At 64.2% G+C, this 56,355-nt stretch carries 54 protein-coding genes (1 of these 54 only partly in view); 28 read left to right on the top strand and 26 right to left on the bottom strand.

The genetic code is table 11. The features are described from left to right. The 14 genes from FJ967_RS17735 to FJ967_RS17675 all read left to right on the top strand — a co-directional run. On the top strand, positions 1 to 792 hold the 3' portion of the coding sequence (locus FJ967_RS17735; protein WP_140733122.1) for a LacI family DNA-binding transcriptional regulator. It extends 267 nt beyond the left edge of the window; 792 of the gene's 1,059 nt are visible here — the last part of the coding sequence; its start codon lies off the left edge, out of view; its stop codon occupies positions 790 to 792. Continuing rightward, positions 789 to 917 carry a hypothetical protein gene (locus FJ967_RS33975; RefSeq protein WP_281405682.1) on the top strand — a complete coding sequence of 43 codons (129 nt, stop codon included), beginning with the start codon at positions 789 to 791 and terminating at the stop codon, positions 915 to 917. The genes FJ967_RS17735 and FJ967_RS33975 overlap by 4 nt, the downstream gene beginning before the upstream one ends. Continuing rightward, entirely contained in the window at positions 914 to 2,515 is a 1,602-nt protein-coding gene (locus FJ967_RS17730; protein WP_140733121.1) for an acyl CoA:acetate/3-ketoacid CoA transferase, read from the top strand. Before FJ967_RS33975 ends, FJ967_RS17730 begins: the two co-directional genes overlap by 4 nt. Next, positions 2,508 to 3,284, top strand: coding sequence for an enoyl-CoA hydratase/isomerase family protein (locus FJ967_RS17725; RefSeq protein WP_140733120.1), 777 nt, complete (start codon positions 2,508 to 2,510; stop codon positions 3,282 to 3,284). Before FJ967_RS17730 ends, FJ967_RS17725 begins: the two co-directional genes overlap by 8 nt. Before the next feature lie 15 nt (positions 3,285 to 3,299). Beyond that, positions 3,300 to 4,811, top strand: a complete 1,512-nt coding sequence (locus FJ967_RS17720) for an aldehyde dehydrogenase family protein (RefSeq protein ID WP_140733119.1) — start codon at positions 3,300 to 3,302, stop codon at positions 4,809 to 4,811. Between the two features lie 58 nt (positions 4,812 to 4,869). Next, on the top strand, positions 4,870 to 6,123 hold the full coding sequence (locus FJ967_RS17715; RefSeq protein WP_140733118.1) for an ABC transporter substrate-binding protein: 1,254 nt from the start codon (positions 4,870 to 4,872) through the stop codon (positions 6,121 to 6,123). Positions 6,124 to 6,271: 148 nt separating this feature from the next. Further along, positions 6,272 to 7,228 carry a sugar ABC transporter permease gene (locus FJ967_RS17710; RefSeq protein ID WP_140733117.1) on the top strand — a complete coding sequence of 319 codons (957 nt, stop codon included), beginning with the start codon at positions 6,272 to 6,274 and terminating at the stop codon, positions 7,226 to 7,228. Next, complete coding sequence (locus FJ967_RS17705; RefSeq protein ID WP_140733116.1) at positions 7,225 to 8,169, top strand: carbohydrate ABC transporter permease; 945 nt, start codon at positions 7,225 to 7,227, stop codon at positions 8,167 to 8,169. The genes FJ967_RS17710 and FJ967_RS17705 overlap by 4 nt, the downstream gene beginning before the upstream one ends. 4 nt (positions 8,170 to 8,173) lie before the next feature. Further along, positions 8,174 to 9,289, top strand: coding sequence for an ABC transporter ATP-binding protein (locus FJ967_RS17700; protein WP_140733115.1), 1,116 nt, complete (start codon positions 8,174 to 8,176; stop codon positions 9,287 to 9,289). Between the two features lie 65 nt (positions 9,290 to 9,354). After that, entirely contained in the window at positions 9,355 to 10,866 is a 1,512-nt protein-coding gene (locus FJ967_RS17695) for a GMC family oxidoreductase (protein ID WP_140733114.1), read from the top strand. A gap of 17 nt (positions 10,867 to 10,883) precedes the next feature. Next, entirely contained in the window at positions 10,884 to 11,645 is a 762-nt protein-coding gene (locus FJ967_RS17690) for a 3-ketoacyl-ACP reductase (RefSeq protein ID WP_140733113.1), read from the top strand. A 12-nt stretch (positions 11,646 to 11,657) separates the two neighbouring features. After that, the gene (locus FJ967_RS17685; protein ID WP_140733112.1) at positions 11,658 to 13,286 is read left to right on the top strand and encodes a choline dehydrogenase; all 1,629 of its coding nucleotides are present in this window, start codon (positions 11,658 to 11,660) and stop codon (positions 13,284 to 13,286) included. 13 nt (positions 13,287 to 13,299) lie between these two features. Then, positions 13,300 to 13,617 (top strand): Dabb family protein, encoded by a 318-nt coding sequence (locus FJ967_RS17680; RefSeq protein ID WP_140733111.1) that lies wholly within the window; start codon positions 13,300 to 13,302, stop codon positions 13,615 to 13,617. 90 nt (positions 13,618 to 13,707) lie between these two features. After that, complete coding sequence (locus FJ967_RS17675) at positions 13,708 to 14,925, top strand: MFS transporter (RefSeq protein WP_181175945.1); 1,218 nt, start codon at positions 13,708 to 13,710, stop codon at positions 14,923 to 14,925. Positions 14,926 to 14,929: 4 nt separating this feature from the next. Here the strand turns inward: FJ967_RS17675 and FJ967_RS17670 are convergent, their stop codons facing one another. The 12 genes from FJ967_RS17670 to FJ967_RS17615 form a co-directional block, all read right to left on the bottom strand. Beyond that, on the bottom strand, positions 14,930 to 15,775 hold the full coding sequence (locus tag FJ967_RS17670) for an EamA family transporter (protein ID WP_140733109.1): 846 nt from the start codon (positions 15,773 to 15,775) through the stop codon (positions 14,930 to 14,932). 7 nt (positions 15,776 to 15,782) lie between these two features. Next, positions 15,783 to 16,691: an endonuclease/exonuclease/phosphatase family protein gene (locus FJ967_RS17665; protein ID WP_140733108.1), complete on the bottom strand. Its 909-nt coding sequence runs from the start codon at positions 16,689 to 16,691 to the stop codon at positions 15,783 to 15,785. A 114-nt stretch (positions 16,692 to 16,805) separates the two neighbouring features. Beyond that, complete coding sequence (locus FJ967_RS17660; RefSeq protein ID WP_140733107.1) at positions 16,806 to 18,359, bottom strand: sodium:proton antiporter; 1,554 nt, start codon at positions 18,357 to 18,359, stop codon at positions 16,806 to 16,808. 159 nt (positions 18,360 to 18,518) lie between these two features. Beyond that, on the bottom strand, positions 18,519 to 19,583 hold the full coding sequence (locus FJ967_RS17655) for an ABC transporter ATP-binding protein (protein WP_140733106.1): 1,065 nt from the start codon (positions 19,581 to 19,583) through the stop codon (positions 18,519 to 18,521). Between the two features lie 15 nt (positions 19,584 to 19,598). Further along, entirely contained in the window at positions 19,599 to 20,390 is a 792-nt protein-coding gene (locus tag FJ967_RS17650; protein ID WP_140704326.1) for an ABC transporter permease, read from the bottom strand. Then, the gene (locus FJ967_RS17645) at positions 20,387 to 21,181 is read right to left on the bottom strand and encodes an ABC transporter permease subunit (protein ID WP_246675302.1); all 795 of its coding nucleotides are present in this window, start codon (positions 21,179 to 21,181) and stop codon (positions 20,387 to 20,389) included. Before FJ967_RS17645 ends, FJ967_RS17650 begins: the two co-directional genes overlap by 4 nt. Positions 21,182 to 21,368: 187 nt before the next feature. Continuing rightward, on the bottom strand, positions 21,369 to 22,475 hold the full coding sequence (locus tag FJ967_RS17640) for an ABC transporter substrate-binding protein (RefSeq protein ID WP_140733104.1): 1,107 nt from the start codon (positions 22,473 to 22,475) through the stop codon (positions 21,369 to 21,371). A 245-nt stretch (positions 22,476 to 22,720) separates the two neighbouring features. Continuing rightward, complete coding sequence (locus FJ967_RS17635) at positions 22,721 to 23,893, bottom strand: iron-containing alcohol dehydrogenase (protein ID WP_140733103.1); 1,173 nt, start codon at positions 23,891 to 23,893, stop codon at positions 22,721 to 22,723. Between the two features lie 18 nt (positions 23,894 to 23,911). Next, on the bottom strand, positions 23,912 to 25,300 hold the full coding sequence (locus FJ967_RS17630) for an aldehyde dehydrogenase family protein (protein ID WP_140733102.1): 1,389 nt from the start codon (positions 25,298 to 25,300) through the stop codon (positions 23,912 to 23,914). 188 nt (positions 25,301 to 25,488) lie between these two features. Beyond that, on the bottom strand, positions 25,489 to 26,859 hold the full coding sequence (locus tag FJ967_RS17625; RefSeq protein ID WP_140733101.1) for a glutamine synthetase family protein: 1,371 nt from the start codon (positions 26,857 to 26,859) through the stop codon (positions 25,489 to 25,491). Positions 26,860 to 26,944: 85 nt separating this feature from the next. Continuing rightward, on the bottom strand, positions 26,945 to 28,504 hold the full coding sequence (locus tag FJ967_RS17620) for an amino acid permease (protein ID WP_140733100.1): 1,560 nt from the start codon (positions 28,502 to 28,504) through the stop codon (positions 26,945 to 26,947). A 40-nt stretch (positions 28,505 to 28,544) separates the two neighbouring features. Beyond that, positions 28,545 to 29,342, bottom strand: a complete 798-nt coding sequence (locus FJ967_RS17615) for an N-formylglutamate amidohydrolase (protein ID WP_140733099.1) — start codon at positions 29,340 to 29,342, stop codon at positions 28,545 to 28,547. Between the two features lie 147 nt (positions 29,343 to 29,489). Here FJ967_RS17615 and FJ967_RS17610 point away from each other — a divergent pair, with 147 nt between their 5' ends. The 3 genes from FJ967_RS17610 to FJ967_RS17600 all read left to right on the top strand — a co-directional run bounded on the left by FJ967_RS17610 (position 29,490) and on the right by FJ967_RS17600 (position 34,805). Continuing rightward, on the top strand, positions 29,490 to 30,317 hold the full coding sequence (locus FJ967_RS17610; protein ID WP_140733098.1) for a MurR/RpiR family transcriptional regulator: 828 nt from the start codon (positions 29,490 to 29,492) through the stop codon (positions 30,315 to 30,317). Between the two features lie 199 nt (positions 30,318 to 30,516). Then, positions 30,517 to 31,677, top strand: a complete 1,161-nt coding sequence (locus FJ967_RS17605) for an efflux RND transporter periplasmic adaptor subunit (RefSeq protein ID WP_140733097.1) — start codon at positions 30,517 to 30,519, stop codon at positions 31,675 to 31,677. Then, the gene (locus FJ967_RS17600) at positions 31,674 to 34,805 is read left to right on the top strand and encodes an efflux RND transporter permease subunit (RefSeq protein WP_140733096.1); all 3,132 of its coding nucleotides are present in this window, start codon (positions 31,674 to 31,676) and stop codon (positions 34,803 to 34,805) included. Before FJ967_RS17605 ends, FJ967_RS17600 begins: the two co-directional genes overlap by 4 nt. Before the next feature lie 8 nt (positions 34,806 to 34,813). Here the strand turns inward: FJ967_RS17600 and FJ967_RS17595 are convergent, their stop codons facing one another. From FJ967_RS17595 to FJ967_RS17570, 6 genes are all read right to left on the bottom strand, one after another. Next, positions 34,814 to 35,224, bottom strand: coding sequence for a GtrA family protein (locus tag FJ967_RS17595; protein WP_140733095.1), 411 nt, complete (start codon positions 35,222 to 35,224; stop codon positions 34,814 to 34,816). Then, positions 35,221 to 36,039, bottom strand: coding sequence for a ChbG/HpnK family deacetylase (locus FJ967_RS17590; protein ID WP_140733094.1), 819 nt, complete (start codon positions 36,037 to 36,039; stop codon positions 35,221 to 35,223). The genes FJ967_RS17595 and FJ967_RS17590 overlap by 4 nt, the downstream gene beginning before the upstream one ends. Then, complete coding sequence (locus FJ967_RS17585) at positions 36,036 to 37,019, bottom strand: glycosyltransferase family 2 protein (protein WP_140733093.1); 984 nt, start codon at positions 37,017 to 37,019, stop codon at positions 36,036 to 36,038. Before FJ967_RS17585 ends, FJ967_RS17590 begins: the two co-directional genes overlap by 4 nt. Beyond that, positions 37,012 to 38,178, bottom strand: a complete 1,167-nt coding sequence (locus tag FJ967_RS17580; RefSeq protein WP_140733092.1) for a glycosyltransferase 87 family protein — start codon at positions 38,176 to 38,178, stop codon at positions 37,012 to 37,014. The genes FJ967_RS17585 and FJ967_RS17580 overlap by 8 nt, the downstream gene beginning before the upstream one ends. Before the next feature lie 176 nt (positions 38,179 to 38,354). Then, on the bottom strand, positions 38,355 to 39,392 hold the full coding sequence (locus tag FJ967_RS17575; protein WP_140733091.1) for a zinc-binding dehydrogenase: 1,038 nt from the start codon (positions 39,390 to 39,392) through the stop codon (positions 38,355 to 38,357). Between the two features lie 43 nt (positions 39,393 to 39,435). Further along, on the bottom strand, positions 39,436 to 40,677 hold the full coding sequence (locus tag FJ967_RS17570; RefSeq protein WP_140733090.1) for an acyl-CoA dehydrogenase family protein: 1,242 nt from the start codon (positions 40,675 to 40,677) through the stop codon (positions 39,436 to 39,438). Between the two features lie 121 nt (positions 40,678 to 40,798). Here FJ967_RS17570 and FJ967_RS17565 point away from each other — a divergent pair, with 121 nt between their 5' ends. The 6 genes from FJ967_RS17565 to FJ967_RS17540 all read left to right on the top strand — a co-directional run bounded on the left by FJ967_RS17565 (position 40,799) and on the right by FJ967_RS17540 (position 45,135). Next, entirely contained in the window at positions 40,799 to 41,614 is an 816-nt protein-coding gene (locus tag FJ967_RS17565; protein ID WP_140733089.1) for an SDR family oxidoreductase, read from the top strand. A gap of 40 nt (positions 41,615 to 41,654) precedes the next feature. Beyond that, positions 41,655 to 42,140 (top strand): MaoC family dehydratase, encoded by a 486-nt coding sequence (locus tag FJ967_RS17560; RefSeq protein WP_023770549.1) that lies wholly within the window; start codon positions 41,655 to 41,657, stop codon positions 42,138 to 42,140. Further along, positions 42,137 to 43,171: a phosphotransferase family protein gene (locus FJ967_RS17555; protein ID WP_140733088.1), complete on the top strand. Its 1,035-nt coding sequence runs from the start codon at positions 42,137 to 42,139 to the stop codon at positions 43,169 to 43,171. The genes FJ967_RS17560 and FJ967_RS17555 overlap by 4 nt, the downstream gene beginning before the upstream one ends. A 14-nt stretch (positions 43,172 to 43,185) precedes the next feature. Then, positions 43,186 to 43,962 carry an SDR family oxidoreductase gene (locus FJ967_RS17550; RefSeq protein ID WP_140733087.1) on the top strand — a complete coding sequence of 259 codons (777 nt, stop codon included), beginning with the start codon at positions 43,186 to 43,188 and terminating at the stop codon, positions 43,960 to 43,962. Between the two features lie 92 nt (positions 43,963 to 44,054). Further along, a complete protein-coding gene (locus FJ967_RS17545; protein ID WP_140733086.1) occupies positions 44,055 to 44,699 on the top strand; it encodes a TetR/AcrR family transcriptional regulator in 645 nt (214 codons plus the stop codon). A 187-nt stretch (positions 44,700 to 44,886) separates the two neighbouring features. Further along, positions 44,887 to 45,135 carry a DUF680 domain-containing protein gene (locus tag FJ967_RS17540; RefSeq protein WP_140733085.1) on the top strand — a complete coding sequence of 83 codons (249 nt, stop codon included), beginning with the start codon at positions 44,887 to 44,889 and terminating at the stop codon, positions 45,133 to 45,135. A 66-nt stretch (positions 45,136 to 45,201) separates the two neighbouring features. Here the strand turns inward: FJ967_RS17540 and FJ967_RS17535 are convergent, their stop codons facing one another. Genes FJ967_RS17535 through FJ967_RS17500 form a run of 8 tightly spaced genes read right to left on the bottom strand, consistent with a single transcriptional unit; the run spans position 45,202 to position 52,975 of the window. Continuing rightward, entirely contained in the window at positions 45,202 to 46,251 is a 1,050-nt protein-coding gene (locus tag FJ967_RS17535) for a Gfo/Idh/MocA family oxidoreductase (RefSeq protein ID WP_140733084.1), read from the bottom strand. 16 nt (positions 46,252 to 46,267) lie between these two features. Next, the gene (locus FJ967_RS17530; RefSeq protein WP_140733083.1) at positions 46,268 to 47,053 is read right to left on the bottom strand and encodes a ThuA domain-containing protein; all 786 of its coding nucleotides are present in this window, start codon (positions 47,051 to 47,053) and stop codon (positions 46,268 to 46,270) included. Between the two features lie 57 nt (positions 47,054 to 47,110). Beyond that, a complete protein-coding gene (locus FJ967_RS17525; protein WP_140733082.1) occupies positions 47,111 to 47,368 on the bottom strand; it encodes a hypothetical protein in 258 nt (85 codons plus the stop codon). Positions 47,369 to 47,427: 59 nt separating this feature from the next. Then, entirely contained in the window at positions 47,428 to 48,009 is a 582-nt protein-coding gene (locus FJ967_RS17520; protein ID WP_140733081.1) for a sarcosine oxidase subunit gamma, read from the bottom strand. Then, positions 48,002 to 50,995, bottom strand: coding sequence for a sarcosine oxidase subunit alpha (locus FJ967_RS17515; RefSeq protein ID WP_140733080.1), 2,994 nt, complete (start codon positions 50,993 to 50,995; stop codon positions 48,002 to 48,004). The genes FJ967_RS17520 and FJ967_RS17515 overlap by 8 nt, the downstream gene beginning before the upstream one ends. Next, positions 50,992 to 51,288, bottom strand: a complete 297-nt coding sequence (locus FJ967_RS17510; protein WP_140733079.1) for a sarcosine oxidase subunit delta — start codon at positions 51,286 to 51,288, stop codon at positions 50,992 to 50,994. The genes FJ967_RS17515 and FJ967_RS17510 overlap by 4 nt, the downstream gene beginning before the upstream one ends. An 11-nt stretch (positions 51,289 to 51,299) precedes the next feature. Continuing rightward, on the bottom strand, positions 51,300 to 51,722 hold the full coding sequence (locus FJ967_RS17505; RefSeq protein ID WP_140733078.1) for a hypothetical protein: 423 nt from the start codon (positions 51,720 to 51,722) through the stop codon (positions 51,300 to 51,302). Continuing rightward, a complete protein-coding gene (locus tag FJ967_RS17500) occupies positions 51,722 to 52,975 on the bottom strand; it encodes a sarcosine oxidase subunit beta (protein WP_140733077.1) in 1,254 nt (417 codons plus the stop codon). The genes FJ967_RS17505 and FJ967_RS17500 overlap by 1 nt, the downstream gene beginning before the upstream one ends. A 258-nt stretch (positions 52,976 to 53,233) precedes the next feature. Between FJ967_RS17500 and FJ967_RS17495 the strand changes: the two genes are divergently transcribed. From FJ967_RS17495 to FJ967_RS17475, 5 genes are all read left to right on the top strand, one after another. After that, on the top strand, positions 53,234 to 53,992 hold the full coding sequence (locus tag FJ967_RS17495; RefSeq protein WP_140733076.1) for an SDR family oxidoreductase: 759 nt from the start codon (positions 53,234 to 53,236) through the stop codon (positions 53,990 to 53,992). A 109-nt stretch (positions 53,993 to 54,101) separates the two neighbouring features. After that, positions 54,102 to 54,488 (top strand): SET domain-containing protein-lysine N-methyltransferase, encoded by a 387-nt coding sequence (locus tag FJ967_RS17490; RefSeq protein WP_140733075.1) that lies wholly within the window; start codon positions 54,102 to 54,104, stop codon positions 54,486 to 54,488. A 180-nt stretch (positions 54,489 to 54,668) separates the two neighbouring features. After that, positions 54,669 to 54,935, top strand: coding sequence for a 30S ribosomal protein S21 (gene rpsU / locus FJ967_RS17485; protein WP_010911429.1), 267 nt, complete (start codon positions 54,669 to 54,671; stop codon positions 54,933 to 54,935). A gap of 143 nt (positions 54,936 to 55,078) precedes the next feature. Beyond that, positions 55,079 to 55,933 carry a tetratricopeptide repeat protein gene (locus tag FJ967_RS17480; protein WP_140733074.1) on the top strand — a complete coding sequence of 285 codons (855 nt, stop codon included), beginning with the start codon at positions 55,079 to 55,081 and terminating at the stop codon, positions 55,931 to 55,933. A 211-nt stretch (positions 55,934 to 56,144) separates the two neighbouring features. Further along, the coding region (locus tag FJ967_RS17475) for a DUF992 domain-containing protein (protein WP_140733073.1) at positions 56,145 to 56,355 on the top strand (211 nt) is incomplete at its 3' end.

Below are 56,355 nucleotides of genomic sequence, written 5' to 3'. Positions count from 1 at the left end.
TTTCAGTCCGCCGGCATCGTGCCGTTCATCGCCAATACGGCGGAAAATCCGGTGCGTCAGGAAGAGGTTTTGAAATCGCTGATGGAGCAGGGCGTCGCCGGCCTCATCGTGTCGCCGGCGCGCGGCACCACGCCGGGCGCCTTCCGGCGTCTGGAAATGGCGGGCGTGCCTGTCGTCTTCGCCATGCGCCGCTTGCCGGAAAGCCGCATCCCGGTGATCACGCCAGACAACCATCGCGGCGCCTATCTTGCCACCGCTCATCTCATCGGCAAGGGCCATCGCCGGCTGGCCTTCTTTGGCGGTTCGTCCGATCTCGTGGTCTACCACGAGCGCCTGGGGGGCTTCCGCGAGGCCTGCGAAACGCTCGGCATCGCCGACCGCGACGCGCTCGTCCTCGAGGGCGAGACCAACCGCAAGGGCGGCATCGCCTGCCTGGAAACGTCGTTCGCAATGGCCGAGCCGCCGACGGCGGCACTCTGCTTCAACGATGCCGTTGCCTTCGGCGCCATGCTGGCGCTGCGCAAGCGTGGACTTGAGCCAGGCCCAGATTTCGCCGTCGTCGGCTTCGACGACGTGGTCGAGGCCGAACACTATGTGCCGGCGCTGACCAGCGTGGCGGTCAACACCGCCGGCCTCGGCGAACGCGCCGCCCACGTCATGCTGAAGATGATCCAGTCGCGCACCACGCGCGCCGAGGACCATATCGGCGCGGTCAATCTGGTGGTCAGGGAAAGCTGCGGTCCCGATCGCCGCACCAGAGCCCGGCCAGCGGGAACCGGAGGCGCGGCATGACCGCCAGATTGGAACTGAATGGCGCCGTCACGACATCGCCGCCCGCTTCGGCCGAGGCGGCATCGCAATCGGCCAGTTCCGGCAAGCCCGCCAAGATCGACCCGAAACCCGGGAGCATGAATTGAGCAAAGTCGTTTCGTCGGCGCAGGCAGCGGGCCTGATCAAGGACGGCATGGTCGTCTCGGTCTCCTCCTCCAGCGGCCTCGGCTGTCCGGACGCGGTGCTTGCCGCCATCGGCGAGCGCTTCGAGGCGGAAGGCCATCCGCGAGACATCACCACGCTGCACCCCATCGCCGCCGGCGACATGTACGGCATCAAGGGCATCGACCATCTGGCCAAGCCCGGTCTGCTGAAGCGCACGCTGTGCGGCTCCTACCCATCAGGCCCCTCCTCCGCCGAGCCGCCGCAGATCTGGAAGATGATCGGCGACAATGCGGTCGCCGCCTACAACGTACCGTCCGGCATCCTGTTCGACATGCACCGCGAGGCCGCCGCCAAGCGGCCGGGCGTGCTGACCAAGGTCGGGCTCGACACCTTCGCCGACCCGCGCCATCAGGGCTGCGCCATGAATGACGCCGCGAGCGAGCCGATCGTCTCGGTGCAGCAGTTCGACGGCGAGGAATGGCTCTATTTCCGTTCGATCGTCCCGCAGGTCTCGATCATCCGCGCCACCACGGCGGACGAGCGCGGCAACCTGACCTATGAGCACGAAGGCGCCTATCTCGGCGGCCTCGAACAGGCGCTCGCCGCCCGCAACAATGGCGGCATCGTCATCGCGCAGGTCAAGCGCGTGGTCGAGAACGGCACGCTGAAGCCGCATGACGTGCGCGTGCCCGGCGTGCTGGTCGACCATATCGTCGTCGCGCCGGACCAGTTGCAGACGACGCTGACATCATACGATCCGGCGATCTCGGGCGAGATCTTCCGACCGCTGTCGTCTTTCCGCACGCCGGAGATGAACATCCAGAAGGTGATCGCCCGCCGCGTCGCCATGGAACTGCGTGACGGCATGGCCGTCAATATCGGCTTCGGCATCTCGGCCAATGTGCCGCGCATTCTTCTGGAGGAAGGCCAGCACGGCAAGGTCACCTGGGTGATCGAACAGGGGGCCGTCGGCGGCGTACCGCTGCTCGACTTCAAGTTCGGCTGCGCCTCCAATGCCGAGGCGATCATGCCCTCGCCGCACCAGTTCATCTACTTCCAGGCCGGCGGCTTCGATGCCTCGCTGCTTTCCTTCCTGCAGATCGACCGCCACGGCTCGGTCAACGTGTCCAGGCTTTCGGCGCGGCCGCATGTCACCGCCGGCGCCGGCGGCTTCGTCGACATCACGTCGCGGGCGAAGAAGATCGTCTTCTCCGGCTTCTTCAATGCCGGCGCGAAGCTGTCGCTGGCCAATGGCGGCATCCGCATCGATGCCGAAGGCAAGGTCAAGAAGGTGGTGAACGAAGTCGAGCACATTTCGTTTTCGGGAAAACGCGCCGTCGCGCAGGGACAGGACATCACCTATGTCACCGAGCGCTGCGTCATGAAACTGACGCCGGATGGGCTGATGGTGACGGAACTGGCGCCCGGCATCGACCTCGAGCGCGATGTGCTGGCTCAGTCCGAAATACCGCTCAATGTCGCCAACGATCTCCAGGTGACGCCGGCCGCCCTCTTCCAGGACCGGCCGATCGGCCTGTCGCTCAATGGCGGCGCGACGCTCGGAGGCGCGCATGGCTGAGCGCTTCGTCACCTTCGAGCAGGACGGCACCGTCGGGATCGTGACCTTGCGCCGGCCGGAAAAATTCAACGCGCTGGACATCCCGATGCTGCGTGCGCTTGAAACGGCGCTCGAAGAGGCGGAACTGGCCGAAGGCGTTCGCGTCGTCCTCATCCGTGGCGAGGGCAAGGGTTTTTGCGCCGGCGGCGACGTCGATGCCTGGGGTGCGATGAGCGCTGCCGATTTCCAGGTGCAATGGGTGCGCTTTGGACACCGCGTCTTCGACCGGCTGGCGCGGCTGCGGCAACCAACAATTGCGGTGCTATCGGGTCATGCGCTCGGTGGTGGGCTGGAACTCGCAGCCGCCTGCGATTTCCGCGTCGCTGAAACCCAGGTCAAGCTCGGCTTCCCCGAAACGTCCATCGGCGTCGTTCCCGGTTGGTCCGGCACGCAGCGCGCGGTGCGCCGCTTCGGCGCGCAGACGGTGCGGCGCATGGCGCTGGGCGGCGATATCCTTCTCGCCCCCGAAGCGCTGGCCCTGGGCGTGGTCGACCGCGTGGTCGACACCGGCAAGGGCCTGACCGAAGCCAGGGCCTGGGCCGACAAGATCGCCGAGCGCGGGCCGCTGGCGATAGAGGCCGCCAAGCTGATGATCGCCGTCGCCGAGGGCGAGGAAAGTGCGGCCGCGACGGAAGCACTGGCCAGCGGCTTCATTGCCCTGACGAGCGATCTCAAATCCGGCGTCGACGCCTTCAAAGGCAAGCAGAAGCCCGTCTTTTCACGATCCTAGAACAGTGGAAATCCGATGAACGCACCCCTCAAGATTTCCATGCCGGCCGAGGCTTCCGCGGCGCCCAAGGCATACAAGCTGCTGATCGGCGGCAAGCATGTCGATGCCGGCGACGGCCGAAGCATCGAGCGCGCCAGCCCCGGCCACGGCTTCGTCGTCTCGCGCTACGCACAGGCCGGCGCGGCGGAAGTGGAAGCCGCGGTGCAAGCCGCGCACAAGGCTTTCGAGACCGGTCCATGGCCGCGCATGAAAGCGTCCGAGCGCGCCGCGATCCTGTTCAAGGCGGCCGACCTGATCGAGGCGCGGCTGGAAGAGATCGCCCGGCTCGATGCGCTGGAATCGGGCAAGCCGATCGCCCAGGCGCGCGGCGAGATCGGCGGCGCCGTCGACATCTGGCGCTATGCCGCCTCGCTCGCCCGCACGCTGCATGGCGAAAGCTACGCCAATCTCGGCGATGCCATGCTGGGCGTGGTGGTGCGCGAACCGATCGGCGTCGTCTCGATCATCACGCCGTGGAATTTCCCGTTCCTGATCGTCAGCCAGAAACTGCCCTTCGCACTCGCCGCCGGCTGCACGGCGGTGGTCAAGCCCAGCGAGATGACCTCGGCCTCGACCTTCGTTCTCGGCGACATCCTGCTCGACGCCGGTTTGCCCGCCGGCGTCGTCAACATTCTCGCCGGTTTAGGCGCCGATGTCGGCGCGCCGATGGTCAGCCATCCGCTGGTCGAGATGGTGTCCTTCACCGGCTCGACGCGCGTCGGCAAGATGACCATGGCGGCTGCGTCGGGCACGCTCAAGAAAGTCTCGATGGAACTCGGCGGCAAGAACGGCCAGATCGTCTTCCCCGATGCCGACTTGAAGGCTGCCGCAGACGCCGCCGTCTTTGGCGGCTTTTTCAACGCCGGCGAATGCTGCAATGCCGGCAGCCGGCTGATCGTGCACGAAGCGATCGCCGATGATTTTCTCGGTGCAGTGAAGGCGTTGGCGGCCAAGGTGAGGGTGGGCGATCCGCTCGACGACCTGACCAAGGTCGGCGCCATGATTTCCGCCGACCATCTGGCCAAGGTGACCGACTACGTCACGGCGGCCGCTGACGACGGCGTCAGCATCTACAGCGGCGGCGGGCAACTTCCCTCCGATGCCGGCCACTATCTCGACCCGACGATCTTACGCAACGTCACCGAAAACATGGCCGTAGCCCGTGAGGAAGTGTTCGGACCGGTGCTCTCGGTGCTGACTTTTGAAACGATTGAAAAGGCGTTGCACATCGCCAACAACACGCCCTATGGTCTGTCCGCGGGTGTGTGGAGCGCCAGCATCGACACCTGCATGTCGGTGGCTCGGGGTGTGCGTTCGGGGACGGTCTGGGTGAACACGTTCATGGAAGGTTATCCGGAACTGCCGTTCGGCGGCTACAAGCAGTCCGGCCTGGGCCGCGAACTCGGCAAACGCGCCGTCGAGGACTATACCGAGGAAAAGACAATCCAGTTTCATCGCGGCCAGCGCACCGGGTGGTGGGTCGGCTGAGTTGGGAGACCCCGGCGGTATCCGCCGGTCATGTGAGTTGCAACAAGGGAGGAAGTACATGTTGCGCAAACTGCTTATCGGAACGGCTCTTGCATCGGGCCTTGCTTTCGCGGCCCATGCCGAGGACGTCAAGGAAGTGCAGATGCTGCATTGGTGGACGTCGGGCGGCGAAGCGGCTGCCCTCAACGTGCTCAAGCAGGATCTCGCCAAGGAAGGCTACGCCTGGAAGGACGTGCCCGTTGCCGGCGGCGGCGGCGACGCCGCCATGACCGCGCTGAAGGCGATGGTCGCGGCCGGCAACTACCCGACCGCTTCGCAGATGCTCGGCTACACCGTGCTCGACTATGCCGCCGCCGGCGTCATGGGCGACCTGACCGAGACGGCGAAGAAGGAAGGCTGGGACAAGTCGGTTCCGGCAGCCCTGCAGAAGTTCTCCGTCTATGACGGCAAGTGGGTCGCTGCCCCGGTCAACGTCCATTCTGTCAACTGGCTGTGGATCAACAAGGCTGTGATGGACAAGATCGGCGGCACCGAGCCGAAGACCTTCGACGACTTCATCGCCTTGCTTGACAAGGCCAAGGCGGCTGGCGTGACGCCGCTCGCGCTTGGCGGCCAGAACTGGCAGGAAGCCACGATGTTCGATTCCGTCGTGCTGTCGACCGGCGGGCCGGAATTCTACAAGAAGGCGATGAACGACCTCGACGACGCTTCGCTCAAGTCCGACACGATGAAGAAGTCGTTCGACAACCTCGCCAAGCTCGTCACCTATGTCGACCCGAACTTCTCGGGCCGCGACTGGAACCTCGCCACCGCCATGGTCATCAAGGGCGATGCGCTGGTGCAGGTCATGGGCGACTGGGCCAAGGGCGAGTTCCACGCCGCCAACAAGACCCCGGGCACCGACTTCTTGTGCTACCGCTTCCCGGGCACCGACGGTTCGGTGATCTACAACTCCGACATGTTCGGCATGTTCAACGTCCCGGATGACCGCAAGGCCGCCCAGGTCGCTCTGGCCACCGCAACCCTGTCGAAGAGCTTCCAGTCGGCTTTCAACGTCGTTAAGGGTTCGGTTCCGGCCCGCACCGACGTGCCGGACACCGACTTCGACGCTTGCGGCAAGAAGGGCATCGCCGACCTGAAGAAGGCCAATGAGGGCGGCACGCTGTTCGGCTCGCTGGCCCAGGGCTATGGCGCGCCTCCGGCGGTCGCCAATGCCTATAAGGATGTCGTCTCCAAATTCGTCCATGGTCAGATCAAGACCTCGGACGAGGCCGTGACCGAACTGGTCAAGGCCATCGACGACGCCAAGTAAGCGACAAAGCAATTCCAGGAAAAGTGTGAGACGGTTTTCCGTCCGGAATTGCGACTAAGCAGAGAACCACCAAACACCTTCCCCGCTCCGGCGGGGAAGGTTCCCGGTCCGTGAGGCCGGTCGGCCGAACGCCGACGGGAGGAGCCCCATGAGCACAGTTGCGACAAGCCAGATCAAGCTGACGCCGGAAGAGGCGCGACCCCGCGCCTCGGTGCGCTCGCGGCTGCAGGACGCCTTGCCCAAGATCGTGCTGGCGCCGAGCTTTGCCATCACCATCGTCTTCGTCTACGGCTTCATCCTGTGGACGATCTATCTGTCCTTCACCAATTCCAAGACCTTCCCGTCCTATGCCATTACCGGCGGGCGCGCCTATCAGCGGCTGTGGAACTGGACCTTCGACACCGACCCGCCATCGAGCTGGTACACCTCGATCACCAATATGGGCATTTTCGGCTTTCTCTACATCGCCATCTGCCTGGCGCTCGGCCTGTTCCTGGCCATCCTGCTCGACCAGAAAATCCGCGGCGAAGGGGTGCTCAGACCAATCTACCTCTACCCGATGGCGCTCTCCTTCATCGTCACCGGCGTTGCCTGGAAATGGTTCCTCGACCCCGGTCTCGGCCTCGAGCAGACCTTGCATCAATGGGGCTGGACGAGCTTCCATTTCGACTGGATCAAGAACAAGGATTTCGTCATCTACACGGTGGTGATCGCCGGCGTCTGGCAGGCCTCCGGCTTCATCATGGCGATGTTCCTGGCCGGCCTGCGCGGCATCGACGGCGAGATCATGAAGGCGGCGCAGATCGATGGCGCCACCACCTTCCAGCTCTACCGCCGCATCGTCATTCCGCTCTTGCGGCCGATCTTCCTGTCGGCCTTCATCGTGCTCGCGCACCTTGCCATCAAGTCCTACGACCTTGTCGTGGCGCTGACGTCAGGCGGCCCCGGCGGTTCGGCCTGGCTGCCGTCCAATTTCATGTACGAATATACCTTCAAGCGCAACGAGATGGCGGTCGGTTCGGCCAGTGCGGTGATCATGCTGATGACCATCGTCGCCATCATCGTGCCCTATCTCTATTCGGAACTCAGGGAGAAGCCGCGATGAGCGCTGTGACCACTCCCGCCCGCGACAGGTCGGCCGGCATCAACGTCAAGCTCGTCAACCGCATCGTCATCTACGGGCTTCTGGCGCTGTTCGCGCTGTTCTACCTGATGCCGCTCTTCGTCATGTTGGTCACATCCTTCAAGACCATGGACGAGATCCAGAACGGCAACATGCTGTCGCTGCCCAAGGCGCCGACCTTCGACCCCTGGCTCAAGGCATGGGGCGAGACCTGCGTCGGCCTCACCTGCGCCGGCATCAAGGGCTATTTCTGGAACTCCATCAAGATGGTGGTTCCGGCCGTCATCATCTCGACCCTGCTCGGCGCGCTCAACGGCTATGTGCTGACGAAGTGGCGTTTCCGCGGGGCAACGCTGGTGTTCGGGCTGATGCTGTTTGCCTGCTTCATTCCATTCCAGTCGGTGCTGTTGCCGATGGCAACGATCCTGGGCAGCCTCGGCCGCTTCGGCGTGACATTGCAAAACACGTTCGGCACCAGCTTCGGCCTCGGCAATCCGACGGTCAATCTGGTGTTCGTCCACGTCGTCTACGGCATCGGCTTCACCACGCTGTTCTTCCGCAATTACTATGAGGCGTTCCCGACCGAACTGGTGAAGGCCGCGCAGGTCGACGGCGCTTCCTTCTTCCAGATCTTCCGGCGCATCATGCTGCCCAATTCGATGCCGATCTTCGTCGTCACCGTCATCTACCAGTTCACCAACATCTGGAACGACTTCCTCTTCGCCTCGGCCTATGCCGGCACCGGCGACGCCATGCCGATGACGGTGGCGCTGAACAACGTCGTCAACACGTCGACCGGCGTCGTCGAATACAACGTCAACATGGCGGCGGCGATGATCGCGGCACTGCCCACCCTTCTCGTCTATGTGCTCGCCGGCCGCTATTTCGTGCGCGGTCTCATGGCCGGCGCGGTCAAAGGATAATCCAATGGCTTTTCTGGAAATTGATGGTCTAAGGAAGCGGTTCGGCCAGGTCGAGATCCTGAAAGGGATCAATCTCGAACTGGAAAAAGGCGGCTTCCTGGTGCTGGTCGGCCCGTCCGGCTGCGGCAAGTCCACATTGCTCAACACCATTGCCGGGCTGGAGACGATCACCTCGGGCGACATCCGCGTCGACGGCCGCACCATAACCGATCTGCACCCTTCCAAGCGCGACATCGCCATGGTGTTCCAGAGCTACGCGCTCTATCCGAACATGACGGTTGCCGGGAACATCTCCTTCGGCATGGAAATGCGCGGCGTGCCGGCCGAGGAGCGCCAGAAGGCAATCGACAAGGTGGCCAAGGTGCTGCAGATCGGCCATCTCTTGAACCGCAAGCCGAGCCAGCTTTCGGGCGGCCAGCGCCAGCGCGTCGCCATGGGCCGGGCGCTGGTGCGCGACCCCAAGCTGTTCCTGTTCGACGAGCCGCTGTCCAATCTTGATGCCAAGCTGCGCGTCGACATGCGCATCGAGATCAAGCGCCTGCACGCCACCACGGGCACGACCATCGTCTACGTCACCCACGACCAGATCGAGGCGATGACGCTGGCGACCAAGATCGCCGTCATGCGCGATGGCGAGGTGCAGCAGTTCGGCACGCCGGCCGAAATCTACAACAACCCGGCCAATGTCTTCGTCGCCGATTTCATGGGCTCACCGGCGATGAACCTGATTCCGGCGACCATCGGCGGCAATGGCGGGGAACTCGCCGTCGTGCTCGATCGCGAGGCGCGCCAGCCGATCATCCTGCCGATGGCCAACGCGCCGGCCGGCCTGTCGGCGTTCAAGGGCAAGCCGGTCATCTTCGGCGTTCGCCCCGAGGCGCTCACCGATCCCGAAGGCGCGGAACGCAACGCCTCGCAAATCGCCACCGCCGATTGCCATATCGAGGTGGTGGAACCGGCCGGCTCCGACACCTTTGCCGTCACCAATCTCGGCGGCAAGGGCGTGGTGGCGCGGCTGCGCGCCGATGCCAACATCCAGCCGGGCACCAACACCCCACTGGCCTTCAACCTGACCAAGGCGGTGTTCTTCGATCCCGCGACCGAGAGCCGTATACGCTGATGCGTGTCGCCCAAAAGCGGGTCTGGTTTTCGGGCACCGACATGCATCGAAAAGACCTTTAGGCCATGGCAAGTCCGGATATCGTCATCATCGGCTCCGGCATCGGCGGCGCCACGATCGCCTCTGGCCTCGCCGGCAGTGGAGCCTCGATCCTGATGCTTGAGCGCGGCGAGCCTTTGCCGGCGACGCCGCATGCGCGCGACACGCGCGCCATTTTCCTCGACGAGCATTACCGGCCAAAGGAGATGTGGCGCGAGGCCGGTGGCGCTTCGTTCAACCCCGGCAACTACTACTATGTCGGCGGCAATTCGAAGTTCTTCGGCGCGGTGCTGATCCGCTACCGCAAACAAGACTTCGCTGTGATGGAGCACTTCGGCGGCGTCTCCCCCGCCTGGCCGTTTTCCTATGAGGAATTCGAACCCTGGTATTCCAGGGCCGAGCAGTTGTTCCGGGTGCGCGGCACGCTGGGCGAGGACCCGACCGAGCCGTTCCACTCGATCCCCTACGCCTACAAGCCCGTGCCTGACGAAGCGCCGATCGCGCGCGCCCGTGCCGAGCTGAAAAGCCTTGGCCTGCACCCGGCCTCGCTGCCGCTCGGCGTCGACATCGAGACCTGGCTGAAGGAGGGCAGGACCGGCTGGGACGCGTTCCCGAACACCGGCCAGGGCAAGATGGACGCCCAGACGGCGCCGCTGGCGGCGGCGCTGAAGGATGAAAACATCCGGCTCGAGACCAGTGCCTATGTCGAATATCTTGAGACGTCTCCGGACGGTAAAGCCATCGCGGCGGTTCATTACCGGCAGAACGGCGAATTGAAGAAAGTCGTGCCGAAGCTGGTGATCCTGTCGGCCGGCGCAGTCAATTCGGCCGTCATCCTGTTGCGCTCTCCCACGCCTGCCGGCGGCCGGGGCGGCAAGGGCCTGGCCAACCGCTCCGACCAGGTCGGCCGCAATTTCATGAACCACAATTCGAGCGCCATGCTGGCGATCGATCCGCGCCGCAGGAACGATGCCGTCTACCAGAAGACCCTGATGCTGAACGACTATTATCTGTCGGACAGCAAGGGCGGCAAACCGCTCGGCAATGTCCAGTTGCTCGGCAAGATCGACGGCAACATGCTCAGGGCCAATGTGAAACGGGTGCCGAAATTCGCGCTGAATTACATGGCCGGCCACGCCGTCGACTGGTACCTGATGTGCGAGGACCTGCCCGATCCGGAAAGCCGAATCATGGTCGACGGCAAGGACATCGTCATGCAGTGGCGGCGTTCCAACATGCAGTCGCTCGACGGGCTGACGAAAGTTATGCGCGAACACTTCCGCGCCTGCGGTTATCCCATCGTGCTGTCGCGCCCCTTCGACAAGCGAACGCCCTCGCACCAGTGCGGCACGGTGAAAATGGGCGACGATCCGGCGACCTCGCCGCTCGACCCGTTCTGCCGCGCGTTCGATCATCCGAACCTGTTCGTGGTGGACGCAAGCTTCCTGCCTAATTCGGCCGCCGTGAATCCGGCCTTGTCAGTTGCCGCACAAGCGCTGCGGGTTGCCGATCAGATCCGCAAGGTGGAGCTCGCTTGATGACAGGCAAGCCCCAAATGACCCGCCCAGCAGCCATCGTCACAGGCGGTATGCGCGGCATCGGCCTGGCTTGCGCCGAAGCGCTGGCCGATGCCAGCTTCGACATCCTTGTCGCCGACCTCGCTGAACAGGCGCCGGACGAGCTTGCCGCCGACTTGACCGCGCGCGGCGCGAAGTTCGCCTATGTCAGCTGCGACATCGCCGACCTCCCCAGCCATGTAGCGCTTATCAATGCAGCGATGGCCGCCTTCGGCCGCATCGATTGCCTGGTCAACAACGCCGGCGTCGGCGCCGTCGTGCGTGGCGATCTGCTCGATCTCAAACCCGACAATTTCGACCGAGCGCTCGGCATCAACCTGCGTGGCACCGTCTTCCTCAGCCAGGCCGTCGCCAGGGCGATGCTCCACGAGACCGGGGATCACGCCAAATCGATCATCACCATCACCTCGGTCAGTGCCGAGATGGCCTCTCCGGAACGCTCGGAATATTGCATGTCGAAAGCCGCGCTCTCCATGTGGGTGAAGAACCTGGCGCTCAGGCTCGCTCCCGAACGGATCGGCGTCTTCGAACTGCGGCCCGGCATCATCCGCACCGACATGACGGCGGGCGTGAGCGCCAGATACGATGCGCTCATCGAAGGAGGATTGGTGCCGGCCAGACGCTGGGGAGAAGCCTCGGACATCGGCGCCATGGTGGCAGCGCTCGCCGCCGGCAAATTCGGCTTTTCGACCGGCTCGATCATCAATGTCGACGGCGCGCTCTCGGTGCCCCGGCTGTGAGTGGATGAGACAATGACCGACTACATCATCGTGGGCGCCGGCCCGGCCGGCTGCGTGCTGGCCAACCGGCTGAGTGAGGATCCCGCAAGTTCCGTGCTGCTGCTCGAAGCCGGCGGCAAGGATTGGCACCCTTACATCCATATGCCGGCCGGCTTTGCCAAGATGACCAAGGGCATTGCTTCCTGGGGCTGGTCGACCGTGCCGCAGAGGCACATGAGCGACCGCGTTTTCTGGTACACGCAGGCCAAGGTGGTCGGCGGCGGCTCTTCCATCAACGCCCAGATCTACACGCGCGGCAATGCGCGCGATTACGACGCCTGGGAAAAGGAGGAAGGGCTGGCCGGCTGGGGCTATCGCGACGTGCTGCCCTATTTCAAGCGTGCCGAGAACAACCAGCGCTACGCCAACGATTTCCACGGCGACCAGGGTCCGCTCGGCGTGTCGAACCCGATTGCGCCGCTGCCGATCTGCGAGGCCTATTTCCGCGCCGGCCAGGAGATGGGCATACCCTTCAACCCGGACTTCAACGGCGCTGCCCAGGAAGGCGTCGGCTATTACCAGCTGACCCAGAAGGATGCCCGGCGCTCCTCCGCCTCGGTCGCCTATTTGAAGCCGATCCGCGACCGCAAAAACCTCACCGTCAAGACCGATGTGCTGGTGACCCGCATTGTCGTCGAGAAAGGCCGCGCCATCGGCGTCGAAACCGTCGACAGGCCGGGCGGCGAGAAAAATATCCTTCGCGCCGAACGCGAGGTGATCGTCTCGTCGGGCGCCATTGGCTCGCCCAAGCTTCTGATGCAATCCGGCATCGGCCCGGCTGACCATCTGAAGTCGGTCGGCGTGACGCCGGTGCACGACCTGCCCGGCGTCGGCTCCAACATGCAGGACCATCTCGACCTGTTCGTCATCGCCGAATGCACCGGCGATCACACCTATGACAATTACGCCAAGCTGCACCGCACCGCCTGGGCCGGCCTGCAATATCTGCTCCTGAAGAAAGGGCCGGTGGCTTCCAGCCTGTTCGAGACCGGCGGCTTCTGGTACGCCGATCCGACCGCCGCCTCGCCCGACATCCAGTTCCATCTGGGTCTCGGCTCCGGGATCGAGGCCGGCGTCGAGAAGCTTAGCAATCCCGGTGTCACCTTGAACTCGGCCTTTCTGCGTCCACGCTCGCGCGGCACCGTGCGGCTGAAAAGCGCCGACCCGGCCGATCATCCGCTGATCGATCCGAACTATTGGTCCGATCCTTATGACCGCGCCATGTCGCTCAAGGGGCTGCGGCTGGCGCGCGAGATCATGCGGCAGAAGGCGCTCCAGCCCTATGTGATGCGCGAAGTGCTCCCAGGTCCTGCGCTGGCCAGCGACGACGAACTGATCGACTATGCCTGCCGCACCTCCAAGACCGACCACCACCCGGTCGGCACCTGCCGCATGGGCAATGACGAGATGGCGGTGGTGACCCCCGATCTCAGGCTGCGCGGCATAGAGGGACTGCGGGTGTGCGATGCTTCGGTCATGCCCCGCGTCCCCTCCTCCAACACCAATGCACCGACCATCATGGTCGGCGAAAAGGGTGCCGACCTGATCCTCGGCCGCGAGCCGCTGCCGCCGGCTGTGTTTTCTGGAAATCGCGCTGCTTGAAGGGAGTATGAAGGTGATCCGTCACTGTGTTTTCGTCAAATTCCGCAACGATGTCTCCGATGGCGAACGCAAGGCGATCCATGCCGACCTTGAGGCCCTGCGCCAGGTGATCGACGGCATGGACACCGTCCATTTCAGCGCCAATGTCAGCCCCGAGCCCTTCGCGCGCGGCTTCAGTGACGGCTTCACCATCGATTTCCGTGACGCTGCCGCGCGCGATGCCTACCTGGTCCACGAGGCGCACCAGCGTGCCGGCGCGCGGCTGGTGGCAGCTCTTGAAGGCGGCATCGACGGGCTGATGGTCTTCGACCTCGATATTACGAAAAAGTGACCGCCAGCCTTTCGAAGGCCGGGCAATCGCTGTTCTCTTTTGCCAGCGGAGCGACATATCGTTCCTTTGGGGGCACCAAAGGAGGACGCCTTGAATCTCACCGCCGAGCAGAAGAAAACCGTCCTGGCCTCATTCCTGGGCTGGACGCTCGATGCTTTCGATTTCTTCCTTCTGACATTTCTGCTCACCGATATTGCGGCTGAGTTCCAGACCGATGTGCCGGCAGTGTCGAAGGCATTGTTCCTGACCTTGGCGACCCGCTTCATCGGTGCGTTCTTCTTTGGCATGCTTGCCGACAAATTTGGCCGCAAGCCGATCCTGATGCTCAACATCGTCAGCTATTCGGTGATCGGAGCGCTTGCCGCCTTCTCGCCCAATCTCGGCATCTTCCTAGCCCTGCGTGCCTTGTTCGGCATCGCCATGGGCGGCGAATGGGGCCTTGGTTCCTCGCTCGCCATGGAGTCCATCCCGCCGAGCGCCCGCGGCATGGTCTCGGGCATACTGCAATGCGGCTATCCCGCCGGCTACCTCCTGGCCGCGGTCGTCTACGGGCTGATCTACGGACAGAAGGTCGGCGACTTCGTCCTCGGCTGGCGCTTCATGTTCCTGCTGAGCTTCATACCGGCGCTGATCGTGCTGTTCATCCGCGCGCACGTGCCGGAATCGCCGGCCTTTGTCGAAGCACAGAAACAGGCCCGGCCGGGGCTGCTGGAAACCTTGCAGAAGCACTGGGGCGTAGCCCTCTATGCCGTGGTGCTGATGATGTTCTTCAACTTCTTCAGCCATGGCACGCAGGACCTCTACCCGACCTTCTTGAAGAAGCAGCATGGCTTTGATCCGCATACGGTGAGCTGGATCACCATCGTTGCCAATCTCGGCGCCATCGTCGGCGGCCTGGCGTTTGGCGCACTGTCGGAGAGGATCGGCCGCGTCAACGCCATTACACTCGCCTGCATCATCGCCCTGCCGGCTATCCCGCTATGGGCCTACAGCTCCACGCCCTTCATGCTGGCCATCGGCGCCTTCGTCATGCAGGTCGCGGTGCAGGGCGCCTGGGGCGTCATCCCCGTGCACCTCAACGAGCTTTCGCCAGGTGCTGTGCGCGCGACCTTGCCCGGCTTCATCTACCAGGCCGGCAATCTCGCTGCCTCCTATGGCGGTCCGTATCAGGCGGGGATCGCCGAGGCACCCGGCGGCAGCTATGGCTACGCACTGGCGCTTTTTGCCGGTGTGGTCGCCGTCTGCATCATCGTGGTCATCCGCTTCAGTCCGGAGCGCCGCGGTCAGGTGATGACGGTGCTGGGTTGAAGGGTCAGCCCATCCTCAGCGCGATGACACCGGCGACGATGCTGAGCGCGGCGGCCCCGCGCCAGCCCGTCATCTTCTCGCCAAGCGCATAGACCGAGATCATCATGGCGAACAGGATCGAGGTCTCGCGCAGCGATGCCACCGAGGCGATCGGCGCCTTGGTCATCGCCCACATGACGATCCAGTAGGCCGCGCCGGAAAGCACGCCGGTGAACAGCCCTGTCTTCCAGTCGCGCGCCAGCACCGGCAACGCCTGGGGGCCACGGAAGATGAGGCACAGCACCAGGGCTCCAAAAGCATCGCAGACGAACAACCAGGCGGCATAGCTTTGCGCCGTCGCGGCCAGCCGCGCGCCGCTGCCGTCGGACAAGGTGTAGCTGGCGATGAACACCGAGGTGCCGAAAGCGAAGCCGACGGCGCGCAGGTTCAATTTCTCCAGATGCGCGCCGCCGCGAAACGACATCACCAGCGTGCCGGCGGAAAGCAGCATGATGCCGACGATCGCCAGCGGCGCCGGCACCTCGGATACCACGAACATACCACCAATCGCCGCCAGCAGCGGGGCCGTGCCGCGCGCCAGCGGATAGGTCTGGGCGAAATCGCCGGCCTGATAGGCGCCGATGAGGAAGGTGCGATAGCCCATATGGAAAATGACGGAGGCGACAATGTAGGGCCAGACTTCCGCCTTCGGGACTTCGACGAAAGGCAGCACCACGAGGCCCGCGACCCCCATCCCCAGTGTCATCAGGGTGATCGACAGGAAGCGGTCGAGATGCACCTTGACCAGCGCATTCCAGATCGCATGCATGGCGGCGGCGGCAAGCACGGCGAAGAAGACGAAAAGCGTCATGTGGGAATCATCGACCTCCCGAGCCGAAGGGCGTCTCGAGGTCGATGTCGACCCGGACCGGAAAGTGATCGGACGCCACCTCGCCGATATCGGCGCCGATCGATCTCACACGGTCAGCCAAGATGCCGCCGACGAAGCAGTGATCGAGCCGGCGCTTTGCCAGCCGGCCGTCGATGATCTTCTCATGCGTGTGGAAACTGCCAGCCGGATCAACAGCCACGGCCGCGGCATCGACGAAGCCGTCGAGATAGGCAGCGCCGCGATGGTAGGGCGTGCTGCCGACGATGCGGCGGTGTTCGGCGCTACCCGGCTCCATGTTGAAATCGCCCATCCAGATCGCCGCCAGCGGATTTTCCGGCTCTGCCTCGCCGCTGGTCCAGTTGCGCGAAGGCTCGTCGTCCACGCCGCTCCACGGCCCGCCATCGGATGGCGCCCGACGATGCTCGATCATCAGATAGTCGATCTGTTCCAGCCGCTCTTCCGCCGCGATGTGCGCGAGATGCAGCGACAGCACCCTCACCGGCCCGGCCGGTGTGCGGATCATGCATTCGAGTGCGGCATTGCGCGTGTTGAGCGGCCGCAGCGTGCGGCGCATCGGAAGCGCGTGCAGCCGCGACCAGACGATCGGCAGCTTCGACAGCACCATGGTGCCGAATTGCCGGCGGCGGTTGACGAGGCGGCCGTCGCGGCTTTCGCTGGCATCCATGTCGAAGGCCGGTCCATAGACCCAGTGATAGTCCGGCAGGAGTTGCGAAAGCAATTCCGGCTGGTCGTCGAAATTGCTGCGTTGCCAATGCCGCTCGACTTCCTGCAAGGCGATGATGTCGGCGCCGGCAACAAGGCGCGCCGCGCGCGAAAGATCGTAACGCCCGTCGCTGCCGAACCCGTATTGAATGTTGTAGCTGACCAGCTTCATTGCTTATCCGGCTCACTTCTCGGCGTTGGCAGTAACGGTTCGGTCGATTGCTTGCAATGTGCAGGAAGACAGACGCGGCTTGGGCCAGCGGGTGCGGCCGAAACGCGGTACCCGCTAGTCCGTGGTCAGCGGCTGGAAGCGGCCTGCCGGCGATGCCGCCAGTTCCGCCCAGTCGATCTCCTCTTCCAGCCGGTGATAGGCTTCATCGCCGATCGTGCCGTTGCTGCGCAGTTCCTCGAGCGTGTCGCGCTGCCGGTTGATGGCGTAGAGCCGCAGCCGGTCATATTCGGTCGCGGCTTGCGCGTCCTCCGGGTTTTCCGCGATCAGTCGCTGCGCTTCGTATTGCTCGCGCACGACGGCGGCCGCCGCCGACGTCTTGCGGCTCAACACGTCGAGAGCAGCCTGCATGATGGCGACGCGCGCTTGAGCCACTTCGCGGTCTATGGTCGTGTCCCGTTCGAAGTTGAGCACTCGCAGCAAAGGCTTCAGCGTCATCCCCTGCAGCACCAGCGTGCCCAGGACCACGGCGAAGGCGGCAAGCACGATCGGGTCGCGGCCGGGAAAGTCGGCCGGCAGCGCAATGGCCACCACCAGCGTCACCAGCCCGCGCATGCCGCACCAGCCGACGAGGACGGCACCGCGAAACGTCGGGGCATCTGGCGCTTGACCTTCGTCGTTGCGGCGGGCAAACCATCGCATGATCGCAACGTAACTCGCCACCCAGACGAGGCGGGCCACGATGACCACCGCCAGCACGGTTGCGGCGAACAGAAAGGCTTCGCCCTGGCCGTCGCCGGAAAGCCTGCCGACGATCGACCGGGCCTGGAGGCCCATCAGCACGAAAGCCAGCACGTTGAGAACGAACACGGCCGACTCCCAGACCGAATAGGTGCTGACGCGGCGTCTGGCCGACATGCGGCGCGGCGCCCTACGCGCAATGGTGATGGCATAGACGACGATGGTGATGATGGCCGAAAGACCGAGTTTGTCGGCGATGATCCAGACGGCGAAGGTTCCGGCAAACTGCACCACGGTGCTGCTTGCCGCGTCTTCGATGCGCGTCAGCGTCAGCAGCGAGAAACGGCCGAACAAATAGCCGGCCACGACGCTGCCAATCGTCGACAGCAATATGACCGGCACGGCGTCTTTGAGCATGACCGAACCGATCGCGGCCGAGACCGCGATACGGTAGATCAGCAGCGCGGTGGCATCGTTGAGCAGGCTCTCGCCCTGCAGGATGGCGGTGAGGCGATGCGGCACCTTGAATTGCCCGAGCACCGCACTGGCCGCCACCGCATCCGGCGGCGCGACGATGGCGCCAAGCGCGATCGCCGCCGCGATCGGCAGGCCGGCCATCTTCCAGCCGACGTAGGCGACGACCACGGTGGTGAAGACCACGGCGCCGAGCGCCAGCAGCAGCAGCGACAGCCGGTAGCGCTTGAGGTCGCGCAGCGACGTGTCATAGGCGGCATCGAGCAGCACCGGCGCGATGAACAGGGCAAGCGCCAGTTCCGGATCGATCTCGATCGTCGGCGCACCAGGCACGAAGGCGATCGCGACGCCGGCCAGGGCCAGAAGGGATGGATAGGGAATTTCCAGCCGCCGCGACAGCGCCGTCAGTGCGACGGCGGCCAAAAGCAGGATGAGCGTCAGTTCGAAAAGGGCCATGCTCTATCGTAGCGGCCGAACGCGGCGATTGGCAGTGCCAAAGTTATGGCGTTCAAGGCTGCAAGGCGCCCCTGCGTATGGGCGTATCGACCCGGATAGTATGAGAAATCCGGACGGCTGGCGCATCCGCTTGGCAGCGCCAGCCAACCGCCGACACGACTAGTGCAGCACCAGCATGTCGCCCGAAGAGAACGAGATCTCGGCCTTCTCTCCGACCGCAGGCGGCGGGGTGGCGGAGTTGTTGAACGTGTCGAGCGACACGGTGTTGCCGCCAATGCCGACACGGACCCGGATCACCGAGCCAAGGAAATGCACTTCCGAAATCTCACCGGTCAGCCGGGAATCATGGCCGGGCTGGCTGCCGAGCGAAATCGCCTCGGGGCGCAGCGCCAGCGACAGCGTATCGCCTGACTTCGAGCCGTTGAGCTTGCCCTTGAGCGAGACTTCCTGCGTGTTGACCTGCACCTTGCCGGACGCCGCGTCGGTGACCTTGCCTTCGAGCACGTTGAGCGTGCCGACGAAATTGGCGACGAACTTGGTCGCCGGACGGTTGTAGATCTCAAACGGCGTAGCGACCTGCTCGGCCTTGCCGCCATACATCACGGCGATGCGGTCGGAGATCGACAGCGCCTCTTCCTGGTCGTGGGTGACGAAGATAGTGGTGATGCCGAGCTTCTTCTGGATCGAGCGGATCTCCTCGCGCAGCGACACGCGCACCTTGGCGTCAAGGGCCGACAGCGGCTCGTCGAGCAGAAGCAGCTTCGGCTTCGGCGCGATCGCTCGTGCCAGCGCGATACGCTGCTGCTGGCCGCCGGAGAGCTGATAGGGGTAGCGATCCGCCATCTGCGGCAGCTTGATCATGTCGAGCATCTCGGCGACGCGCTTGTCGGCGTCGGCCTTTGGCATGCCGGCGACCTTCAGCCCGAAGGCGATGTTCTGCGCCACGGTGAGGTTCGGGAACAGCGCGTAGGCCTGGAACACCATGCCGACATTGCGCTGGTTGGGCTTCAGCCTGGTGATATCCTTGCCGGCGACGACGATCTTGCCGGCCGAGGGCTCCTCGAAGCCGGCGACCATGCGCAGCACCGTCGTCTTGCCGCAACCGGACGGTCCGAGGAACGACACGAACTCGCCCGGCTCGACGTCGAGGCTGAAGTCCTGCACCACGGTGTTGGAACCGTAGGACTTTCGCACATGCTGGATGGACAGGAATGGCTCGGCCATGGCTTTTCTCTCAGGTCAATTCGGACGGTTCGCCGATTTCGGCGCGAAGCGGGACAGGATCTGGATGAGCGACATGCAGCCCCAGGTAATGGCGAAGGCGATGATGGCAAGGGCTGCCGGCTCATAGGCGCGGTTGGCGCCGATATTCTGCAAATACGGGCCGAAGGCCGGCCGGTTGAGCAGGCTGGCCATGGTAAACTCGCCGATGACGATGGCAAAGGTCAGGAAGGCGCCCGACAGCACGGCGATCAGCACGTTGGGCAGGATCACCCGGCCGATGATCGTGCCCCAGCCGGCGCCCAGGATCTGCGCTGCCTCCGTCAGCGTACGCACATCGATGGTACGCAGCCCAGTGTCGACGGCGCGATACATATAGGGCAGAGCCAAAGTGGCATAACCGATGACCAGCAATGCGTTGGCACCCATGTTGCTGCCCAGGAACGGCAGCGGCGAATTCGAACCGTACATCCTGATATAGCCGAAGACGATGACGATCGCCGGAATGACCAGCGGCAAGAGCGTGATGAATTCGACGATCGGCCTGAGCTGCGGCAGACGCAGCCGGATCCAGTAGGCGGCCGGAACCACGATCAGCACACCCAGGATGATGGTGAAGATGGCCGCGACCACGGAATACAGGAAGGTCGACTGGAAGCGCGCGTCGCCCAGCACGATCTGGTACGCGTCGAAGGAATGGACGCCCCGGCGCATGCGCAGCGAGAACTCGACCGTTGCCATCAGCGGAATGAAGAAATAGGCCGCGCCGACAATGAAGACGACCCAGGCCCAGAATTTGCCCGACTTCATTTGAGCCACCTTTCGGACCGCGTCCGGAACCAGATGTAGAAGACGTTGGCCAAACCGGTAATGATGATCATGCCAAAGGCGATGGCATAGCCGAGTTGCGGGTTGTGCAGCACGTCGCCATTGATCTGCGAATAGAGCTTGATGGGAACGATGTTGAGCGCCGGTCCGGCAAAGGCATAGGCGGTGGCGATGGCGCCGAAAGCATTGGCGAACAGAAGGATGACGGTGCCGAGGAAGCTTGGCCAGATCACCGGGATGACAACCATGCGCCAATATTGCGACTGCGTGGCGCCGAGCGTGGCTGCGGCCTCGCCCCATTCCTTCTTCAACCCGTCGATCGCCGGCACGATGATGACCACCATCAGCGGTATCTGGAAGAACAGATAGACGGCGATCAGGCCCGACGTGGTGAGAAAATTGAAGCCCATCGCATAGATGTTGATGTTGAGAACATCGCGCAGCAGCGTGGTGACGATGCCGACGCGGCCGAGCGTTGCCAGGAAGGCGAAGGCCAGCGGCAAGCCGGCGAAATTCGAGGCGACGCCGGAAAAGGTCAAGGTAGCCGAACGCGTCCAGCCGGGAAGCCCGCCGCGCACGATCGCGATCGCGATCGCGAGCCCGGCAAAGGCGCCGATGATGGCCGACCAGAAACTGATCTTGATCGAAACCCAGTAGGAACTGCTGATCGACGGATCGCTGACCAATTGCAGGATATTGTCCAGGGTGAACGAGCCGTCACCGCGCTGGAATGCGCCCACGACGAGATAGATCGTCGGCAGGATCAGGAACATCAGGGCGAAGATGAAGAACGGCGCCACACCGATCCATTGCGTCGGCAAACGGAAAGCGGTTGCCTGTTTCGGTGGCGCCGGCTTGGTGGCAAGTGCCTGATTTGAAAGCGTAAGATCGGTCATGCGCCGGCTACCGTCTTCGAGGGAAGGCCGGGCGGCCTCGCGGCCGCCCGGTGGATTTCAAACCTTACTTGACGTTGGCGCCGACAACGGCGTCCCAGTTCTTGCTGATGGCTTCCTTGGCCTTGCCCTGCTCGTCGAGTGTCGGGAACGCGGCCGAGGCATAGGCTTCCGCCGGCGGCAGCTTGGCCAGCACGTCCGCCGGGATCTTGCCGTTCTTGGCGAGATCGTTGAAGCGGATCGGGTGGCAATAGCCCTTCAGCCAGCCGATCTGGCCTTCGTCGGAATAGAGATATTCCATCCACAGCTTGGCTGCGTTCGGATGCGGCGCGTAGGCGCTGATCGCCTGCACGTAGACGCCGGCGACAACGCCGGTCTTCGGCACGACGACGTCGACGGGCGGGTTGCCCTTCAGCGTGTCGCGGCCGGCGAGCGCGTTGTAATCCCAGTTGATCAGGATCGGCGTCTGGCCCTGGGCCAGCGTCGCGGGCTTGCCGACGACCGGAACGAAATTGCCGGCGGCGTTGAGCTTCTTGAAGAACTCGAGGCCGGCGGTGCCGGCGGCTTCACCAGCGGCGGCACCCGACGACAGGCCAGCGGCATAGACCGCCTGGATGGCCTGGTTCGACGCGCGCGGATCACCGGCGACGGCGACGGCGTTGGCAAATTCCGGCTTCAGGAGATCGGCCCAGTCCTTCGGCGATTCCTTGATCAGGTCCTTGTTCACCATGAACGAGAGAACGCCGTAATAGTCACCATACCAGGCGCCGTCGGCATCCTTGGCGCTGTCCGGGATCGAATCCCAGGTCGACACCTTGTAAGGCATCAACAGGCCGTCGGCCTTGGCGGTCGGGCCGAAGGACAGGCCGACGTCGATGACGTCGGGAGCCTGCGGGCCTTTATTGTCCTTGTTGGCCTTGATCGCCTCGACTTCGTCGCCCGAACCGGCGTCGGGGTTGAGCTCGTTGATGGTGATTTCGGGATACTTCGCCTTGAAGCCGGCGATGACGTCGCCATAACCGCACCAGTCATGCGGCAAGGCGATGGTGGTGAGCTGGCCTTCAGCCTTCGCGGCCTTGACGAGATCGTCCAGCGAACCCGCGGACGAAATCACCGACGACACCATCAGGGTCGCGGCCGAAAGGGAAAGCACCTTCCCCGTGAATTTGAACATGTGTTCTCTCCGTTGAACTGGCGCCGTTGGACGCCTGCGATGCGGTATCGTTTTCGTGTGACAGCCAGATGAAAGCTTTGTGAAACCAGCCGCCAGCAGCGCGAAAAGTTAACTCTTTTTAACGGGCTGTAGCAATTAGCCGCCACTTAATTTTCCGGCTAATCATTAATTTGCCCGTGTTCGCCCGCTTCCCCTTTCCTTTCCCCTCGTTTCCCGATCAAATTTTCGCGCCCGCGAAACCGGCCTCAGACCGTCCCGGCGATGGCGTTTTCGAGCAAGGTCAGCGCCGCCTTCTTGGTCAGCTTGACCGGATTGCCGCCAGCGGTCGGGTCGACCACCGCCATGTCGGCGATCAGGCTCTTGCGCTTCTTGTCCATGTCGAGCCCCTTGATCAGGCCCGGCAGCGCGTGCGGCACCTTCAATTCCTTGCGCAGCTTGATAATAGCCTTGGCGAAGCCGTCGAAGCCGCCCTTGATGCCGCAATAGGCCGAGAGCCGGCCAATGCGCTCCTCGATGGAGTCCCGGTTGAAGGCCAGCACATAGGGCATGAACACCGCATTGGTCATGCCGTGATGGGTGTCGTAGAGCGCGCCGACCGGATGCGACAGCGAGTGAATGGCGCCGAGTCCCTTCTGGAAGGCGGTGGCCCCCATGGCCGCGGCGCTCATCATGTGGGCGCGGGCGACGAGGTCCTTGCCGTTGGCAAAGGCCCTGGGCAGGTTCTCGAAGACGAGCCTGATGCCTTCCACCGCAATGCCGTCGGCCATAGGATGATAACCGGGTGCGCAATAGGCTTCCAGGCAATGGGCGAGCGCGTCCATTCCGGTGCCGGCGGTGATGAAGCCCGGCATACCGACCGACAGTTCCGGATCGGCGATGACGATGGCCGGCAGAAGCTTGGGATGGAAGATGACCTTCTTGGTGTGGGTCTCCTCATTGGTGATGACGCCGGCGCGGCCGACTTCCGACCCGGTGCCGGCCGTGGTCGGCACGGCGATGATCGGCGCGATCGCTTCCGAATTGGCGCGCGTCCACCAGTCGCCGACATCCTCGAAATCCCACACCGGCCGCGTCTGTCCCGCCTGGAAGGCGATCAGCTTGCCGAGGTCGAGCGCCGAGCCGCCGCCGAAGGCGATGACGCCGTCATGCTTGCCCTTCTTGAACACGGCGATGCCGGCGGTGAGGTTCGACTCGACCGGGTTCGGCCGCACCTCGGAGAACACGCCATAAGGAACCTTGGCGTCGTCGAGGATTTTGAGCGTCGAGGCCACGACCGGCAGTTTCGCCAAACCCGGATCCGTCACGAACAATGGCCGCTTGATGCCGGTGGCCGCCAGAACATCAGGCAGTTCCTTGATGCGGCCGGCGCCGAAACGGACGGTGGTGGGATAGTTCCATTTGGAGATCAGCTTGGACATGTCTTGTCTTTCGAAAAATCAGATGGCTTCGCGCAGGTGGAAAGATTTCGGCCGGGTCAGATTGTCATAGCCCAGCGCCGACAGGGCAACGCCCTTGCCAGTGTCCTTGACGCCGGTCCAGACCAGCGCCGGATCGAGATAGTCGCAACGGTTCATGAACACCGTGCCGGTCTCGACGCGATCGCCGATCGCGATCGCCCGCTCGGTGTCGCGCGTCCAGATCGAGGCCGTCAGGCCATAGGGACTGTCGTTCATCAGCGCGATCGCCTCTTCGTCGTTGCGCACCTTCATGATGCCGACGATCGGGCCGAAGCTTTCCTCGCGCATGACGCTCATCTGGTGGTCGACTTCGGTCAGCACCTCGGGCGCCAGATAGGGCGAGCCTGCCTTGTCCTGGGCCACCTTCATGTTGATGTGCGCCCTGGCGCCCTTGCGCAGCGCCTCCGCCTTCTGCTCGCGGATCAGATCGGCGAAGCGCGCCTGCGCCATCGGCCCCATCGTCGTCGCCTGCTCGAGCGGATTGCCGACGACATAGTTCTTCGTCTCGGCGATGAAGCCCTCGACGAATTCGTCATAGACCTTCTCATGCACATAGACACGTTCGATGCCGCAGCAGCACTGGCCGGAATTGAAGAAGGCGCCGTCGACGAGGTTGGCCACGGCATGATCCATCTTGGCGTCTGGCAGCACATAGGCTGGGTCCTTGCCGCCGAGCTCGAGGCCGAGCGTCATGAAAGTGCCCGCCGCCGCCTTCTCGATGGCGCGGCCGCCAGCGACCGAGCCGGTGAAATTGACATGATCGATCTTGCCCGATCCCAGCAGCTTCTCCGTCTGGGCGTGGTTGAGCACGATGTTCTGGAACACACCCTTGGGCAGGCCGGCCTTCTCGAAAGCCTGGGCGAAGCGCTCGCCGACCAGCAGCGTCTGCGCGGCATGTTTGAGGATGACGGTGTTGCCGGCCATCAGCGCCGGCACGATGGTGTTGACGGCGGTGAGATAAGGATAATTCCACGGCGCGATCACCATGACCACGCCGAGCGGATCCTTCTTCACATAACGGCGGAAGCCGTCCTTCGGGTTGGATGCCGGCACGGATTTCAGCGCCTGTTCGGCGATCTCGACCATGTAGTTGGTGCGTTCCTTGACGCCGCCGAACTCGCCGCCATAACGCACCGGCCGCCCCATCTGCCAGGCGATCTCCGGCACGATCTCATCGGTCATGGCGACCAGTGCCTCGAGCATGGCAAGCATATATCTGCCGCGCTCGACGATCGGCGTCTGCGCCCACTTCTCCTGCGCCGCCCTGGCGCGCTCGACCGCGGCACTGACCGCCTGATCCGTGGCGATCGGCCGCTCCGCGTAGATCGAGCCGTTGATGGGGGATTTGAGTTTGACCGTTTCGGTCATCGTTTAAGTCCTCGCACTTCTCTAACAATCGAAATCATCTGGCCTGGAGCCATTCCTCATCCCGCTGCGGCACTTTCTTCCCGTGCAGCGACGGGAAGAAGGCAAGTGCTCCAACGCCGGCGGCTTCCCCTCCACCGTTTTCACGGAAAGAGGAAAGGGATGAGGGCGGCGCCAACATTCGCGGCTATTTAATACCGCTCGAACCCTCTGTGCAGTTCCCAATCCGTAATCCGGCGGTCGTATTCGAACTGCTCCCATTTGGCCGTGTGCACGTAGTGCTCCAGCACGTCCTCGCCGAGCGCCTGCTTCAGCATCTTCGATTTGGCCAGCGTCTCAGTCGCATCCCGCAGCGTCTTGGGGATCTCAGGCAGGCGCGAGGCCTGGTAAGCGTCGCCGACGAACGGCTTCTGCAGTTCGAGCTTCTCGTCGATGCCGGCAAGACCGGCCGCGATCAGTGCCGCGAAGGCGAGATAGGGGTTGAGGTCGGCGCCGCCGATGCGGCACTCCATGCGGATGCCCTTGGTACCCTCACCGCAGAGTCGGAAGCCGGCGGTGCGGTTGTCCTCGCTCCACATGATCTTGGTCGGCGCGAAGGTGCCGGCCTGGAAGCGCTTGTAGGAGTTGATGTAGGGCGCCAGGAACCAGGTGAACTCCTTGGCGTATTTCAACTGCCCAGCCGCCCACTGCTGGCCGAGCGTCGATAGCGTCCATTCGGCTTGTCTGTCGAAGAAGAGCGGCGTCTTGCCGTCGGCGCTCCACAGCGAATTGTGGATATGGCTGGAATTGCCGGCGAGCCCGTAATTGTATTTGGACATGAAGGAGATCGCCTTGCCCTCCGACTCGGCGATTTCCTTGGCGCCGTTCTTCAGGATGACGTGACGGTCGGCCATGTCGAGCGCCTCGGCATAGCGCACATTGATCTCTTCCTGGCCCGGACCCCATTCGCCCTTGGAATTCTCGATCGGGATGCCGGCTGCTTCCATCTCGTTGCGAAGCCGGCGCATGACGCCTTCTTCCTTGGTGGTGATGCCAATCTGGTAATCGCCGATATAGGGCGACGCGGTGTCGAGGCCCTGCCAGTGTTTCTTGCGTGCGGAATCGTAGGTCTCGTTGAACAGGTAGAATTCGAGCTCGGAAGCGAAATAGCCGATATAGCCGCGCTCGGTCAGCCGCTTGACCTGCTTCTTGAGGATCGCGCGCGGCGAATGCGGCAGGTCGTCATGCGTGTGGTGGTCGAGCACATCGCAGATCACCAGCGCCGTCTTTTCCAGCCATGGGATGCGCCGCAGCGTCGCAAGGTCCGGCTTCATGACGAAGTCGCCATAGCCTTTCGACCAGCTTGCCGCCTTGTAGCCCGGCACCGGCTCCATATCGATGTCGGCCGCCAGCAGATAGTTGCAGCCATGCGTTTCATCATGAGCGGAATCGACGAAATATTGCGCCAGGAACCGCTTTCCCGCCAGCCGACCCTGCATGTCGACGATGCAGGCCAGCACGGTGTCGATCTCGCCATTCGAGACCGCTTTCTTCAATTGATCGAACGAGAAATTTCCGGCCATTCCTGTGGCACTCCAGCGCTTGGTCGTTGAAAGGGAAACGAAACCATGGCCGGCGCGATGCCGGCCATGGCCTTGATGATCGATATCAGTGGCCGCCCGTCTCGCCGACCGCCTGTTCGGCTGCCTTGATGGCTGCCTGGCGGGCCGCGATGATGTCGCCGAGCGGCGGGCCCTGGAAGCGGTTGCGTTCGAAGGCGAACCAGACGATCGCCGTCAGGACGAAGAAGCCGACGGTGATGTAGAGCGCCCAGTCGTTCGGCGGCTGGATGCCGATGATGAAGATCAGGATCATCGACACGATCGACAGGAAGGCGAACAGCATGAAGATGCCGCGTCCCAGGTTCCACGGACCCATCTTGTCCCACTTCGGCGTGCCCCAGGCCAGCATGCCGAGCACGATCGGTACGGTGAAGGACAGGAACAGGAAGATGACGGTGCAGGACACCACGATGGTGTAGGCCGAGGTGCCGGCGACAGAGACCAGTGTCGAGCCCCAGACGAACAGCACCGACAGGATCGAGGCCGTCCAGATCGCAGCCACCGGCGTGCGATAGGTCGGGCTGACCTTGGCGAGCGCCGCGGAGCCCGGCAGGCCGCCGTCACGCGAGAAGGCGAAGATCATGCGCGAAGCCGAGGTCACCGTGGCGAGGCCGCACAGCAGCTGCGCGACGAACACCACGAGATAGACGAACTCCTTGAGGCCGGACGGGACGCGCTGGTCGAAAGCCCAGAAGAACACGTTCCAGCCCTGCTTGGCGGCATCGTCCATGTTCGGAATCATCAGCACGAAGGCCGCCAGGAACAGGTAGCCGAACACGGCCGACCAAATCACCGACATGACCATGGCGCGCGGCACCGAGGAAGCCGCCTTGATGGTTTCCTCGGACGTGTGCGCCGAAGCGTCGTAGCCGGTGATCGTATAGATCGGCAGCAAGAGGCCAAGGGCAAACACCCAGGCATTGGAGACGGACGGCCACACACCGGCGCCGGCATCACCCGAATAATTGTGGAAGGTGAAGAGACGGCTGAACTCCCAGGTCTGCGCGCAGAACAGGCAGACGACCGCGATCAGGATCGAGCCGAAGAAAATCAGATAGCCGGAGAAATCGGTCAGCTTCGCCGTCAGCTTGATGCCGAGATGGTTGATCAGCGCCTGGGCGCCGGTGATGACGACCAGGAAGATCATCTGGTTGGTCAGCGAGCCGTCGATTCCCAGCGCCGGCCCGAAGGCGCCGACGAAGAACGTCCAGGTGCCGACATTGATGGCGCCGAGCACGGTGATCAGGCCGAGCAGGTTGAGCCACGCGGTCACCCAGCCCGTGCCGCGATTGCCGAGGATCGAACCCCAGTGGTAGAGGCCGCCGGCCGTCGGATAGGCCGAGCTGATCTGCGACATGGCGACGGCGAAGGTCAGCGATACGAAACAGCCGACCAGCCAACCGATGCCGATGCCGATGCCGCCGGCGCCCGACGTTGCCTGGGCCAGCGAATTGATGCCGCCCGACAGGATGCAGATGATGGAGAAGGAAACCGCGAAGTTCGAAAAGCGACTGAGGCGCCGCTCCAGTTCCTGGGCATAGCCCATGCTGTGGAGGTGTTTTACGTCCTCCGCCTTGTCGACGTCTGTATAACCCGGTGCTGCCATTGGAAGTCCCCTTAATTTCTTAGCTGGCCGATTGTACTGACTATCCTACTGCGCGTTGTCGGGAGCCCCTGGCCTCCTCGGGCTCCAGATTGGAAAAAATGCCTGTGAGCAGATCCGCCCATTTCCGCTGCCCGGTCTCGCCGGATATTTCATCGTTGCGGATTTCGATCATCGCGCAGGGCAGCCCGCGCGAGCGCGCATGCCGTTCCAGCGTGAAATAGACGCGATCGGCAGGCGAGTAAGGTTCGTTGACACCGACCGTGACGCCGGCAAGCCGCCGCAAGGCCCCGATCAGCGGCGCCGCCAGCCGACGGTCGTCATCGTGGATGATGCCGATATGCCATGGCCGGTTGCGACCCTTGTAGACCGGCGTGAAGGAATGGACGGAAACCAGGCGGGTCTCCTGGCCGCGCGCCAGCCTGTCTTCGATGATGCGCTCGATGGTGCCGTGAAACGGCTGCCATGACAGGGCGACCCGCGCCGCGCGCTGCTTCTCAGACAGGCCGGCATTGCCAGGAATGGCCGTGGTCTCGCTGACCGGCGGCACCAGGTCCGGCGCGTCGAGCGGACGGTTGCAGTCGATGACGAGGCGAGAAATTCGGGTTTCGACCAGAGTGGCATCGAGGGCCTGCGCCATGCGCAACGCCACCGGCAGCGCGCCTGGATCCCACGCGATGTGGCGGGAAAGGTCTTCGGCGGCGAGGCCCAGCGTGCCGAATTCGGCCGGCAGGAAGTTCGAGGCGTGGTCGCAGGTCAGCACGAACGGGCTCGATCCGCCGGGGTTCGTCACCCCCACGGTACCAGACGATGCAAGGCTGGCGGGCCGCGCTGTCTCCATAGTCCTGCCGTTCCCCGGGAGCGCTGTACCGTATGTTACGTATTTTGCGTCATTGCGTCCCTACGGATGATTTCATACAGTTTGTCCGGCTTTGTCAAATGCGATCTCGCAAAAGACCTTGGACCAGGCCGACAGGTGGGGAAAACAATGATTTCCAGCATTGCCGAACTGATAGCCGATCGTATCGGCACCATGCCGGCGGGGGAACGGCGCGCGGCGCAGACGCTGATCGCCAGCTATCCGATGATCGGCCTGAAGACGGTCGCCGAATTTTCCGCAGCGGCCGGCGTCTCGTCGCCGACGATCCTGCGTTTTGTCGCGCGGCTCGGTTTCCAGAACTATCCGGAATTCCAGTCGAGCCTGCAGGACGAACTGGCGGCGCAATTGCAGTCGCCGGCGATCCGCACGCTCAATCCGCCCTCGCCCGGCAGCGGCAGCGCCTCGCCGATGCTGGAAGCCACGCTCGACAATATGCGCGAGACCTTCCGGCATCTGTCGGACAGGCAGCTCGCGGACATCGCCACCCGGCTGGCCGAACGGCGCGGCAAGACCTTCCTGATCGGCGGCCGGTTCACCGACCCGCTGGCGCGCTACATGGCCGCCCACCTCGCCATCATCCAGCCCGACGTCATCCATCTTGCAGGCCAGGAAAGCATGTGGCGCGACAGGCTGATCGATATGGGCAAGCGCGATGTGCTGGTAATCTTCGACATCAGGCGCTACCAGGACAGTCTCGTCCGCTTCGCCGAGAAAGCGCATCAGCGCGGCGTTCAGATCGTGCTGTTCACGGACCAGTGGTTGTCGCCCATCGCCCGCTTTGCCCGCCATGTCATTGCCGGGAGAACGGCCGTGCCTTCCGCATGGGATTCCTCGGCGGCGCTTTTCGTCGTCGCCGAAACACTGATCGGCGCCGTTACCAGGCAGCTCGAGGCCGACGGCGCCCGGCGCATCCGCGAGATGGAAGGCCTGCGTTAAGCAAATCCCCGGGCAATCGTATCCGCTCCAACCTGACGTCCCGGCTTCACGTTACCGAGATTTAATGTGCACGATTGCGTGATAATTGCCATAAACCGCTGATATGCGGGTGCGGCGTGGCCGGAGTTTGCCGCCCGCCCGCGCCGTCGCTGTGCCGTTTCACTGGCGTCGGCTGACGATTCCTGAACCCGGAGTGTCGATGCGGACCTGGAAGCAAATTGTCGTTGCGCTTGTCATCGTGGTCGCGGCCGCTGCCGCTTGGGCGCGCTTTTATCCCGGCGCACCGGAAGTATTGGCGCGCTGGGGAATAGACTGGGCCTACGCGGCAACGCCGCCGGCTGGAAGCGGTGCGGCCGATACGAAACAGGCTGGCAGCCGCAATGGCGCCCGGCAAGTCAACGTCGTCGCCTTGCCTGCCGTTTCGGCTGTTATCAACGACCGCCTCCAGGCAATCGGCACCGGCCGCGCCAACGCCTCGGTGACCGTCAATCCCTACAGTTCCGGCCGCCTTGCCGAACTGCTGGTCGAATCCGGCAGCCATGTCGACAAGGGGCAGGTCATCGCCACGCTCGATTCCGAGACCGAGATCATCTCGCAGGACCGCGCCAAGCTCGCCCTGCAGGACGCGCAGGCAAAGCTTGACCGCGTCAAGTCGCTGCGCGCCTCCAACGCCGCGACGCCGGTCGCGGTCGCGGACGCCGAAGTCGTGCTCGCCGGCGCCAAGCTGGCGCTAAGGGATGCCGAGCTTGCGCTGCAGCGCCGCTCGATCCTGGCGCCGATCGCGGGCACGGTCGGCATCCTGCCGATATCGGCCGGCAATTATGTTACCAACCAGTCGGCGATCGCCACGCTCGATGACCGCTCTTCGATCCTGGTCGATTTCCAGGTGCCCGAACGTTTCGCCGCCGCCGTCAAGGTCGGCGCGCAATTGACGGCGACGCCGATTGCCAATCCGAGCAATGCCTATACCGGCACGGTTTCGGCCATCGACAACCACATCGACGAAAAGAGCCGTACGCTTCTGGTCAAGGCCAAGATCGCCAATCCGGCCGATTCGCTGCGCGCGGGCATGTCGTTCGGCATCGTCATGAAGTTCCCCGGTGAGACGTATTCGGCCGTCAGCCCGCTGGCGATCCTGTGGGGTTCGGACGGCGCCTATGTCTGGCAGGTCGAGGACGGCAAGGCCAGGCGCGTGCCGGTGCGCATCATCCAGCGCAACACCGAGACCGTGCTGATCGACGCCGAGATCGACAGCGGCGACATGGTGGTCACCGAAGGCACACAGAGCGTCAGCGAGGGCGGTGCGGTCCGCATCGCCGGCCAGGAACCGCCTGCCGCCAACGTCACGGAAGGCTCATGACCGGAACCATCAACGCCGCCAGCGATACGGGTTTTACCGCGCTGTTCATCCGCAGGCCGGTCATGGCTTTCGTGCTGAACACGCTCATTGCCGTTGCCGGCCTCGCCGCATTCTACGGCGTGGAGATCCGTGAACTGCCTGACGTCGATCGCGCCGTCGTCACAGTATCCACCGCTTTCGATGGCGCGGCCGCCGAAACCGTCGACCGCGAGTTGACCGACACGATCGAGGGCGCCGTCGCCCGCGTCTCCGGCGTCAAGTCGATCTCGTCTTCGTCCTCCTTCGGCTCGAGCCGCGTCACGATCGAGTTCAACGATGGCGTCGATCTCAACGTCGCGGCCTCCGACGTGCGTGACGCGGTCGGCCGTGTCGCCAACCAGATGCCAGATACCGCCGATCCGCCGCGCATCGTCAAGGCCGACGCCAATTCCGACGCGGTGATGAGACTGGCCGTGACCTCCGACAACATGTCGATCCAGGACATGACCGTCGTCGTCCAGGACCAGATCGAGGACGAACTGGCAGCCGTGCCCGGCGTCGCCGACGTCCAGGTCTATGGCGACCGCGACAAGATATTCCGCATCGACGTCGACCAGAGCAAGCTCGCCAGCCTCGGTTTCACGGTCGCCGATCTGCGCGCGGCACTTGCCTCGGTCGCCTTCGATTCCCCGGCCGGCTCGATCACCACGACCAACCAGGACCTGATCGTGCGCACGACGGCCGACGTGACCACGCCGGCTGAGTTCGAGAACATCATCATCGGCGGCACGACGCGCATCCGCGATGTCGCGACCGTCACGCTAGGCCCCGATGTCGGCCAGACGACGCTGCGTTCGGACGGCAAGACCGGCATCGGCATCGGCATCATCCGTCAGGCGGAATCGAACACGCTGGACATTTCGACCGGCGTCCAGGCCGCCGTCGCCAAGCTGCAGGAAAACCTGCCCAAAGGCATGTCCATCAAGGTCACCAGCGACGACGCGGTCTTCGTCAAGGGTGCGGTGCACGAGGTCGAGATCGCGCTCGGCCTGTCGGTCACCATGGTGTTGATCGTCATTTATGTCTTCCTGCTCGACTGGCGCGCCACGCTGATCCCCGGCCTGTCGATGCCGGTCGCCATGATCGGCACCATAGCCGCCATCTATCTGGCCGGTTTCTCGGTCAACATCCTCACCCTGCTCGCTTTGGTGCTGGCCACCGGCCTTGTCGTCGACGATGCCATCGTGGTGCTCGAAAATATCGTGCGACGACGCAATGAGGGCATGGGGCCGCGCGCGGCGGCCGTGCTCGGCGCGCAGGAGGTGTTCTTCGCCGTCGTCGCCACGACGCTGACGCTGGTCGCTGTCTTTGTGCCGATCTCCTTCCTGCCCGGCCAGACCGGCGGCCTGTTCCGCGAATTCGGCTTCGTGCTGGCGATGTCGGTGCTTTTGTCCTGCGTGGTCGCGCTCACGCTTTGCCCGATGCTCGCCTCGCGCATGCTGACCAGCGCGTCGCTTCACCACGAAGGCGGCCGCGGCATCGGCGCGCGCATCGGCGGAGCGCTCAACACGGGCTACAAGCGCGCTCTCCATGCCTGTCTCGACGCACCCTGGATCGTGGTTCTGGTCGCGGTACTGTTCGCGGGCGTCGCCTTCACGCTGTTCGGTACGATCCGCCAGGAACTGACGCCGACGGAGGACCGCGCCGCCGTGCTTTTGCGCATCAACGCCCCGCAAGGCGTCAGCCTCGACTATACGACGCAGCAGATGCAGAAGATCGAGCGGCTGATCCAGCCGATGCGCGATTCCGGCGAAATCCGCTCGACCTTCGAAAACGCCGGCCAGAACGGCTCCTACAACTCCGGCTTCATGGTGATGACGCTGGCGCCGTGGGACGAGCGCAGCCGCAGCCAGCAGGAGATCATGGCCGAGATCAACCAGCTGACCAGGCAGGTGCCCAGCCTGCGCATCTTCCCGGTACAGCCAAACAGCCTCGGCATCCGCGGCGCCGGCAACGGTCTGCAATTCGCGCTCGTCGGCAACGACCGCAAGGCCCTCGGCGACGCGGCGGTCAAGATCATCGCCGAGATGCAGAAGGACGAGCGTTTCCAGACGCCGCGCCTGTCCATCGACCCGACGCAGCCGCAGTTGGCCGTCGCCATCGACCGCGAGCGGGCTTCCGACCTCGGCATCGACATCACCGGATTGGCCAACACCATGCAGGCCATGCTCGACGGCAACGACGTCGTCGACGTCTACATCGCCGACCGCAGCTATGGCGTGAAGCTGGTCTCGACCACAAATCCGATCAACGACCCGACGGATCTGGAAAACGTCTTCCTGAAGACCGGCGACGGCCGTTTCGTGCCGATGTCGACCATCGCCACCTTGACCGAACGCGCCGTGCCGCCGTCGCTGTCGCGCGAGCAGCAGCAGCCGTCGGTAGCCATTACCTCCAATCTGTCAGGCAATTTCGCGCTCGGCGATGCGCTGACGCGTGCCGAGCAGATCGCCACGCCGTTGCTGCCGCCAGGCAGCCGCATCCTGCCTTTGGCCGAAGCCGCAACCCTTGGCGAGACCAACAGCGCCATGGTCACCATCTTCGGCTTCGCGCTGGTCATCATCCTCCTGGTGCTGGCGGCCCAGTTCGAGAGCTTCGTCAGCGCCGTCATCATCATGGCCACGGTGCCGCTCGGGCTTGCCTGCGCCATCTTCGCACTGCTCTTGTCCGGCACCAGCCTCAACGCCTACAGCCAGATCGGCCTGGTGCTTCTGGTCGGCGTCATGGCCAAGAACGGCATCCTGATCGTCGAGTTCGCCAACCAGTTGCGTGATCGTGGGCTCGGCGTGCGCGAGGCGATCGAGCAGGCTTCCATCATCCGCCTGCGGCCGGTGATGATGACCATGATCTGCACCATCCTTGGCGGCGTGCCGCTGGTGCTGGCCGTTGGCGCTGGCGCCGAGGCGCGCGTGGCACTCGGCTGGGTGATCGTCGGCGGCCTCGGGCTCGCCACCATCTCGACGCTGTTCCTGACGCCGGTCGCCTATCTGCTGCTTGGACGCTTCGTCACGCCCAAGACCCATGAGGAAGCGCGCCTGAAGCGCGAGCTCGAGGAAGCCGCCTACACCAATGTGGAGCCGGCGGAGTAATTCCGGCTCTATTTCAGCAGCCGGCCTTCGATCGACCAGCGCGCAGCGAGGAAGTTCAGCACCGCCGCCACGATGACGCCGCCGATTTTTGCCGGCCACACGCCGGTGATGCCGGCCAGGAGCGCGATCGACAGGCTGGAGACGCCGAGCGAAATCAGCGCGCCCAGCGACAGGAAACGCAGGAACGCGTCGTGCAGCCGGATGGCTTCATTGCGCTCGAACGACCAGAAGCCGTTCGCCACGAAGGAAAAGAGAACGGCAATGAACCAGGCGGCGACGTTGGCGGGCAGCGGCGGCACGTGCAGCTTGAGCATCAGGAAGAAGCTGGCAAGATCGATGACGGTGTTCGCAAGCCCGACAATGGCAAATCGGACGATCTTGCTCCCGGTCGAGCGCCCAGGCTGGTCAGCGCCGCTCATCCCTTGCCGTCCATGATCTCGACACCGGCACGGGCGAGGCTAGCGCCGAACGCTTCCGAAGCCAGAACCTTAAACTCGACTTCGCGCACGCCTTGCATCGGGTCGCGCGAACGCAGCGTTTCATCGACATGGCCGGGGTGGCACATGAACAGTCCATGCCGCGGCAGCGCTTCGACCGCAGCCTCCAGCAAAGGAGCAAATTTCTCGGGTTGCCGCCAGTCATAGATGCCGGCCAGCGGCTTCAAGACGGTAAAGCCGGCACGCTGCATCGCCTGGTTGAAGCCCGTGGCCACCGCCGCGATTGCCGCGATTTTCGGCGCGACGGCGGCATCGCCCAGCGCCGGAGCGCCACGCAGCTCCGGCCTGCCCCCGGCTTCGAGAAAACGTGTCCGCAGCCACTGGCGCACGACGGGCAGGAAATGCACGTGCTGATGCCCGTCGATGAAATCGGGCGTGCGGCCGAGCGCCTCGACGAAACGGCTGTACTGGGTATCGAGTTCGGCATGGACGTCGCGCTCTTCGATCCGGTTGCGCAGGACCGGCAAGGCGAGGGAACGAAGCGGCGGCAGCCGGCCCTCCAGCGCCAGGCTCGATTTGCCGGTCACGGCTGGCTGGTCCGTAAGGGTCAGGTGCAGTCCGACCGCCACGCGGCCGCATAGCGGCTTTATGCGCGCTGCCGCATCAGGCCATTCCGGAAAGCCGGTCATGCAGCTGGTGCCGGTCAGGCGTCCACGGTCGAGCAGGTCGAGAATGCCGGCGCAAACCCCTGGCGCCAGGCCGTAATCGTCGGCGATCAGGCGAATGCGCCGCGTCATGCCCCGGACGCGCCTGGCGGCCTGTCCGGAACGTCGCTGCGCATGACGTCGCGCACGATGTAGACCGGCCGGTCCTTGCTCTCCGACAACGTGACCCAGACATATTCGCCAATCAGGCCAAGCAAGGTGAGATTGAGGCCGCCGAGCAGGACGACGGCGACCATCAGGCTGGGGTAGCCGGGCACGGCAATGCCGTAGAACATAACCTCGAAGAATACCTTGGCGCCGTAGACGAGGCCCGCCAGCGCCGCCAGCACCCCGCTCAGGCTGATGATGCGCAGCGGGATAACGGAAAACGAGGTAAAGCCTTCCAGCGAGAAGGCGATCAGGTTGAGCCGGCTCCATTTCGACGTCCCGACGGCCCGGTTTTCCGGCGAATAGGGTATGGCTTTCTGGCGGAAGCCAGCCCAGGCGAACAGGCCCTTGTTGAAGCGCCGCTTGTCGCGCAGGTTGGTCAGCGCGCGCGCGACGGCGCCGCGCATGACGCGAAAGTCGCCTGCATTCTCGGGAATGTCGAAGCGTTGGCTGGAATTGATCAGGCTGTAGAAAAGCCGCGCCAGCTGGCTGCGCCGCCAGCTCGCCTCGCGGCGGTCGTTCTGCGCGTAGACGACGTCGATCTCCGGGTCGTCGACCAGCTCGGAAATCATCTTCAGGCTGATGTCCATGGAATGCTGAAGGTCCGAATCCATGATCAGCACCATGTCGCCGCGCGACTGGTCGAGGCCGGCGAGCACCGCGACCTCCTTGCCGAAATTGCGGCTGAGGCGAACGATCTCCCACGACCCCGAGAGGGCCTGCGAAAATCGACCGACGCCGTCGTCGCGGCTGCCGTCATCGACCAGTATCTTGTGGACGGTCATGCCGAAGCGGCTCGATACCGCTTCCTCGAGCCTGTCGAGCAGCCCGGCAAAGGCCGACGCCGATTGCGCTTCGTTGAAGAAGGGCGCCACGATATCGAGTTTTTGCCGCGACTCAGCCATGCGCAACAGGTCCGACCTTCATCGTTTTTTCGCCCGCCTTGGCCCAGAACCACCAGATCAGCGAACAGGCTATCAAGGTGACGGCGATCGGGCGGAACCAGGGGTAGAAGAAATCATGCATATGGCGCTCGACGCCGGTCAAACCCGTGAGGAACAACAGAGTCGCCAGCACCGAGGCCAGGACGCCACCACGCTCCTCCCGCCACAGTGTGGCGATAGCGAGGCCGGCAGGGACAGCGATCATGGCATAGGTATTCGGCTCGACGCGCGGATTGAAGACACACATGTAGAAGGCCGCCGTCAGGAAGATCGCCAGTCCGGCCCATCCCGGTTGGAGCCTGCGATCGAACCACAGGACGGCCGAAAGCGTAAGCAGTGCGACGACGACGCGCACCACCGTGGCCGCGAATTCAGGCATGGGCAGCCCCGCCGAAGTGAAGGGCGCCGTGAAATCGGTCGGGACGAAGTGGCCTGACTTGTCCAGGCCCATCGACGTCAGCATGCGGGCGAAATCAGCATACTGCGCGTTGAGATAGCCGGCAGGCGCGAAGGCATAGGGGATGGCAAGCACGAACAGAACCGCCAGCACCAGCACGGGGATCAGCCGCAGGCGCAGGGCCCCCACCAACAGGAGCATGATGATCGCGGTCGGCTTGGCGATGATGGCCACGGATGCCCAGAAGAAGGTTTCGGCGCGCCGTCCTTCGAGCGCCGACAGGGTCAGGAGCCAGCAGGCCCCGGTCAGGAGGATCGTCGCCTGGCCGTTGCGAATCGCGCCCAGCGCCATCGGCAGCGCCAGGAACAGCCCGAAGGATAGCAGCCACGGCAGTTCCTGGCCGCCGAGCTTGCGCACCTGCCGCATGGCGGCGAAGGTCAGCACCGCGAAGCCGATTATGTGCCAGACCAGCCCGCCCAGATGCGGTCCGAGCTTGAGCATCGGTACATAGAGCGCGGCAAAGGCCGGCGCGTAGAGATATCCCATCTCGGACTGGAGATTGTACAACGGGCGGCCGGCCAGGAATTCCTGGCTGCCATAGCCATAGGCCAGCGTCACCGTGCGGGTGTGGGGCGACCACAGAACCAGGCCGAGAACGACCAGGAACGCCCCGACCCATATACCCAGCCCCAAACGGTCGAAAACCGGCTTGGAAATCGTCATCAATACACCCCGCCCGCCATCGCGGAAGACGCCTCAGCCTGGCGCTGCTCCGGCATTCGATGGCGGCGGCATATCACGGACAAAGCGGCGAGGCATAGGGGGCTCGATGGCGCACGCGGCGATCCGGCGGGTCCGATGGCCGCCAGACACGATGATCGTGCCGCTCGTCGAGGGCGCTAGGGCCGGATGAAAACCTTGCCGTTGGGCTTGGCAAGTTCCGCGGGCACCCGCGCCATCGCCTCGGCCAGCGGAATGATCGCCGTCACGTCGGTCGACCAGCGTCCATCGGAAAACCGCTTCTGCGCTTCCAGCACCGCCGGGCCACGCCTATCCCTGAATTGCCGCATCCATTCGCTCAGCCAGAAGCCCTCGATATGCTTGTGCTGGAAGATGAGCTGGCCGGGCTCGCGGATGATCGTGGCCTCGGGATCGAGCCGGCCATAGACGATCCAGCGCGCCCGTTTCGGCATCGCATTGAAGATGGCCGAGGCCAGTGGCCCGGTCACGGCGTCGAGGAAAATGCGCGGCTGTTCGGCCTTCATCACCTCGCGCAACGTCGCTTCGAAATCCGGCGCCTTCTCGTTGAGCACATGCGCCGCGCCAAGCTCTTTCAGCAACGCGACCTGCTCGTCGCGGCGCACGGTGACAATGGGCCGGAACCCTTCCTCCCTGGCCAGGCCGATGATCAGCTTGCAGAGCTGGCTGGCGCCGGCGGTCATGACGAACGCCTTCTCGCCCTCCTGCTTGACGATGTCGAACATGGCGATCGCGGTCAGCGGATTGACGATCATCGCCGCGCCGTCCTCGTCGCGCACCGTATCGAGGAGCGGAATGCAGGCCGCCGCCTCGGCGACGGCATAGTCAGCCCAAGAGCCCCAATTGCTGAGGCCGGTGGCGAAAGCGACACGCTTGCCGACAAGGCTCATGGGATAGGGCTCCTCGCCGCCCGCCACGACCGTGCCGACACCCTCGAAGCCGGCCGGCCGGCCCTTGGCGCGTGGCTGGCCGTACTGACCCTTGACGAAGGCGACATCCGATGGGTTGATCGATGCGAGGCTGACCTTGATCAGCACCTGGCTCGGTCCGGGCGCGGGCACCGCGATGCTGCCCGGCTCGATATATGGCTCCATCGCCTCGAGCGCGCTGCCGCTCGGCGTCTTGGTATAGCCGTCGCCGACCAGGAGCAGGGCCTTCATTTCGGATGGAATAGTCATCGGTTGTATTCCTTGCTTGTCGGCAACGACGCGACGGGAGAGCTCAAACCTTCTCCTGCGTGTATTTCTTCAACTCGGTACGCGCCACTTGCCGCCGGTGCACGGCATCCGGCCCGTCGGCGAGCCGCAGGGTTCTCAGATGCGTCCACGAGCGCGCGAGCGGCGTATCCTGGCTGATGCCTTGCGCACCGAACATCTGCACCGCCTCGTCGGTGACCTTGAGCGCCACGCGCGGCGCGACGACCTTGATCTGGCTGATCCAGGGAGCTGCGGCGCGCGCATCGCCCTGGTCGATCATCCAGGCCGCCTTGAGGCAGAGCAGCCGGGCCATCTCGATCTCCATGCGACATTCGGCGATAATGTCGAAATTGGCGCCGAGCTTCGCCAGCTTCTGGCCGAAGGCCTCGCGCCGCACCGAACGCTGGCACAGCATTTCCAGCGCCATCTCGGCCTGGCCGATGGCGCGCATGCAGTGGTGGATGCGGCCGGGCCCGAGCCGGCCTTGCGCGATCTCGAACCCCCTGCCCTCGCCGAGGATCAGGTTGGACGCCGGCACCATCACATTGTCGAAGCGAAGATGCATGTGGCCATGCGGCGCGTCGTCGTCGCCATAGACCTGCATCGGCCGGATCTTGGTCACCCCCTTGGTGTCCGAGGGTACCAGGATCATCGAATGGCGGCGGTGCTGCGGCTCCTCGTCGCCGCCTGTCCGCACCATGACGATATAGATGGCGCAGCGCGGATCGCCGGCTCCCGACGCCCACCACTTTTCGCCGTTGAGGACGTAGTCGTCGCCCTGCCGCTCGCAGCGCATGGCAATGTTGGTGGCGTCGGATGACGCCACGTCCGGTTCGGTCATCAGATAGGCCGAGCGGATCTTGCCCTCGAGCAGCGGTTCCAGCCACGCTTTCTTGTGCTCGGCCGAGCCGTAGCGTTCCAGCACCTCCATATTGCCGGTATCGGGTGCCGAGCAGTTGAAGGTTTCGGCGCCGAGATGGGCCTTGCCCATCTCCTCGGCCAGATAGGCGTATTCGACGGTTGACAGGCCATAACCGCGTTCCGACCCGGTCAGCCAGAAATTCCACAGGCCGCGGTCCCTGGCGGCCTTCTTCAGCCCTTCGAGAATCTCGCTCTGGCGCTTGCTGTAGACCCAGCGGTCGCCTTCCCTGCCGACTTCATCAAGGAATTCCCCGTCGAGCGGCATGATCTCGTCGCGCACCATCGCGGCGACGCGCGCATGGATCGGCTTCAGCCGCTCGGTCATGCCGAGATTCATCTGCGTCATCGGTCGCTAACCCTTCATGCACGCCAGGCATTTTATCCGTGGCAAGGATGACCGTACTTCGGATAGCCTTGTCAACGCGAGCTGTTTTGCCCGCAGCCGGGGCAAGGCACGGAGAATCTGGATGAGCTATCTCGACGAGCTGTTTTCGGTCGCCGGCAAGACCGCGCTGGTAACCGGAGCGGCGACCGGCATCGGCCGCATGGCGGCAACCGCCCTGGTCAGGGCAGGCGCCAGCGTGATGATCGCCTCGCGCAAGGGCGAGGACTGCATCAAGGTGGCCGCCGAATTGAACGGGCTTGGCGCACCGGGCCGGGCGGAAGGCTTTGCCGGCGACGTCTCCAGCGAGGCCGGCATCGCCGCCCTGGTCGCCGAGGTCGGGGCGCGGACCGCAAAACTGCATATACTGGTCAACAATGCCGGCGTGTCCTGGGGCGCGCCGCTGGAGAGCTTTCCCTACCACGCCTGGGCCAAGGTGTTCGGCGTCAACGTCACCGCGGTCTTCCACCTGACGCGTGAATTGCTGCCGCTGCTCGACGCGGCCGCCAGCGACGCCGATCCGGCCCGGGTGATCAATCTGGGATCGGTGATGGGCACGCAGCCATTGGCCGACGACGCCTATTCCTACACCGCCTCGAAGGCGGCGGTGCATCACCTGACACGCACGCTGGCGCTGGAGCTCGCCGGCCGCCGCATCACCGTCAACGCCTTCGCCCCAGGTCCTTTCCAGAGCCGCATGACAGCATTCGCCACCGGTACGGACGAACAGGCAAGGCATGTCGGCGGCCATGTCCCGATCGGCCGCATCGGCGCACCGGATGACATTGCCGGCGCAACGCTCTATTTGTGCAGCCGTGCAGGCAGCTATGTCACCGGCGCCATCCTGCCGATTGACGGCGGACAGTCGGTGCAGCATGGGCTGACCCTATTCAAGGAATGACATTTTCCGGCCGCAGAAGCCGGAGGTGAAACAGGAGGACATGAGCGTGGAACCGATCAGTCTCGATGTGCTTCTGGCCAGCGTCGGCAAGGAGGTCGGCGTCTCGCCCTGGCGCGTGGTCACGCAGCGCATGATCGACCAGTTCGCCGACGCCACCGACGACCACCAGTTCATCCATTGCGATCCGGAGCGCGCCAAGCGCGAGACGCCCTTCGGCGGCACCATCGCGCACGGCTTCCTGTCGCTGTCGCTGTTGTCGGCGATGACGTTCGAGACCATGCCGCCGCTGGAGAACGGCAAGATGGGCGTCAACCACGGCTTCGATTCGCTGCGTTTCCTGGCGCCGGTGAAGACCGGCGCGCGCATCCGCACCCGTTTCGTGCTGGCCGACGTCAAGGTCAGGCCGTCGGGCTGGGTGCAGACGGCGCACGACGTAACCATCGAGATCGAGGGCTCGAAGAAACCGGCGCTGACCGCCCGCTGGCTGACGCTGACCCTGCTTGAACGCCAGCCCGAGACCGCATGAGCGATCCGAACGCGCTCGACCTGGCGGCGCTCTCGCCTTACCTCGAGGCGCAGATCCCGGGCTTTTGTGGGCTCGCGGCAATCGAAAAGTTCAAATCCGGCCAATCCAACCCGACCTATCTGCTGACGGCGGCCAGCGGCCGTTACGTGCTGCGCGCCAAGCCGCCGGGTCAGCTTCTGAAATCGGCGCACCAGGTCGATCGCGAATTCCGTGTGATGAAGGCGCTGTCCGCAACCACCGTGCCGGTGCCCGAAATGCTGTCTCTGTCGGCCGAGGATTCGCCGATCGGCCGCATGTTCTACGTCATGGATTTCCTCGATGGCCGCATCTTCTGGGATCCGGCACTGCCGGAGGTGCGCGGTAATGACGAGCGGGCCGCGATCTACGACGCCATGAACGCCACGCTCGCCGCCCTGCACGATGTCGATGTCGAGGCGGTGGGTTTGAGCGATTTCGGCCGCCCCGGCAATTATTTCGAGCGCCAGCTCGCACGCTGGTCCAGCCAGTACCGCGCTTCGGAAACCGGCGCCATTGCCGACATGGATAGGCTGATCGCCTGGCTCGAGACACATGTGCCGGCCGATGACGGGCTCGTTTCGCTGGTGCATGGCGATTACCGCCTGGACAATCTGATCTTCGCGCCGGGCCGGTCTGAGGTGCTGGCGGTGCTCGACTGGGAATTGTCGACGATTGGCCACCCCTTTGCCGATATCGCCTATCAATGCATGCAATGGCGCCTGCCGCATGCCTCCGGCTTCCGGGGTCTCGGCGGCATCGATCGCTCCGCACTCGGCCTGCCAGGCGAGGAAGAGTATGTCGCCGCCTATTGCCGGCGGCGAGGGATTGCCGGCATCGGCAACTGGACCTTCTTTATCGCCTTCTCCTTCTTCCGGCTGGCCGCAATCTGCCAGGGTGTCTACAAGCGGGCGCTGGACGGCAATGCTTCCAATCCCGAAAAGGCCAAAACCTATGGCGAGGCGGTGAAATTGCTTTCGCATCTCGCCGCCGGGCTCATCGACAAGCAGACGTGACGGAGGGAGACGCGATGGGCCGCTTTGACGGGATGACGGTTCTGATCACAGGCGCCACCGGCGGCCTGGGCAGAGGCGCGGCGAAAGGCTTCGCCGCCGAAGGCGCGCGGCTGGTCCTGTCCGATATTGATGAGAGTGCGCTCGCCGATCTTGCCGGCACGCTTGCGACCGAGTCCGCGATCCTTGCCGGCGACATAGCCGACGAAAGCCTGTCCGAGAACCTCGTCAAGCTGGCGGTCGAGAAATTCGGCCGGCTGGATGTCGCCGCCAACAATGCCGGCATCGTCCAGAGCTTCGTTCGCCTGCCGCAGATTCCCACAGACGAGGCGCGCCGGGTGCTGGAAATCGACCTGCTCGGTGTCTTCCATGCCATGAAGCACCAGATCCCGCAGATGGAGCGGCAGTTCAAGGCGACGGGCAAGGGTGGCGCCATCGTCAACATCGCCTCGGCTGCCGGCCTTTCGGGCGCACCGAAGCTTTCGGTCTATGCTGCGGCCAAGCATGGCGTCATCGGCCTGACTCGCTCGGCAGCCATCGAATATGCCGGCAAGGGCCTGCGCATCAACGCCATCTGCCCCGCCCACACCAGGACGGCGATGGTCGACAGTTTCGTACGCATTTCCGGCGCGCCGGAAGCGGAGGCCCTGGCCGAGCTGACCCGTGGCGTGCCGATGAAGCGGGTGGCGGAAGTCGACGAAATCATCACCGCCATCCTGTTCGCCGCCGACCCGGCCAATTCCTTCATGACCGGCCACGCGCTCGCCATCGACGGCGGCATCGGCGCCATCTGATGCCTGCCATACGGGAACCGGAAGGCGCCCTTGTTCGTTTCCGTACAGCGTATATAACTTAGCCAGGTACCACCGAGACAAGGGCACCCGATTTGCCGCTGAGCGTCCAGAAACGCCGCGAGAAACAGAAGGCCGAACTGCGCTCCGAGCTTGTCGAGGCCGCCCACAAGCTCGTCCAGGAAGAGGGCTATGAAGGCTTGACCATCCGCAAGCTCGCCAAGCGGGTCGGCTACGCGCCGATGTCGGTCTATTCCTACTTCGCCGACAAGCAGGACATCCTGTTCGCGCTGGCCGAGGACGCCTTCGAAACGCTCGCCCGGCGCATCGAGGAGCACCCGTCCGACGATCCGATCGAGGCCTTGCAAGCGGTCATGACCGAATACGCCGCCTTTGGGCTGGGCAATCCCAACGAATACCGCACCGTCTTCATGACCGAAAAGACCAGGCTGCCGGAAGGCAGGAGCTACGAGGATATGGAAGAAGGCAACCCGGCGATGAAGGTGCTCATCAAGCGGGTCGAGGCCTGCGTCGCCGCCGGCAAGCTGCAAGGCGACCCGCGCGCCATCGCGACCATGCTGTGGGCTGTCGGCCATGGCACGATCTCGCTGCTTATCACCTTCCCCCTCTATCCCTTCGGCGACGCACAGGCTTTTGTGAAGCGGATGTGCGATTTCACGCTTGCCACGCTCAGCACGCAAGATGTGCCGCCATTGACCGAGACACCGGCCAACTGCTGATCCTCTCCTTTTCGGTTTCCAGATTTTCGCGACGTCCCTTGGGGTCAAACCGGGGGCGAATTTTTGGTTAACAAAAAATTTTCGTACATGTACGATTTTCCCTTGAACTTCGCGATCGGCGGACGTATCTGTACGAAGTGACGTACATGTACGGAAAAATTTCCCCCGTCGAAAACGGAGACTGACAATGAAAACGACCCTTCTCACCCTGGCCGCGGTGCTGGCGCTTTCGGGCTCGGCCTTTGCCGCCAACACCAGCCACACGGTCAAGCATGCGCCCGCCGCGACTTGCGTCGACACCAAGTCCAATGTGAAGCTCGATTGCGCGTCGACCGGCTCGATCGACAAGAAGGCGGCTACGGAAGCCACAACCGACGGCAAAGGCCCGCGCCTTGGCATCAGCGTGAATCCGTGGATCATGCCGAGCGCCTACTGAGGCCGAGCGCCTGCCGGGATTGTCGGAAGAGTTCGCCTGGCCGGCTCAGCCGGCCAGTTTGTGATTTCAGGCAATCGAGACCGGCAATTTGCTTGCTGAACTCTCGAACGCCGCGTCGATCAGCTTCTGGATATCGGCTGCGCGACGGAATGACGGATCGCCGTTCTGCCCGCCGTCGAGCGCATCGACAAAGCGCCGGGCGTTGCGCTTGACGTCAGGCGCTGTCAGCGTCCGCCAGTGCTGCTGATCGACATCCTCGCCAAGACAGGCGGACAGGCGCGAAACCTTGCCGTCGGTCTCGACCTTGATCGCACCCATTGTGCCGTGCAGGGCCAGCGACAGATCGTTGCCGTGGCCTGTGGTGTAGCGGCTGGCCATGATCGTGGCCAGCGCGCCGGATTTCAGCCGCGCCGTCATCGCCATGCTGTCATTGGCGTCGAGCACATAGTCGCCGATGCGCTCGCCCTCCGCCTTCGGAAACGTCACCAGATCGGCATGCAGGCTGACGATATCCTGCGCCGCGCCATAGGTGGCGAAGTCGAGTATATGGATGCCGACATCGCCCAGAACGCCCGTCGAACCGTGGCGGCTCGACAGGCGCCACAACCACTTGTCCTCGACCCGCCAATCGCCCCACGACTTGCTGACAAGCCAGCTTTGCCGGTAGCTCGCCTCGACATGGCGCAACGCGCCGATCTCGCCGGCCTGCACCATGCGCCGCGCCTCCTGGATCACCGGCGCGTTGCGATAGGTCAGGTTGACCATGTTGACGAGCCCGGCCGCCTCGGCGGCTTCGGTCATGGCCAGCGCATCGGCATGGTTCGGCGCCAGCGGTTTTTCGCAAAACACATGTTTGCCGGCGGTAAGCAAGGCCAGCGTCGTCGCCTTGTGCACGCCGTCCGGCGTCGCGTTGATGGCGGCATCGAACTCGCCCCAGGCGATCGCCGCCTCAAGGCTCTCGAAGAAATTGCCTATTCCGTTGGCGGCGGCAAATGCCGCCGCGCGACCCGGCAAGTGATCGACGCAGGCAACGATGGCGCAGCCCGCGATCTGGCCGAACTCTTCGATGTGATGCGCGGCGATCCAGCCGGTGCCGAGCAGAAGCAGACGGTGCATCAGCTCAATCCCCCAATCAACTCAGGCCCTTGTCGCCGTCGGCATGCAGCCGCAGCCCCTTCTGGACGATCTTTTCCTTGGCCTTGTCCGTCGGCACATTCGGCGCGTTGGTGATGCCGGACCAAGCGGGCGACGGATTGTGCGCCCAGTGGACGGCGTTGCGCAGCACCTGCCGCACGCCCTCATTATGATAGATCGGATAGGTCTCGTGGCCCGGCGAGAAATAGAAGATGCGGCCGGCACCGCGCTGATAGGTCAGCCCCGAGCGGAACACCTCGCCGCCCTCGTACCAGGAGACGAACACCGTCTCCAGCGGCTCGGGCACCGCGAACGGCTCGCCATACATTTCCGTCTCGCCGATCTCCAGGCACTCGCCGATGCCTTGCGCGATCGGATGGCTGCGGTTGATCGCCCAGACACGCTCGCGTTCGCCCGCCTCGCGCCATTTCAGCGAACAGGGCGTGCCCATCAGCCGCTTGAAGATCTTCGAGTAATGGCCGGAATGGAGCACGATCAGCCCCATGCCTTCCCAGACCCGTTTCTGCACGCGCTCGACAATCTCGTCCCTGACCTCGCCATGCGCGGCGTGGCCCCACCACAGCAGGACATCGGTCGCGGCCAGGCGCGCCTCGCTCAGGCCGTGCTCGGGCTCCTGCAAGGTGGCGGTGGTCGCCTCGATGCCCTTGTCCTGGTTGAGCGCGGCGGCAATCGTGCCATGCATGGTCAGGGGATAGAGGTCGCGCACGGCGGCATTGGTCTGCTCATGGACGTTCTCGCCCCAGACAACAGCTTTGACAGGCATTTTTCCTCTCCAAAGCGCTTTGAATATCGCATCCACGAAGGTGTTGGGAAGATGCCTTCAGCCAAAATTTCTGAAATCAGGCTTGCGGGCTTTGCGTCCGGTAACGGTCTTGGCCTTGCCGGGCTTTGCCGGAGCGCCCGGAATGGCCGAACCGGTGATCGACACCGGGTCGCTGGCTGGAAACGTGTCCTCCAGGCCCTCCTCAAGTTCCTCTTCGGCGTCGGCTTCATGATGCCGCTCATGCTCAAGCGAACGGACGGCCGCGGTCTTCGCTTTCGTCTTCCCAGGCGATTTCGGCGCTGACTTCGACGGCATCGGCATTTCTCCCTCGACCTGTCGCCGCACAACGGATGCGGGCGGCAAACGTTCCGGGTTCAGCCGGCGGCGTCGCGGGCTCCCTCGGACAGGAAAGTAAAGACATAGTCCGAGAAGGAACGCCAGCACTCGACCCGGAAGGCATCTTCGGCCGTGCGCAGCAGCACGATCTCGACCTTGCCCAGGATGGTACGCGAAGCGGCACCAACCGGGAAGGCTGCCAGCGACAGGTCCTGCGGACAGCCCGAATTGACCGTGGCTTCTGCCGCTGGACCGGCGACTGCAATCGCGACGTTGCGGTGTGAGATACCGACGGACGAGTGCAGCGCGGAAACTTTCGCGCAATCGGCGAGCGGGTCCTTGCCGGCCTCGTCGATGACCAGCCATTCGTCCGGGCCAAGCCACAGCGCCGTCCGTCCCGCCTTGGATGCGGAGGTTTTCGGCTGCTTCGGCAAGGTGACGCCGAGCGCCTTCGACAGGGCGGCAAGCGAAGCCTCCGGCGCGCGTAGCGACATGCGCTCCGCCGGCGGCAGCACCTCGACTTTGACGCCGGTCGCGGACGTCGAGCGTCCGGCCAATGCCGGGCGGCGCTCCGCCGAGGGCGAAGTCGCGGTGGCGGTTTTTGCAGCGGCCTTAGCCATTGAGGCGCCCTCCCGTTTCATCGAAGAACACCATGCCGGTAACCTCCACTTCGATCACCCCGTTGGGCATCGGCACGTAGAGCGTGTCGCCCATCCGGTCGCGGCCGCCGGCGACCAGAGCCAGCGCGATGGAACGGCCGCAATTCTGCGACCAGTAGCTCGACGTGACATGGCCGATCATCTTCATCGGGATCGCCTGTTTGGGATCCTCGACGATCTGCGCGCCTTCCTCCAGCACCACCTTCGGGTCCTTGGTCTTCAGGCCGACCAACTGCTTGCGGCCCTTGGCAACCAGATCGGGCCGCTTCATGCCCCTGATGCCGACGAAGTCGGTCTTCTTCTTGCCGACCGCCCAGTCGAGACCGGCATCGTCAGGCGTCACCGTGCCGTCGGTGTCCTGGCCGACGATGATGTAGCCCTTCTCGGCGCGCAGCACGTGCATCGCCTCCGTGCCATAGGCGGTGGCACCGTGTTTCTGGCCCTCCGCCCACAACGCTTCCCAGACAGCCTGGCCATAATCGGCCGGCACGTTGACCTCGAAGCCGCGCTCGCCGGTGAACGACATGCGGAACAGCCTTGTCGGCACCCCGCATATCTTGCCTTCACGCACCGACATATGCGGCAGCGCCCCGTCCGACATGTCGATGCCTTCGACCAGCGGCGCGATGATGTCGCGCGACTTGGGTCCCTGCACCGCGATGACGGCCCACTGTTCGGTGATCGAGGTCAGCCAGACATTCAAGTGCGGGAACTCGGTCTGGAGGTAATCCTCCATGTGGTTCATGACGCGCGGCGCGCCGCCCGTCGTCGTCGTCACATGGAAACGGTCCGGCGCCAGGCGGCCGACGACGCCGTCATCATAGATGAAGCCGTCCTCGCGCAGCATGATGCCGTAGCGGCAGCGGCCCGGTTCCAGCTTCTCCCACGGATTGGTGTAGAGCAGTTCCATGAACTTGGCCGCGTCCGGCCCGACCACCTCGATCTTGCCGAGCGTCGAGGCATCGAACAGGCCGGCATTGGTGCGCACGCCGACGCATTCGCGGTCGACCGCCGCATGCATATCCTCGCCGCCCCTGGGGAAATACCAGGCGCGCTTCCACTGGCCGACATCCTCGAACACAGCGCCTTGGCGCTCGGCCCACGGATGGATCGCGGTCTTGCGGGTCGGGTCGAACAGCGGCCCGCGCGCATGGCTGACGATCGAGCCGAATGTGACGGGCGTATAGGGCGCGCGGAACGTGGTGAGGCCGACCTCGGGGATCGGCTTGCCCAGCGTCTCGGCGGCGATCGCCAGGCCATGCATGTTGGACGTCTTGCCCTGGTCGGTCGCCATGCCGTTGGTGGTGAAGCGCTTGACATGCTCGATCGAGCGCATGCCTTCATGCACCGCCTGGCGGATATCCTTGGCAGTGACGTCGTTCTGGAAATCGACGAACGCCTTCACCGTCGTATCCGGACCTGCGCCAGGCGCGGCGCCCAGCATGCCGCGCGACCAGCTTTCCGAGGCGTCGACCTTGGGCTTGGCACCCTTCGCCGCCTTCGCCCCGGCATCCTTCGCCGCCTTGGCGCCTGACGCATAGGCTTCGTCGACCGAAGCCGACAGGCCGTCCGTGCCGTTGCAGGCGCCGACGGAAACGCAGTCCTGCGCATAGGTGCCGGGCACGAAGCGTTTGGTCTCGTCGTTGAAGGCGACCTTGCCGCGCGACTGCGAGAACAGGTGCACCGACGGCGTCCAGCCGGCCGACATCAGGATCGCGTCGACGGGAATGGTGCGCTCGCCGCCGCCATTCTTCGGCTGCACCGTCATCGACGACACGCGCAGCTTGCCGCCGGCGCGGATTACCGCGCGGCCGAAATTGATCTCGATGCCGAGCGCCCTCGCCTCGTCGATGACAGGGCCGGTCGGGTTGTCGCGCAAATCGACGATCGTCGCGACATTGACGCCGGCCTTCTTCAGGTCGATCGCCGCCGCGTAGGCCGAATCATTGGCGGTGTAGACGCCGACATTCCTGCCGACCGCGACGCCGTAATGGTTGAGGAAGGTGCGCGCCGCACCCGCCAGCATCACGCCCGGCCGGTCGTTGTTGGCGAACACCATGTGGCGTTCGATGGCACCGGAGGCGAGCACGACCCGCTTGGCCCTCACCTGCCACAACCGCTCTCGCGGCAGGTCGTGGCCTGGAGCTTTCAGATGGTCGCTGACACGCTCGACCAGGCCGACGAAGTTCTGCGCGTAGTAGCCGAAAGCCGTGGTGCGCGGCAGCACGCGGACATTGCTCATAGCGCTCAGCCTGGCGATCGCCGCCTGCGCCCAGGCAAAGCCGTCCTGGCCGTCGATCCTGGCGCCGCTCTCGAAACGCAGGCTGCCGCCGAACTGCGCCTGCTCGTCGGCGAGGATGACGCGCACGCCGGTCTCGGCAGCCGCCAATGCCGCCGCGATGCCGGCGGCGCCACCGCCCAGCACCAGCACGTCGCAATGGGCGTAGCGCGAGGAATAATGGTCCGGATCGGGCCTGTCCGGCGAAACGCCGAGGCCGGCGGCTTCGCGGATCTTGGGCTCGTAAAGGCTCTTCCACGCCGCCTTCGGCCACATGAAGGTCTTGTAGTAGAAACCGGCCGAGAACATCGGCGAGGCGAGGTCGTTGACGGCACCGACGTCGAAGGACAGCGACGGCCAGCGATTCTGCGAATTTGCGGCAAGCCCGTCATAGAGCTCCTGCACGGTGGCGCGCACGTTCGGCGTCTTGCGCGCGTCGTCGCGCACGATCTGCACCAGCGCGTTGGGCTCTTCCGCGCCGGCCGACAGGATGCCGCGCGGGCGGTGGTACTTGAACGAGCGGCCGACCAGATGAACGCCATTGGCCAGCAACGCCGAGGCCAGCGTATCGCCCTCGATGCCGGCATAGGACTGGCCGTCGAAACTGAAGCGGGCGGTCTTGGCCTGGCTGAGGCGCCCGGCGCCCGAAATGCGCAACGCGCCGCTCATTTCGCTACTCCGGGCAGCTTGGAGGGTTTGGGCTCGCCGGCCTTGTAGGTCATGACGAACTTGTCGGTGACGGTGTCGCGCACCGCGTTGAAGAAGCGCGCGCAGCCATGCATGTGCCGCCAGCGCTCGTAGATGATGCCCTTGGGATTGGAGCGGATGAAGAAGAACTTTTCGAAGTCGTCGTCGCTCTCGCCCGCAATATTGGCCGAGCGCGCGATATGCGCCTCGCCGGCGTTGCGGAATTCGAGTTCCGGGCGCTCTTCCTCGCAATAGGGGCAGCGGATGAGAAGCATCGTGTTTGTTCCTACAATTCGCCGTGGCCGACGCGCGCGCCGGGAGGTTGATCGCAAAGCTTCTGGCCCATGGTCACGAACGGCACGACCAGGCGCAGCCGCTCCGCGACATCGCTGGAATCGCGAAACAGGGCGCGGTTGGCCATGTTGCCGAGGGTCAGCTGCAGCGGGTCGGTGGTCACGATCACGCCACGCGGCTTGAAATCCTCGTCCGCGTCCAGCCCATGCGGCCTGTCCTCGAAGAACATCACCACTTTCTGGCCGACGCTCCAGACGCAGGCGAGCATCCCCTCGTCGACCGAAAACGGCCAGCCGGTCTCGTTCCCGGCACGGCTGATCTGCTGCAGCCGCACTTCATGCTCGGTCGGCACATGGAACATCCCCTGTTCCCCCGCCAGCATCAGCGGCATCGCGACAGCCAGTTCGGTCATCATCAGTGCGCCACGGCCGCGGCCGCCGCCTCGTCGATGAGGCGGCCGGTGCGGAAGCGCTCGATGGTGAAGGGCGCATTGATCGGATGCGGATCGTCCTTGGCGATGGTGTGGGCAAAGACGTGACCCGAGCCGGGCGTCGCCTTGAATCCACCCGTGCCCCAGCCGCAATTGACGTAGAGGCCGGGCACCGGCGTCTTGGCCAGGATCGGCGAGCGGTCCGGCGTGACATCGACGATGCCGCCCCAGGAGCGCAGCATCTTCATGCGCGTGAAGATCGGGAACATCTCGCAGATAGCGTCGAGCGTATGCTGCAATATGTGCAGGCCGCCAGTCTGCGAATAGGAGACATACTGGTCGGTACCGGCGCCGATCACCAGTTCACCCTTGTCGGACTGCGAGATATAGGCATGCACCGTGTTGGACATCACCACGCAAGGCACGACCGGCTTGATCGGCTCCGACACCAGCGCCTGCAGCGGATAGCTCTCCAGCGGCATGCGCACGCCGGCCATGTTCATGATGACCGAGGAGTGGCCGGCGGCAACGACGCCTACCTTCTTGGCGCCGATGAAGCCGCGCGTCGTCTCGACGCCGGTGACCGCGCCGTTGGCAGCCCGCTTGACGCCGGTGACCTCGCAATTCTGGATGATGTGGACGCCGCGCGCCGAAGCGCCGCGCGCATAGCCCCAGGCAACCGCGTCATGCCGCGCCGTGCCACCGCGCCGCTGCAAGGCGGCCCCGACGACAGGATAGCGCGCGTCTTTGGAGATGTTGAGCGGCGGGCAGAATTCCTTTGCCTGTTCAGGCGACAGCCATTCATTGTCGATGCCGTTCAGCCGGTTGGCATGGACATGGCGCTTCAGCACCTGGATGTCGTGCACATTATGCGCCAGCATCATGACGCCGCGCGCCGAATACATGACGTTGTAGTTGAGTTCCTGGCTGAGGCCGTCCCACAGCTTCAGGGCATGGTCATAAATGCCGGCGCTCTCGTCATAGAGATAGTTGGAACGAATAATGGTGGTGTTGCGGCCGGTATTGCCGCCGCCGAGCCAGCCCTTTTCCAGCACCGCGACATTTGTGATGCCGTGCACGGTGGCAAGATAATAGGCCGTGGCCAGCCCATGGCCGCCGGCGCCGACGATGATGACGTCGTATTCCTTCTTCGGCTCGGGCGAGGACCATTGCTCCTCCCAGCCCTTGTGGCCGCGCATGGCCTCGCGGGCGATGGCGAAAACAGAGTATTTCTTCACGGTCCAGCCTCGCGCCAAAGGTCTCGCGGATTTCGCGGCCGGGCTCTCCTTCGGCCCAGCACGCGAGGTGTATCACTAGCGAAACGGCGCTGCCATCCTTGCGCTGTTTGCGACGGCGCTTGCCGTTTTGCGCCGTGGGCGAAGAGCATCCGCGTCGGGCCGGCCTATTAGCGGGTTTCGGGTGGTTCCGATCTGCTCCATTTGCGACCAAGCATCCCGATTGCCCGCCGACGCCGGCACGAAGAAAGGACGCAAAACATGCTCGCACTCGCCAACAAGATCGCAATCGTCACCGGCGCCAGTTCCGGCATCGGCCGCGCCAGCGCCAAACTGTTCGCGGAGGAAGGCGCCAGGCTCGTCATTTCCGCCCGCCGCAAGACGGAGCTTGATGCACTCGCCGCCGAAATCGCCGACGCCGGCGGTACGGCCGTCAGCCTCGCGGGGGATGTCACCGACGAGACCTACGCGAAATCGCTCGTCGAGTTGGCGATCGGCAGCTTCGGCGGACTGGACATCGCCTTGAACAATGCGGGTTCGGTCGGGCCGATGGGGCCTGTCCCCGATATGTCGGCGCAAACCTGGCACGGGACGATGGACACCAACCTGACCAGCGCCTTTCTCGGCGCAAAGCATCAGATACCGGCCATGCTCGAGCGCGGCGGCGGCTCGCTGATCTTCACGTCGAGCTTTGTCGGTTACACCGCCGGCATGCCGGGCATGGCCGCCTACGCCGCCGCCAAGGCCGGGCTGATCGGATTGATGCAAGTGCTGGCCGCCGAATACGGGCCGAAGGGACTGCGCGTCAACGCGCTGCTGCCGGGTGGCACCGACACGCCAGGCGCGACGACGACCACGCCCGAGGCGCGCGCCTTCGTCGAGGGTCTCCATGCCCTGAAGCGCATGGCGCAACCGCACGAGATCGCCCGCTCCGCGCTCTATCTCGCCTCCGATGCCTCGAGCTTCACCACCGGAACCGCTCTGTTTGCCGATGGCGGCGTGTCGATCAACCGGACGTGAAGGTTTTTTGCAGGCAACAGGCCGGTTCGCCGCTTTGACGCAGGCAGCCGGTCTTGCTTTTTGCGCGCGATTTGGCGATTCCGTTCTTGTCGAAACGGGTCCCGAAACCATGATGCTGATCCGAACCTATGTCGCCCAGAGCGCAATCGAGGGCGTCGGCATGTTCGCTGCCGAGCCGGTCGCGAAAGGCGCCTCGATCTGGCGCCTCGAGCCGGATTTCGACCGGCTGATCCCGACGGACAAATATGAGGCCGCCTCGCCGCCCTTGAAGGAACTGCTCGACCGCTACGCCTATCCGAGCCCGGACAAGCCCGGCTTCATGGTCTATGAAGTCGACAATGGCCGCTTCATGAACCATTCGACGACGCCGAACACCGATTTTTCGCAATATGGCGGCGCCACAGCGACCCGCGACATCGCTGCCGGCGAGGAGATCACCTGCGACTACGGTGAGTTCTTCGAGGATTTCGAGCGGCTGCATCTGGCTACGGCGTAGCCGGCTCCCTATCTCAGGCCGATCCGGGGCGGCGATTAGGCTGCCGTCTTGCATTTCCGCTGTGGACAGCGCGGCTTGATTCTGCTATCAGCCGCCACAATTCGTGGTGTAAACCGCCGCGGAGGCTCGTGGCTATGGCCACTTGCCTATTGATATCAAACCCGAAAGACAGGATTGCCCGTGCAGGTACTCGTCCGCGACAATAACGTTGATCAGGCGCTTCGCGCGCTGAAGAAGAAGATGCAGCGCGAAGGCATTTTCCGCGAAATGAAGATGCGCGGCCACTACGAGAAGCCTTCCGAGAAGCGCGCCCGTGAAAAGGCCGAAGCCGTTCGCCGCGCCCGCAAGCTGGCCCGCAAGCGCGCCCAGCGCGAAGGCCTGCTGCCGATGACGCCGCGTCCGGTCGCTGCCGGCGGTGCCGCTGGCGCAGCGCGTCCGCCGCGCTGATTATCGCCAATATTTCGTCCTTTTCGAAGGATACCAAGGTGGCGCGATGCGGAATCGCCGCCACCTTTTTATTTTTGACGTGACCCGGCCCGGAGGGGGGATGCGGGCCTGAACGACGCGGCGCAAGTGAGGACAGGGCAGACATGAACGCAACGAGCGTGGAGCGCAAAACCACATTGCGTGGCTTTGCCCTGACGGCAGCCCTGCTCTCCGGACTGGTGATCGCTGGATGCCAGACATCTGGTCCGGCCGGCGAGTTCAACAACATCGACAAGGCGCAGGGGTCGAGCGAGAACATCTCCTCGCTGTCGGCGGTCATCCAGCGCAATCCGCAGGATCCGGAAGGCTACAATGTGCGCGGCTCGGCCTATGGCCGCGGCGGCCAGTACCAGGCGGCGCTCAAGGACTTCAACCAGGCCATCCAGATCAATCCGAATTTCTACCAGGCCTATTCGAACCGGGCCCTGATCCAGCGTTTCCTCGGCAACCAGGAAGCAGCCCTTGCCGACTACAACCGCTCGATCCAGATCAACGGCAACTATGACGCCGCCTATATCGGCCGCGGCAATCTCTACCGCAAGGCAGGCCGCACCCAGGATGCCTTCAACGACTTCCAGAAGGCGATCCAGCTCGATACGACGGATGCTCGCGCCTACCACAATCGCGGCCTCATCTATCAGAGCCAGGGCCAGCACAAATTCGCCATCGAGGACTTCTCGACCGCCATCTCGCTGGCGCCGGACGCCGCCGAGCCCTACAACGGCCGTGGCCTCTCCTATCTGGCGACCGGCGACGAGGACAACGCCTTCTCCGATTTCAACATGGCCATCAAGCTCGACGGCCAGAACGCCGAGGCCTGGGCCAACCAGGCGCTGATTTACGAACGGCGCGGCGACAAGGCGAAGGCGGCGAAGTCCTATCGCGAGGCCGTGCGCCTCAACCCCAGCTACCAGCCGGCCAAGGACGGCCTGTCGCGAGTTGGCGCCAGCGCCAGCTGATACCGGCTTCACCGGCCCGCACCAAGCGCGGTACGGCATACGTGTGCGTGTCCGAAAGGACACGCCGCGCGGCAGATCGCCGTCAAACCGGCAACCCCGCGTTAACCCCTCCAGAAAGCCGTTACCCCTTGCCTTGTTCGCGCCAAGTTTTCAGCGGAACGGTCGCGGGACCCGAGACGTTATTGAAGACTGACTGCGAAAGGACCCTGTCATGATCAAGAAACTCGCCTGCGCCGCCGCCCTCGCCACGACGGTGTTCGCCGCCGCTCCGGCCAGCGCCGGCAAGCTGCAGCTTGGCACGCTCGACTGCACCATCGATGGCGGCACGGCCTATATCGTCGCCTCCAACAAGGGCGTGTCCTGCGTCTTCCGCCCCTATCATCACGGTCCGTCCGAGATCTACACCGGCCTCATTTACAAGC

Origin of the sequence: Mesorhizobium sp. B2-3-4, assembly GCF_006442315.1 — a bacterium.
GTDB lineage: Bacteria > Pseudomonadota > Alphaproteobacteria > Rhizobiales > Rhizobiaceae > Mesorhizobium.
Note: the sequence above shows the minus strand (reverse complement) of the source record. Positions and strands in the feature narration are given on the sequence as shown.

Excerpts from the sequence above, each read along its gene's own strand:
- FJ967_RS17570 (WP_140733090.1), bottom strand. The coding sequence starts at position 40,677 with ATGACGCAGATGAATCTCGGCATGACCGAGCGGCTGAAGCCGATCCAT.
- FJ967_RS17580 (WP_140733092.1), bottom strand. The coding sequence starts at position 38,178 with ATGACGATTTCCAAGCCGGTTTTCGACCGTTTGGGGCTGGGTATATGG.
- FJ967_RS17655 (WP_140733106.1), bottom strand. The coding sequence starts at position 19,583 with ATGGCCGAGCCATTCCTGTCCATCCAGCATGTGCGAAAGTCCTACGGT.
- FJ967_RS33975 (WP_281405682.1), top strand. The coding sequence starts at position 789 with ATGACCGCCAGATTGGAACTGAATGGCGCCGTCACGACATCGCCGCCC.
- FJ967_RS17495 (WP_140733076.1), top strand. The coding sequence starts at position 53,234 with ATGCTCGCACTCGCCAACAAGATCGCAATCGTCACCGGCGCCAGTTCC.
- FJ967_RS17685 (WP_140733112.1), top strand. The coding sequence starts at position 11,658 with ATGACCGACTACATCATCGTGGGCGCCGGCCCGGCCGGCTGCGTGCTG.
- FJ967_RS17715 (WP_140733118.1), top strand. The coding sequence starts at position 4,870 with ATGTTGCGCAAACTGCTTATCGGAACGGCTCTTGCATCGGGCCTTGCT.
- FJ967_RS17525 (WP_140733082.1), bottom strand. The coding sequence starts at position 47,368 with ATGCCGTCGAAGTCAGCGCCGAAATCGCCTGGGAAGACGAAAGCGAAG.
- FJ967_RS17515 (WP_140733080.1), bottom strand. The coding sequence starts at position 50,995 with ATGAGCGGCGCGTTGCGCATTTCGGGCGCCGGGCGCCTCAGCCAGGCC.
- FJ967_RS17635 (WP_140733103.1), bottom strand. The coding sequence starts at position 23,893 with ATGTCCAAGCTGATCTCCAAATGGAACTATCCCACCACCGTCCGTTTC.
- FJ967_RS17725 (WP_140733120.1), top strand. The coding sequence starts at position 2,508 with ATGGCTGAGCGCTTCGTCACCTTCGAGCAGGACGGCACCGTCGGGATC.
- FJ967_RS17520 (WP_140733081.1), bottom strand. The coding sequence starts at position 48,009 with ATGGCTAAGGCCGCTGCAAAAACCGCCACCGCGACTTCGCCCTCGGCG.
- FJ967_RS17660 (WP_140733107.1), bottom strand. The coding sequence starts at position 18,359 with ATGGCCCTTTTCGAACTGACGCTCATCCTGCTTTTGGCCGCCGTCGCA.
- FJ967_RS17560 (WP_023770549.1), top strand. The coding sequence starts at position 41,655 with ATGAGCGTGGAACCGATCAGTCTCGATGTGCTTCTGGCCAGCGTCGGC.
- FJ967_RS17720 (WP_140733119.1), top strand. The coding sequence starts at position 3,300 with ATGAACGCACCCCTCAAGATTTCCATGCCGGCCGAGGCTTCCGCGGCG.
- FJ967_RS17480 (WP_140733074.1), top strand. The coding sequence starts at position 55,079 with ATGAACGCAACGAGCGTGGAGCGCAAAACCACATTGCGTGGCTTTGCC.
- FJ967_RS17590 (WP_140733094.1), bottom strand. The coding sequence starts at position 36,039 with ATGACGCGGCGCATTCGCCTGATCGCCGACGATTACGGCCTGGCGCCA.
- FJ967_RS17555 (WP_140733088.1), top strand. The coding sequence starts at position 42,137 with ATGAGCGATCCGAACGCGCTCGACCTGGCGGCGCTCTCGCCTTACCTC.
- FJ967_RS17625 (WP_140733101.1), bottom strand. The coding sequence starts at position 26,859 with ATGGCCGGAAATTTCTCGTTCGATCAATTGAAGAAAGCGGTCTCGAAT.
- FJ967_RS17630 (WP_140733102.1), bottom strand. The coding sequence starts at position 25,300 with ATGACCGAAACGGTCAAACTCAAATCCCCCATCAACGGCTCGATCTAC.
- FJ967_RS17550 (WP_140733087.1), top strand. The coding sequence starts at position 43,186 with ATGGGCCGCTTTGACGGGATGACGGTTCTGATCACAGGCGCCACCGGC.
- FJ967_RS17585 (WP_140733093.1), bottom strand. The coding sequence starts at position 37,019 with ATGGCTGAGTCGCGGCAAAAACTCGATATCGTGGCGCCCTTCTTCAAC.
- FJ967_RS17695 (WP_140733114.1), top strand. The coding sequence starts at position 9,355 with ATGGCAAGTCCGGATATCGTCATCATCGGCTCCGGCATCGGCGGCGCC.
- FJ967_RS17505 (WP_140733078.1), bottom strand. The coding sequence starts at position 51,722 with ATGATGACCGAACTGGCTGTCGCGATGCCGCTGATGCTGGCGGGGGAA.
- FJ967_RS17700 (WP_140733115.1), top strand. The coding sequence starts at position 8,174 with ATGGCTTTTCTGGAAATTGATGGTCTAAGGAAGCGGTTCGGCCAGGTC.
- FJ967_RS17665 (WP_140733108.1), bottom strand. The coding sequence starts at position 16,691 with ATGAAGCTGGTCAGCTACAACATTCAATACGGGTTCGGCAGCGACGGG.
- FJ967_RS17705 (WP_140733116.1), top strand. The coding sequence starts at position 7,225 with ATGAGCGCTGTGACCACTCCCGCCCGCGACAGGTCGGCCGGCATCAAC.
- FJ967_RS17575 (WP_140733091.1), bottom strand. The coding sequence starts at position 39,392 with ATGACTATTCCATCCGAAATGAAGGCCCTGCTCCTGGTCGGCGACGGC.
- FJ967_RS17620 (WP_140733100.1), bottom strand. The coding sequence starts at position 28,504 with ATGGCAGCACCGGGTTATACAGACGTCGACAAGGCGGAGGACGTAAAA.
- FJ967_RS17535 (WP_140733084.1), bottom strand. The coding sequence starts at position 46,251 with ATGCACCGTCTGCTTCTGCTCGGCACCGGCTGGATCGCCGCGCATCAC.
- FJ967_RS17645 (WP_246675302.1), bottom strand. The coding sequence starts at position 21,181 with ATGTTCCTGATCCTGCCGACGATCTATCTCGTCGTGGGCGCATTCCAG.
- FJ967_RS17540 (WP_140733085.1), top strand. The coding sequence starts at position 44,887 with ATGAAAACGACCCTTCTCACCCTGGCCGCGGTGCTGGCGCTTTCGGGC.
- FJ967_RS17640 (WP_140733104.1), bottom strand. The coding sequence starts at position 22,475 with ATGTTCAAATTCACGGGGAAGGTGCTTTCCCTTTCGGCCGCGACCCTG.
- FJ967_RS17690 (WP_140733113.1), top strand. The coding sequence starts at position 10,884 with ATGACCCGCCCAGCAGCCATCGTCACAGGCGGTATGCGCGGCATCGGC.
- FJ967_RS17565 (WP_140733089.1), top strand. The coding sequence starts at position 40,799 with ATGAGCTATCTCGACGAGCTGTTTTCGGTCGCCGGCAAGACCGCGCTG.
- FJ967_RS17595 (WP_140733095.1), bottom strand. The coding sequence starts at position 35,224 with ATGAGCGGCGCTGACCAGCCTGGGCGCTCGACCGGGAGCAAGATCGTC.
- FJ967_RS17650 (WP_140704326.1), bottom strand. The coding sequence starts at position 20,390 with ATGAAGTCGGGCAAATTCTGGGCCTGGGTCGTCTTCATTGTCGGCGCG.
- FJ967_RS17610 (WP_140733098.1), top strand. The coding sequence starts at position 29,490 with ATGATTTCCAGCATTGCCGAACTGATAGCCGATCGTATCGGCACCATG.
- FJ967_RS17510 (WP_140733079.1), bottom strand. The coding sequence starts at position 51,288 with ATGCTTCTCATCCGCTGCCCCTATTGCGAGGAAGAGCGCCCGGAACTC.
- FJ967_RS17530 (WP_140733083.1), bottom strand. The coding sequence starts at position 47,053 with ATGCCTGTCAAAGCTGTTGTCTGGGGCGAGAACGTCCATGAGCAGACC.
- FJ967_RS17710 (WP_140733117.1), top strand. The coding sequence starts at position 6,272 with ATGAGCACAGTTGCGACAAGCCAGATCAAGCTGACGCCGGAAGAGGCG.
- FJ967_RS17490 (WP_140733075.1), top strand. The coding sequence starts at position 54,102 with ATGATGCTGATCCGAACCTATGTCGCCCAGAGCGCAATCGAGGGCGTC.
- FJ967_RS17615 (WP_140733099.1), bottom strand. The coding sequence starts at position 29,342 with ATGGAGACAGCGCGGCCCGCCAGCCTTGCATCGTCTGGTACCGTGGGG.
- FJ967_RS17670 (WP_140733109.1), bottom strand. The coding sequence starts at position 15,775 with ATGACGCTTTTCGTCTTCTTCGCCGTGCTTGCCGCCGCCGCCATGCAT.
- FJ967_RS17600 (WP_140733096.1), top strand. The coding sequence starts at position 31,674 with ATGACCGGAACCATCAACGCCGCCAGCGATACGGGTTTTACCGCGCTG.
- FJ967_RS17605 (WP_140733097.1), top strand. The coding sequence starts at position 30,517 with ATGCGGACCTGGAAGCAAATTGTCGTTGCGCTTGTCATCGTGGTCGCG.